The organism is Streptomyces sp. NPDC036813, from assembly GCF_055609245.1.
In genome coordinates, this window is sequence record NZ_JBVJPV010000003.1 from 392,474 (window position 1) to 447,114 (window position 54,641).

The 54,641-nt window shown below is 71.4% G+C and carries 49 protein-coding genes (1 of these 49 cut by a window edge); 25 read left to right on the top strand and 24 right to left on the bottom strand.

Annotated features, from left to right (window positions below; translation table 11 throughout):
- The 5 genes in view from ACZ67Q_RS09345 to ACZ67Q_RS09365 are tightly spaced (at most 3 nt apart) and all read left to right on the top strand, a layout consistent with a single transcriptional unit that may run on beyond the window.
- Positions 1–210 carry the 3' end of an ABC transporter substrate-binding protein gene (locus tag ACZ67Q_RS09345; RefSeq protein ID WP_471178535.1) on the top strand. It extends 1,677 nt beyond the left edge of the window, so only the last 210 of its 1,887 coding nucleotides appear in the window; its start codon lies beyond the left edge, outside the window; the stop codon is at positions 208–210.
- A gap of 3 nt (positions 211–213) precedes the next feature.
- On the top strand, positions 214–1,239 hold the full coding sequence (locus ACZ67Q_RS09350; RefSeq protein WP_471178538.1) for an ABC transporter permease: 1,026 nt from the start codon (positions 214–216) through the stop codon (positions 1,237–1,239).
- A complete protein-coding gene (locus ACZ67Q_RS09355; RefSeq protein ID WP_471178541.1) occupies positions 1,236–2,135 on the top strand; it encodes an ABC transporter permease in 900 nt (299 codons plus the stop codon). Before ACZ67Q_RS09350 ends, ACZ67Q_RS09355 begins: the two co-directional genes overlap by 4 nt.
- Complete coding sequence (locus ACZ67Q_RS09360; RefSeq protein WP_471178544.1) at positions 2,132–3,142, top strand: ABC transporter ATP-binding protein; 1,011 nt, start codon at positions 2,132–2,134, stop codon at positions 3,140–3,142. Before ACZ67Q_RS09355 ends, ACZ67Q_RS09360 begins: the two co-directional genes overlap by 4 nt.
- Positions 3,139–4,128: an ABC transporter ATP-binding protein gene (locus tag ACZ67Q_RS09365; RefSeq protein ID WP_471178547.1), complete on the top strand. Its 990-nt coding sequence runs from the start codon at positions 3,139–3,141 to the stop codon at positions 4,126–4,128. The genes ACZ67Q_RS09360 and ACZ67Q_RS09365 overlap by 4 nt, the downstream gene beginning before the upstream one ends.
- Positions 4,129–4,238: 110 nt before the next feature.
- Here ACZ67Q_RS09365 and ACZ67Q_RS09370 read toward each other — a convergent pair whose 3' ends face one another.
- From ACZ67Q_RS09370 to ACZ67Q_RS09400, 7 genes are all read right to left on the bottom strand, one after another.
- A complete protein-coding gene (locus ACZ67Q_RS09370; RefSeq protein WP_471178550.1) occupies positions 4,239–5,387 on the bottom strand; it encodes an ABC transporter ATP-binding protein in 1,149 nt (382 codons plus the stop codon).
- Positions 5,380–6,438, bottom strand: a complete 1,059-nt coding sequence (locus ACZ67Q_RS09375; protein WP_361628767.1) for an ABC transporter ATP-binding protein — start codon at positions 6,436–6,438, stop codon at positions 5,380–5,382. Before ACZ67Q_RS09375 ends, ACZ67Q_RS09370 begins: the two co-directional genes overlap by 8 nt.
- A gap of 11 nt (positions 6,439–6,449) precedes the next feature.
- Complete coding sequence (locus ACZ67Q_RS09380) at positions 6,450–7,385, bottom strand: ABC transporter permease (RefSeq protein WP_471178552.1); 936 nt, start codon at positions 7,383–7,385, stop codon at positions 6,450–6,452.
- A complete protein-coding gene (locus ACZ67Q_RS09385) occupies positions 7,378–8,310 on the bottom strand; it encodes an ABC transporter permease (RefSeq protein WP_471178555.1) in 933 nt (310 codons plus the stop codon). The genes ACZ67Q_RS09380 and ACZ67Q_RS09385 overlap by 8 nt, the downstream gene beginning before the upstream one ends.
- Before the next feature lie 164 nt (positions 8,311–8,474).
- Positions 8,475–10,094, bottom strand: a complete 1,620-nt coding sequence (locus ACZ67Q_RS09390) for a peptide ABC transporter substrate-binding protein (protein WP_471178558.1) — start codon at positions 10,092–10,094, stop codon at positions 8,475–8,477.
- A 614-nt stretch (positions 10,095–10,708) separates the two neighbouring features.
- The gene (gene typA / locus ACZ67Q_RS09395) at positions 10,709–12,616 is read right to left on the bottom strand and encodes a translational GTPase TypA (protein ID WP_471178560.1); all 1,908 of its coding nucleotides are present in this window, start codon (positions 12,614–12,616) and stop codon (positions 10,709–10,711) included.
- A 219-nt stretch (positions 12,617–12,835) separates the two neighbouring features.
- Positions 12,836–15,046 (bottom strand): ABC transporter family substrate-binding protein, encoded by a 2,211-nt coding sequence (locus ACZ67Q_RS09400; RefSeq protein ID WP_471178563.1) that lies wholly within the window; start codon positions 15,044–15,046, stop codon positions 12,836–12,838.
- A gap of 302 nt (positions 15,047–15,348) precedes the next feature.
- On the opposite strand from ACZ67Q_RS09400, the gene ACZ67Q_RS09405 reads away from it, so the two are divergent.
- The 4 genes from ACZ67Q_RS09405 to ACZ67Q_RS09420 are packed head-to-tail and all read left to right on the top strand — an operon-like array spanning position 15,349 to position 19,222.
- Positions 15,349–15,636: a hypothetical protein gene (locus tag ACZ67Q_RS09405; protein WP_361638886.1), complete on the top strand. Its 288-nt coding sequence runs from the start codon at positions 15,349–15,351 to the stop codon at positions 15,634–15,636.
- Positions 15,637–15,656: 20 nt separating this feature from the next.
- Positions 15,657–16,484: a hypothetical protein gene (locus ACZ67Q_RS09410; protein ID WP_471178566.1), complete on the top strand. Its 828-nt coding sequence runs from the start codon at positions 15,657–15,659 to the stop codon at positions 16,482–16,484.
- 39 nt (positions 16,485–16,523) lie between these two features.
- Positions 16,524–18,455 carry a fumarate reductase/succinate dehydrogenase flavoprotein subunit gene (locus ACZ67Q_RS09415; protein ID WP_471178569.1) on the top strand — a complete coding sequence of 644 codons (1,932 nt, stop codon included), beginning with the start codon at positions 16,524–16,526 and terminating at the stop codon, positions 18,453–18,455.
- Positions 18,452–19,222: a succinate dehydrogenase/fumarate reductase iron-sulfur subunit gene (locus tag ACZ67Q_RS09420; protein WP_471178572.1), complete on the top strand. Its 771-nt coding sequence runs from the start codon at positions 18,452–18,454 to the stop codon at positions 19,220–19,222. Before ACZ67Q_RS09415 ends, ACZ67Q_RS09420 begins: the two co-directional genes overlap by 4 nt.
- Here ACZ67Q_RS09420 and ACZ67Q_RS09425 read toward each other — a convergent pair.
- Positions 19,203–19,523: a hypothetical protein gene (locus ACZ67Q_RS09425; RefSeq protein WP_471178574.1), complete on the bottom strand. Its 321-nt coding sequence runs from the start codon at positions 19,521–19,523 to the stop codon at positions 19,203–19,205. The genes ACZ67Q_RS09420 and ACZ67Q_RS09425 overlap by 20 nt on opposite strands.
- Before the next feature lie 17 nt (positions 19,524–19,540).
- Complete coding sequence (locus tag ACZ67Q_RS09430) at positions 19,541–20,596, bottom strand: glycoside hydrolase family 18 protein (RefSeq protein WP_471178960.1); 1,056 nt, start codon at positions 20,594–20,596, stop codon at positions 19,541–19,543.
- A gap of 118 nt (positions 20,597–20,714) precedes the next feature.
- Between ACZ67Q_RS09430 and ACZ67Q_RS09435 the strand changes: the two genes are divergently transcribed.
- On the top strand, positions 20,715–22,262 hold the full coding sequence (locus ACZ67Q_RS09435) for a hypothetical protein (protein ID WP_471178577.1): 1,548 nt from the start codon (positions 20,715–20,717) through the stop codon (positions 22,260–22,262).
- Positions 22,263–22,288: 26 nt separating this feature from the next.
- On the opposite strand, the gene ACZ67Q_RS09440 is transcribed toward ACZ67Q_RS09435, so the two are convergent.
- The 7 genes from ACZ67Q_RS09440 to ACZ67Q_RS09470 form a co-directional block, all read right to left on the bottom strand.
- Positions 22,289–24,979 carry a SpoIIE family protein phosphatase gene (locus tag ACZ67Q_RS09440; protein WP_471178579.1) on the bottom strand — a complete coding sequence of 897 codons (2,691 nt, stop codon included), beginning with the start codon at positions 24,977–24,979 and terminating at the stop codon, positions 22,289–22,291.
- Between the two features lie 264 nt (positions 24,980–25,243).
- Positions 25,244–25,711, bottom strand: a complete 468-nt coding sequence (locus tag ACZ67Q_RS09445; protein WP_471178582.1) for an ATP-binding protein — start codon at positions 25,709–25,711, stop codon at positions 25,244–25,246.
- 217 nt (positions 25,712–25,928) lie between these two features.
- Entirely contained in the window at positions 25,929–26,339 is a 411-nt protein-coding gene (locus tag ACZ67Q_RS09450) for a (deoxy)nucleoside triphosphate pyrophosphohydrolase (protein ID WP_471178585.1), read from the bottom strand.
- 87 nt (positions 26,340–26,426) lie between these two features.
- On the bottom strand, positions 26,427–26,627 hold the full coding sequence (locus ACZ67Q_RS09455) for an SPOR domain-containing protein (RefSeq protein ID WP_361638904.1): 201 nt from the start codon (positions 26,625–26,627) through the stop codon (positions 26,427–26,429).
- Positions 26,628–26,995: 368 nt separating this feature from the next.
- Positions 26,996–27,748: a GntR family transcriptional regulator gene (locus tag ACZ67Q_RS09460; RefSeq protein WP_471178589.1), complete on the bottom strand. Its 753-nt coding sequence runs from the start codon at positions 27,746–27,748 to the stop codon at positions 26,996–26,998.
- Positions 27,749–27,931: 183 nt separating this feature from the next.
- Positions 27,932–29,188 carry a DUF4190 domain-containing protein gene (locus ACZ67Q_RS09465; RefSeq protein ID WP_471178591.1) on the bottom strand — a complete coding sequence of 419 codons (1,257 nt, stop codon included), beginning with the start codon at positions 29,186–29,188 and terminating at the stop codon, positions 27,932–27,934.
- A gap of 543 nt (positions 29,189–29,731) precedes the next feature.
- The gene (locus tag ACZ67Q_RS09470; protein ID WP_471178593.1) at positions 29,732–30,562 is read right to left on the bottom strand and encodes an oxidoreductase; all 831 of its coding nucleotides are present in this window, start codon (positions 30,560–30,562) and stop codon (positions 29,732–29,734) included.
- Positions 30,563–30,652: 90 nt separating this feature from the next.
- Here ACZ67Q_RS09470 and ACZ67Q_RS09475 point away from each other — a divergent pair, with 90 nt between their 5' ends.
- On the top strand, positions 30,653–31,579 hold the full coding sequence (locus tag ACZ67Q_RS09475) for a LysR family transcriptional regulator (RefSeq protein ID WP_471178596.1): 927 nt from the start codon (positions 30,653–30,655) through the stop codon (positions 31,577–31,579).
- 43 nt (positions 31,580–31,622) lie between these two features.
- Entirely contained in the window at positions 31,623–32,204 is a 582-nt protein-coding gene (locus ACZ67Q_RS09480; RefSeq protein ID WP_471178599.1) for a Uma2 family endonuclease, read from the top strand.
- Between the two features lie 62 nt (positions 32,205–32,266).
- Here the strand turns inward: ACZ67Q_RS09480 and ychF are convergent, their stop codons facing one another.
- Entirely contained in the window at positions 32,267–33,355 is a 1,089-nt protein-coding gene (gene ychF / locus ACZ67Q_RS09485) for a redox-regulated ATPase YchF (RefSeq protein WP_361638842.1), read from the bottom strand.
- Positions 33,356–33,531: 176 nt separating this feature from the next.
- Between ychF and ACZ67Q_RS09490 the strand changes: the two genes are divergently transcribed.
- The gene (locus ACZ67Q_RS09490; protein WP_471178603.1) at positions 33,532–34,164 is read left to right on the top strand and encodes a DUF6542 domain-containing protein; all 633 of its coding nucleotides are present in this window, start codon (positions 33,532–33,534) and stop codon (positions 34,162–34,164) included.
- A gap of 18 nt (positions 34,165–34,182) precedes the next feature.
- Here the strand turns inward: ACZ67Q_RS09490 and ppgK are convergent, their stop codons facing one another.
- Both ppgK and ACZ67Q_RS09500 read right to left on the bottom strand, forming a co-directional pair.
- Entirely contained in the window at positions 34,183–34,929 is a 747-nt protein-coding gene (gene ppgK / locus ACZ67Q_RS09495; RefSeq protein ID WP_471178606.1) for a polyphosphate--glucose phosphotransferase, read from the bottom strand.
- A gap of 77 nt (positions 34,930–35,006) precedes the next feature.
- A complete protein-coding gene (locus tag ACZ67Q_RS09500; RefSeq protein ID WP_471178609.1) occupies positions 35,007–36,023 on the bottom strand; it encodes a 4-hydroxy-3-methylbut-2-enyl diphosphate reductase in 1,017 nt (338 codons plus the stop codon).
- Between the two features lie 65 nt (positions 36,024–36,088).
- Here ACZ67Q_RS09500 and ACZ67Q_RS09505 point away from each other — a divergent pair, with 65 nt between their 5' ends.
- From ACZ67Q_RS09505 to ACZ67Q_RS09520, 4 genes are all read left to right on the top strand, one after another.
- Complete coding sequence (locus tag ACZ67Q_RS09505) at positions 36,089–37,453, top strand: APC family permease (protein WP_471178612.1); 1,365 nt, start codon at positions 36,089–36,091, stop codon at positions 37,451–37,453.
- Positions 37,454–37,511: 58 nt separating this feature from the next.
- A complete protein-coding gene (xseA, locus tag ACZ67Q_RS09510) occupies positions 37,512–38,720 on the top strand; it encodes an exodeoxyribonuclease VII large subunit (RefSeq protein ID WP_471178615.1) in 1,209 nt (402 codons plus the stop codon).
- Positions 38,721–38,729: 9 nt separating this feature from the next.
- Positions 38,730–38,951, top strand: a complete 222-nt coding sequence (locus ACZ67Q_RS09515; protein WP_471178618.1) for an exodeoxyribonuclease VII small subunit — start codon at positions 38,730–38,732, stop codon at positions 38,949–38,951.
- A gap of 170 nt (positions 38,952–39,121) precedes the next feature.
- Positions 39,122–39,712 carry a malonic semialdehyde reductase gene (locus tag ACZ67Q_RS09520; protein WP_471178620.1) on the top strand — a complete coding sequence of 197 codons (591 nt, stop codon included), beginning with the start codon at positions 39,122–39,124 and terminating at the stop codon, positions 39,710–39,712.
- 80 nt (positions 39,713–39,792) lie between these two features.
- On the opposite strand, the gene ACZ67Q_RS09525 is transcribed toward ACZ67Q_RS09520, so the two are convergent.
- On the bottom strand, positions 39,793–40,323 hold the full coding sequence (locus ACZ67Q_RS09525; protein ID WP_471178623.1) for a DUF4245 domain-containing protein: 531 nt from the start codon (positions 40,321–40,323) through the stop codon (positions 39,793–39,795).
- 128 nt (positions 40,324–40,451) lie between these two features.
- On the opposite strand from ACZ67Q_RS09525, the gene glpX reads away from it, so the two are divergent.
- Entirely contained in the window at positions 40,452–41,486 is a 1,035-nt protein-coding gene (gene glpX, locus ACZ67Q_RS09530) for a class II fructose-bisphosphatase (protein WP_471178626.1), read from the top strand.
- A gap of 130 nt (positions 41,487–41,616) precedes the next feature.
- Here glpX and ACZ67Q_RS09535 read toward each other — a convergent pair whose 3' ends face one another.
- On the bottom strand, positions 41,617–41,991 hold the full coding sequence (locus ACZ67Q_RS09535) for a WhiB family transcriptional regulator (RefSeq protein ID WP_361638862.1): 375 nt from the start codon (positions 41,989–41,991) through the stop codon (positions 41,617–41,619).
- Between the two features lie 122 nt (positions 41,992–42,113).
- Complete coding sequence (locus tag ACZ67Q_RS09540) at positions 42,114–42,815, bottom strand: DUF1707 SHOCT-like domain-containing protein (RefSeq protein ID WP_471178629.1); 702 nt, start codon at positions 42,813–42,815, stop codon at positions 42,114–42,116.
- A gap of 178 nt (positions 42,816–42,993) precedes the next feature.
- On the opposite strand from ACZ67Q_RS09540, the gene ACZ67Q_RS09545 reads away from it, so the two are divergent.
- On the top strand, positions 42,994–44,664 hold the full coding sequence (locus ACZ67Q_RS09545) for a fumarate hydratase (RefSeq protein ID WP_471178632.1): 1,671 nt from the start codon (positions 42,994–42,996) through the stop codon (positions 44,662–44,664).
- A gap of 70 nt (positions 44,665–44,734) precedes the next feature.
- Here the strand turns inward: ACZ67Q_RS09545 and ACZ67Q_RS09550 are convergent, their stop codons facing one another.
- Positions 44,735–45,127 carry a cupin domain-containing protein gene (locus ACZ67Q_RS09550; RefSeq protein ID WP_471178635.1) on the bottom strand — a complete coding sequence of 131 codons (393 nt, stop codon included), beginning with the start codon at positions 45,125–45,127 and terminating at the stop codon, positions 44,735–44,737.
- A 110-nt stretch (positions 45,128–45,237) separates the two neighbouring features.
- Here ACZ67Q_RS09550 and ACZ67Q_RS09555 point away from each other — a divergent pair, with 110 nt between their 5' ends.
- The 4 genes from ACZ67Q_RS09555 to ACZ67Q_RS09570 all read left to right on the top strand — a co-directional run bounded on the left by ACZ67Q_RS09555 (position 45,238) and on the right by ACZ67Q_RS09570 (position 50,469).
- Positions 45,238–45,933: a TetR/AcrR family transcriptional regulator gene (locus tag ACZ67Q_RS09555; protein ID WP_471178638.1), complete on the top strand. Its 696-nt coding sequence runs from the start codon at positions 45,238–45,240 to the stop codon at positions 45,931–45,933.
- Between the two features lie 40 nt (positions 45,934–45,973).
- Positions 45,974–47,380 (top strand): class II fumarate hydratase, encoded by a 1,407-nt coding sequence (locus ACZ67Q_RS09560; protein WP_471178641.1) that lies wholly within the window; start codon positions 45,974–45,976, stop codon positions 47,378–47,380.
- A gap of 72 nt (positions 47,381–47,452) precedes the next feature.
- Positions 47,453–48,151, top strand: coding sequence for a cytidylyl-2-hydroxypropylphosphonate hydrolase (gene fomD / locus ACZ67Q_RS09565; protein ID WP_471178644.1), 699 nt, complete (start codon positions 47,453–47,455; stop codon positions 48,149–48,151).
- A gap of 227 nt (positions 48,152–48,378) precedes the next feature.
- Positions 48,379–50,469, top strand: coding sequence for an ATP-binding SpoIIE family protein phosphatase (locus ACZ67Q_RS09570; RefSeq protein WP_471178647.1), 2,091 nt, complete (start codon positions 48,379–48,381; stop codon positions 50,467–50,469).
- A 58-nt stretch (positions 50,470–50,527) separates the two neighbouring features.
- Here the strand turns inward: ACZ67Q_RS09570 and ACZ67Q_RS09575 are convergent, their stop codons facing one another.
- Positions 50,528–52,831, bottom strand: a complete 2,304-nt coding sequence (locus ACZ67Q_RS09575; RefSeq protein ID WP_471178650.1) for a transglycosylase domain-containing protein — start codon at positions 52,829–52,831, stop codon at positions 50,528–50,530.
- Positions 52,832–53,091: 260 nt separating this feature from the next.
- Here ACZ67Q_RS09575 and ACZ67Q_RS09580 point away from each other — a divergent pair, with 260 nt between their 5' ends.
- Together ACZ67Q_RS09580 and ACZ67Q_RS09585 are read left to right on the top strand one after the other, a co-directional pair.
- Positions 53,092–54,039, top strand: a complete 948-nt coding sequence (locus ACZ67Q_RS09580) for an SPFH domain-containing protein (protein WP_471178653.1) — start codon at positions 53,092–53,094, stop codon at positions 54,037–54,039.
- Positions 54,036–54,326 (top strand): type II toxin-antitoxin system antitoxin, encoded by a 291-nt coding sequence (locus ACZ67Q_RS09585; RefSeq protein WP_471178656.1) that lies wholly within the window; start codon positions 54,036–54,038, stop codon positions 54,324–54,326. Before ACZ67Q_RS09580 ends, ACZ67Q_RS09585 begins: the two co-directional genes overlap by 4 nt.
- Positions 54,327–54,641 lie beyond the last annotated feature (315 nt).

Here is a 54,641-nt window from a genome sequence, read left to right on the forward strand (position 1 = left end):
GAGACGATGCCCAGGGCCGCGGGCAACATCTACGGCCAGGACGGCTACTGGAGCTGGTGGTCGGCGACGCCCGCCGCCTCGAACGGCTCCTCCGACTCGGGCAGCTCGACCGGCGTGGTGGCCGGGATCGTCGCGGGCGTGGTCGTCCTCGTGGGCGCCGCCGGCTTCCTCGCCCTGCGCCGCCGCTCCACCGCCGAGGACCGCGAGTAGCCCATGACCGCCACCGCCCTCCCGACCGCTGCCGTCCGGCGCCCCTCGCCGGTCCCGTACCTGCGCTACGGGGCCGGCAAGCTGGCCGGCGCCGCCGTCTCGCTGCTGGCCGTGCTCGTCACCGGCTTCTTCCTGTTCCGCCTCATCCCGGGCGACCCGGTCCGCACGATGACCGGCGGCCGCCCCATCTCGGCCGAACAACTGGCCGCCTACCGCCGGGAGTTCGGGCTCGACCTGCCGCTGTGGCAGCAGTTCACGGACTACTGCGGCAAGGCCCTCACCGGCGACCTCGGCACCTCCTACCAGTTCCGCGCCCCGGTCCTCGACAAGATCACCGAGGCGCTGCCCCACACCCTGCTGCTCACCGGCACCGGGTTCGTGCTCTACACCCTGCTCGGCGTCTTCCTGGGCACCCGAGCGGCCTGGCGGCGCGGCAGCCTCGGCGACCGCTTCCACACCGGGCTGGCCCTGACCCTGTACTCGGTGCCGTCCTTCTGGCTGGGCCTGCTGCTCATCATCGTGCTGTCGGTCGGCATCGGCCCGCTCCCTGGGCTCTTCCCCACCGGCGGCATGGAGACCGGCGGAAAGGAAGGCTTCGCCTACGTCCTCGACGTCGCCCACCATCTGATCCTGCCGGTGCTCACGCTGGTCGCCGTCGAGTACGGCCAGACCCTGCTGGTGACCCGCTCGGCGCTGCTGGACGAGATGGGCAGCGACTATCTGACGACCGCGCGGGCCAAGGGGCTGCGCGACGACCTGGTGCGGCGCCGGCACGCGGTGCCCAACGCGCTGCTGCCGACCGTCACCCTCGTCTTCGTCAACCTCGGCCGGACCGTTGCCGGCGTGATCCTGGTCGAGACGGTCTTCTCCTGGCCCGGCCTCGGCGGCCTGTTCTACCAGGCGCTCAGCGTGCCCGACCTGCCGCTGGTGCAGGGCCTGTTCCTGTTCTTCGCCGCGGCGGTGATCGTCATGAACACCCTGGCCGACCTGGTCTATCCGCTGCTCGACCCGAGAGTGGGACGGACATGAGCGCCTCCACCGTGACCGGGCTCGCCTGGCAGCGCCGGCGGCGGGCCGCAGCGGGCTTCTGGCGCCGGTACCGCACCCACCGCGCGGGCCTGGTGGGCCTCGTGGCGCTCGCTCTCCTCGCCCTGCTCGCGCTGAGCGCGCCGCTGACGGTCGGCCCGGACGTGGCGAGTGTGACCGGCGCGCCGGGCCGGCCGCTGGAGAGTCCGAGCGGGGAGTTCTGGCTGGGCACCGACCGCTTCGGCCGCGACCTGCTGGGCCTGCTGGTGTGGGGCTCGCGGGTGTCGCTGCTGGTGGGCCTGCTGGCGGCGGTGCTGTCGGTGGCGATCGGCGCGGTCGTGGGCATCACCGCCGGGCACTTCCGGGGCGCGTACGCCACCGTGCTGATGCGGGTCACGGACTGGTTCCTGGTGATGCCGACGCTGGTGCTGGCCATCGCGCTGGCCACCGTGATGTCCCGCTCGCTCGGCACCGTCGTCCTGGCGATCGGCGTCACCACCTGGCCGACGACCGCGCGACTGGTGCGGGCGCAGACCCTCGCGGTGGAGTCACGGCCGTACATCGAGCGGGCGAAGGCGCTCGGCGGCGGGCACTGGCACATCATGACCCGGCACGTGCTGCCCAATGTGATGCCGCTGGTGCTGGCGCAGACGACCCTGATGATCTCCTCCTCCATCCTCGCCGAGGCCACCCTCGCCTTTCTCGGGCTCGGCGACCCGACCGTGGTGTCCTGGGGCGGGATGCTCCAGGAGGCGCGGGAGGCGGGCGCGGTCAGCTCCGGCGACTGGTGGTACCTGGTGCCGCCCGGCATCGCGATCGCGGGGGTGGCGCTGGCGTTCACGCTGTGCGGACGGGCCGTCGAGGCCGTCCTCAATCCCAGGCTGGGGGTGGCCCGATGACGCTGCTGGAGGTGCGGGACCTGTCGGTGACGTACCCGGGCGGGGCGGCCGCCGTACGCGGCGTGGACCTCACGCTGGAGGCCGGGCAGAAGCTCGGCGTCGCGGGCGAGTCCGGCTGCGGCAAGTCCACCCTGGCCCTGGCGCTGCTGCGGCTGCTGCCGGCGGGCACACGGATCACCGGCCGGATCGCGCTGGACGGCGAGGACGTACTCAGTATGCGCTGGGGGCGGCTGCGCGCGGTGCGCTGGGCGGGGGCGTCGATCGTGTTCCAGGGCGCGATGCACTCCTTGAACCCCGTGCACCGGGTCGGCGACCAGATCGCCGAGCCGGCCCTGCTGCACGGCCGGGCCACGCCCGCCGCCGCCCGGGCACGGGCCGGGGAACTGCTGGAACACGTGGGGCTGCCGGCCGCGCGCGCCTCGGCCTTCCCGCACGAACTGTCCGGCGGTCAGCGGCAGCGCGTGATGATCGCCATGGCGCTGGCCTGCGGGCCCCGGCTGATCGTCGCGGACGAGCCGACGACCGCGCTGGACGTGATGATCCAGGCGCAGATCCTGAAGCTGATCGAGCACTTGGTCGCCGACCAGGACCTGGGCCTGATCATGATCAGCCACGACCTCGCCGTCCTGGCCGACACCTGCGACCGGCTGGCGGTGATGTACGCCGGCCGGGTGGTCGAGGAGGGCCCGGCCCGCTCGGTGTACGAGGAGGCCCGTCACCCCTACGCGAAGGCCCTGTCGGCGGCGTTCCCGCGCATCGGCGACCCGGCGTCCCGGTTCGCGCCGGCGGGCCTGCCCGGTGACCCGCCGGACCCGGCCGCCCTCCCCGCCGGCTGCGCCTTCCACGCCCGCTGCCCGGTGGCCCTGCCGGTGTGCGCGGCCGACGACCCGCCCCTGCGGGACGCCGGTCCGGGCCGCTCGGCGGCCTGCGTGCACGTCACCGGCGTACCGGACGAGGACGCGGACGCCGGGGGCCTGCCGTCCGAGAACGCGAGGAGCACCCCATGACGACACCGCCGCTGCTCAGCGCCCAGGGCCTGCACGTGACCTTCCCCGGCCGGCGGGGGGCGGGCCCCGCCCGCGCGGTCGACGGGGTGGAGCTCGACATCCGCCCCGGCGAAATCGTCGCACTCGTCGGCGAGTCCGGCTGCGGCAAGTCGACCCTGGCCCGGGCACTGCTGGGCCTGGTGAAACCGACGGCGGGACAGATCTCGTACGACGGACGGGAGCTGTCCTACTCCTCCCGTGCCCTGCGCGCCTACCGCCGCCAGGTGCAGCTGGTCCTGCAGGACCCCAGCGGCTCCCTCAACCCCCGGCACACGGTCTACGACGCGGTGGCGGAGGGCCTGCGCATCCACGGGCACGCCGGGGACGAGCGCGCGGCGGTCGCGGAGGCGCTGTCCCGCGCGGGACTGCGTCCCCCCGAGCGCTTCTTCCTGCGCTACCCGCACGAACTGTCCGGCGGCCAGCGGCAGCGGGTGGTCATCGCGGGCGCGCTGGTCCTTCAGCCCCGGCTGCTGGTGGCCGACGAACCGGTGGCGTCCCTGGACGCGTCGGTGCGCGGCGAGATCCTCGCCCTGCTGCTCCGCCTGCGCACGGACCTGGGCCTCGCGGCACTGGTGGTGACCCACGACCTGGGCCTGGCGTGGAACATCGCCGACCGGGTGGCGGTGATGTACCTCGGCCGGATCGTGGAGACGGGAACGGTGGAAGAGGTACTGACGGCTCCCCGTCACCCGTACACCCAGGCCCTGCTCTCGGTCCTCCCCGAGGCCCCGGGCACCCCGCTCATCCTGACGGGCGAGCCCCCGGACCCGTCCCGTATCCCCTCCGGCTGCCGCTTCCACGCCAGATGCCCCCTCCTGGCGAGCGGCGAGGCGGAGCGAGCCGGAGTGGCGGAAGCCTGCCGCACGAAGGACCCGGGTGTCCTGAACCCCGGTACGGAAGCGCAGTCGGCCTGCCATGTGTCCGCAAGGGGATCGGTACCGACCTGAGGGGCGCGGGGAACTGCGCCACCAGCCACTACGGCGCCGCACCCGAGAAACCAAAGTTCCCGGCACCCCAGAACAAGGGGCACCGGGAACAACGGCTCAGCCGACGGCGGTCACACCGCGTGGACGACGTCCTTCTCCTCGGCGAAGTGACACGCCGACTCGTGCGCCGCAGGTGTGTCCTCCCCCTTGAACCGCTCGGGGATCGCGAGGACCGGCACCTCCTGCGCACACTTGTCCTGCGCCTTCCAGCACCGGGTGCGGAAGCGGCAACCCGACGGCGGGTTGGCCGGCGACGGCACATCACCGGTGAGGATGATCCGCTCGCGGTGGTCGCGCGCGTCCGGGTCCGGGACCGGGACCGCGGAGAGCAGCGCCTGGGTGTAGGGGTGCGTCGGGTGGTCGTAGATCTGCTCGTCCGTGCCGATCTCGGCGATCTTGCCGAGGTACATCACACCGACGCGGTCCGAGATGTGCCGGACGATCGACAGGTCGTGCGCGATGAAGATGTAGGACAGGTTGAACTCGTCCTGCAGGCGCTCCATCAGGTTGACGACCTGCGCCTGGACGGACACGTCCAGCGCGGAGACCGGCTCGTCGCAGATGATGATCTCGGGGTTCAGGGCCAGGCCGCGGGCGATGCCGATGCGCTGGCGCTGGCCGCCGGAGAACTGGTGCGGGTAGCGGTTGATGTACTCCGGGTTCAGACCGACGACATCGAGCAGCTCCTGCACCTTGCGGCGCCGGTCGCCCTTCGGGGCCACCTCGGGGTGGATGTCGAAGGGCTCACCGATGATGTCGCCGACCGTCATACGCGGGTTGAGCGAGGTGTACGGGTCCTGGAACACCATCTGGATGTTGCGGCGGACCGCCTTCAGCGCGCGCCCGGACAGCTTGGTGATGTCCTGGCCCTTGTAGAAGATCTCACCCGCGGTGGCGCGCTCCAGGTTCATCAGGAGCTTGGCGACCGTGGACTTGCCGCAGCCGGACTCGCCCACGATGCCGAGGGTCTCGCCCTGGTACAGGTCGAAGGAGACACCGTCGACGGCCTTGACCGCGCCGATCTGCTTCTTGAACAGGATGCCCTGGGTCAGCGGGAAGTGCTTCTTCAGGTCACGCACCTGGAGGATTGGCTCGCCGCGCGAGACGGGCGCCTCGATGGCGGCGACCGCTTCCTCCTCGGAGTGGGCGTCGACGACGTCCACCTCGGAGACGTTCGGCGTGGCGTCCGGCTGCTCGTCGTTCTTGCTGAGCTCAGCCATGGAGCGTCTCCTTCCAGAAGTGGCAGGCCGAGGCGCGGCCCGGCAGGTCCGTGCCGTCCTGCTCGGTGACCGGCGCCAGCACCGGGACCTGCTCGCGGCAGATGTCCTGGGCCTTGGGGCAGCGCGGGTTGAAGGCGCAACCGGTCGGAATGCGCAGCAGGTTGGGCGGCAGACCCTTGATCGCGAACAGCTCCTGGCCCTTCTGGTCCAGGCGCGGGATGGAGTCCAGCAGACCCCGCGTGTACGGGTGCGCGGGGCGCTTGTACAGCTCGTGGACCGGGGCGCGCTCCACGATCCGGCCCGCGTACATGACCGCGATCTTGTCCGCGACGTCGGCGACGACGCCGAGGTCGTGGGTGATGAGGATCAGACCCATGTTGTACTCGCGCTGCAGCTCCGCGAGCAGGTCCATGACCTGGGCCTGGACCGTCACGTCGAGGGCCGTGGTCGGCTCGTCGGCGATGATCAGGTCCGGCTCCAGCGCCAGCGCCATGGCGATCATGATGCGCTGGCGCATACCGCCGGAGAACTGGTGCGGGTAGTCGTTGACGCGGGCGGCCGCGGCCGGGATCTTGACCTTGTCCATCAGCTCGATGGACTTGGCCTTGGCGTCCTTCTTGGACAGACCCTGGTGGATGCGGAACATCTCAGCGAGCTGGTAGCCCACGGTCAGCACCGGGTTCAGCGAGCTGAGCGCGTCCTGGAAGATCATCGCGATACGGCGGCCGCGGATCTGGCGGCGGTCCTCGGCGGACATCTTCAGCATGTCCTGGCCGCGGAAGAGGATCTCGCCCTGCGGGATCTTCGCCGGCGGCATGTCGAGGATGCCCATGATGGCCTGCGCGGTGACCGACTTGCCGGAGCCGGACTCGCCGAGCACGGCGAGGGTCTCGCCCGCGGAGACGCTGTAGTTGACGCCGTTGACGGCCTTGACCACGCCCTCGCGGGTGTGGAACTCGACGTGCAGGTCACGCACTTCGAGCAGCGGACCGCCGTCGGCGCCCTCGCCACGCGGCGAGGGCACGGAAGTGGTGTCTTCGATGATGGTCACGTACGCCTCCCTCAGCGCGACTTCGGATCGAGGGCGTTGCGGACGGCCTCACCGAGCATGATGAACGCCAGCACCGTGATGCTGAGCATGATCGACGGGTAGAGCATGATGTACTGCGCGACGCGGATCTGGTTGCCGCCGTCGGAGATGTCGTTGCCCCACGAGACGCCGTTCAGGCCCAGGCCCAGGAACGACAGCGTCGCCTCGGCGCCGATGTAGACACCCAGCGAGATGGTGGCGACGACGATCACCGGCGCGACCGCGTTGGGCAGCACATGGCGGAACAGGATCCGGCTGGTGGAGGCACCGAGCGCCTTGGCCGCGTGGACGTAGTCCGTGGCCTTGACGGTGATCACCGAACCACGCATGACACGCGCCGTCTGCGTCCAGCCCAGGAAGGCCAGGGCGGTGATGACGACGGGGATGTTGCGCTCCGTGAAGGAGTTCAGCATGACCATCGCGCCGAGCAGGAACGGGATGCCGAAGAACATGTCCGTGATGCGGGACAGCACGGCGTCGAGCCAGCCGCCGAAGTAGCCGGCGAGCATGCCGACCAGACCACCGAAGACGGTGACGGCCAGCGTGGTGCCCGCGCCGACGAGCAGCGAGGCGCGGGTGCCGTAGATGGCACGGGCGTACACGCTGCGGCCCTGGGCGTCGTAGCCCAGCCAGTCCTCGGCGAAGACCTTGCCGTAGTGCGGGTGCTGGAGGTAGTGGGCCGCCAGGTCCTTGTTGTTCGGGTCGGCGCCCGTGAACAGGCTCGGCCAGGCCGCCATCACCATCAGCAGGACGATGAGCACGGCCGAGACGATGAACACCCAGTTGGTGCGCAGGTCCCGCCAGGCGTCGCCCCACAGGCTGCGGGTCTTCTCCGGCTTGCCCGCGGGGGCGCCGCCTGCGGCGACGGCGACGACGGGCTCGTCTGCGGTCTTGGTCAGCTCAGGCATAACGGATCCTCGGGTCCAGAACCGCGTACAGCAGGTCCACGATCAGGCTGGTGACGAGGTACACGAGGACGAGGATGGTGACCAGGCCGACCAGCGTGGTGCCCTCACGGCGGGTGATCGAGTCGGCGATGGTGCCGCCGACGCCGTGGATGTTGAAGATGGACTCGGTCACGACCGCGCCGCCCATCAGGGCACCGAGGTCGGTGCCGAGGAAGGTGACGACGGGGATGAGCGAGTTGCGCATCAGGTGCACACCGACGATACGGCGGCGGGGCAGGCCCTTGGCGACGGCGGTGCGGATGTAGTCGGCGCGCAGGTTCTCCGCGATCGAGGTCCGCGTCAGCCGTGCCACATAGGCCAGAGAGGCGCTCGCCAGCACGATGGCCGGCAGCAGCAGCTGGTTGAGGTTCGTGTCGTCGTTGACCGCCGGTTCCAGCCAGCCGAGCTGGAAGGCGAACACCGTCTGGAGGATGTAGCCCAGGACGAAGACGGGGACCGAGATCAGCAGCAGCGTCACGAACAGGATGACGGTGTCGGCCCACTTGCCGGCCCGCATGCCGGAGACGACGCCGAGGACGATGCCGAGGACCGCCTCGATGACGAACGCCAGGCCGGACAGGCGCAGCGTCACGGGGAAGGCTTCGCCCAGGATTTCGGTGACCGGACGCCCGCTGGCGATCTGGTTGCCGAAGTCGAAGTGCAGAACGATGCCCTTCATGTAGTCCCAGTACTGGACCAGAACGGGCTTGTCGAGGCCGTACTCGTGCCGCAGCGCCCGAAGGACCGCCGGGCTCGTGCCCTTGTCACCGAAGAGCCCCCGCACGGGATCGCCGGGCAGGGCGTAGACCATCAGGAAAATCAGCAGGGTTGTCCCGATGAAGACCGGGATCATCTGGAGCAGTCGTCGTGCGACATAGCGCCCCATGGTGCCTCCATGTCAGTCACAGCGGCAGGCCCTTTCCACCGCACACGAACGGCTCCCCCGAGCTTGTCCGTACGTGTGCGGTGAAAAGGGCCCCCCGGCCTGTTGTCGGCCGACGCCGTGCCGCACCCCGCCGGGTGCGGCACGGCAACGCTGTTCGCCAGCGGTTACTTCTTGACCTGAACGCCGGTCAGGATCGGGTCACCGTCCTGGGCGTACTTGACACCGGAGACCTTCTCCGAGTAGCCCGCGTTGACCTTGTAGTACCAGAGCGGGATGCTCGGCATGTACTTCGGCAGTTCCTTCTCGATCTGCTGGTACTGCTTCTCCGAGTCCTCCAGCGTCTTCGCCGCGTCAGCCTTGGCGATCAGATCGTCGATCTGCTTGCTGTTGAAGTCACCCTGGTTGCCGTCGGCCTTGGAGCCGAACAGGTCGCGGATGAAGTTGGAGATGAACGGGTAGTCGAGCACCCATCCGGAGCGGTACAGCGACTTGACCTGCTTGGCGTCACGCGCGTTGGTGTCCGCCTGGAAGTCGGGCTTGGAGTCGCCGGTGCACGCCACGCCGGTCGCCTTGGTGATGGAGCCGCAGACGGCCTCCACCCACTCCTTGTGACCGCCGTCCGCGTTGAACTGGATGGAGATCTTGTTGCCCGGAACGCCGCCGCCGGCCTTGATGAGCTCCTTGGCCTTGGCGGGGTTGTACTTGGTGATGTCGCCCACGGCGTTCGGCTCGTAGCCGAGGACGCCCTTGGCGACCCAGCCGGTGGCCGGCTCACGGGTGCCCTGGAGGACGGTCTTGGTGATGGTGTCCCGGTCGATCGCCATCGACAGACCCTGCAGGACGCGCGGGTCGATGTTCTTCCACTGCGGGGAGTAGTACGCCACCGCGATGGTCTGGATGGCGGAGTACGCCTGGTCCACGGCACGGTCGCCGAGGTCGGCCTTGTAGACCGGGAGGTCACGCGGGGCGACCTGGCGCATCACGTCGAGGTTGCCGGACTTGAGGTCCTGGTAGGCGGTCTCGAGCTTCGCGTAGTTCTTGAAGATCACACCGCCGTTCTTGGCGGCGTTCGGGCCCTTGTAGCCGTCGAACTTGGCGACCTCGATCTGCTTCTTGTGGTCCCACTTGACGAACTTGTAGGGACCGTTGCCGATCGGGTGCTCGCCGGCCTTCTTCGGGTCGGCGTAGAAGGACTCGGGCAGCGGGTCGAAGACCTCGTAGCCGAGCTTGTACACGAAGTACGGGATCGGCTTGGACAGCGTGATGGTGAAGGTGTTGTCGTCGACGACCTTCAGGCCGGACATCTCGGTGGCCTTGGCCTTGCCGCTCTCCGGAGCGACGTCGGCGTAGCCCTGGATGTCGGCGAACCAGGCGCTGTTGGTCTGCTTGTTGGCCGGGTTGGCCGCCCAGTTCCACGCCTTGACGTAGGACGTGGCGGTGACCGGGGTGCCGTCGTGGAAGGTCCAGCCCGGCTTCAGCTTGACCGTGAAGGTCTTGTTGTCGGTCGTGTCGATCGACTGCGCGTTGACGTTGACGATCTTGCCGCTGCTGTCGTAGTCGACGAGCCCGGAGAACAGCGACTTGATGACGATGCTGCCGTTGGACTCCATGGTGTTGGCCGGCTGCAGCGGGTTCTGCGGCTCGCCCACCTCGACCGAGAACTTGCCGTTCGGGTCGATCGCGGCCTTGCTGTCGCCCTTGTCGCTGCCACCACCACAGGCGGTCGCACCAAGCGCCACAACCGCGGCTATCGCGACCCACTTGGCGCTCTTCGCACCGCGCATGGGTTCCTCCTTATGAGTCCTTTGGTTCACCGCATAGAGGGGCACGCGTCACACCACCGTCATGGACGGCGCAGATGGTGAGGTGTCCCCCCGCTCGCGAGTCGGCGCCGCAGCTGGCGTGACCCGAGATCCGAGCTCTACGCGCCTAACTATCTGCCATGGGCCACCGACCGAACCACACCCCTAAGGTCTCGGTTCGATCACACCTGTCGCCTACTTCTTCCAAAATCCGGACAAACAGTTTGCAGATAGATCGCTGCGAAACGGACTTGTTACACATCTATCGGTGATCACTGTCCGTATTCCGGACGCAAGGGTGGGAAAAAGCAGTTGCGGCTACAGTGGCCGCCGTGCAGGGCGCTTCACGCTGCCCGAAAGAGAGGCGTCCGCGCCCGAACGGCAAAGGGCCACTGGGCATTTGAGCCCACGGCAGACGGCGCCGACCCGCACAGCAGACTAGTAGAAATCGGCCACCCTGTGCGGCTTAGAGCCCAGGATGCAGGGTTTTCCCTACCCTCTGGTGGATTCCCCCGCCACGCACGGTATGCGGGCGGCAACGCAGACGAGCCGGGCCCCCGCTGAACGCGGGGGCCCGGCTCGTTGCTGTCGGTGTGTCAGCCGTGCTTGGCGCGGCTCGCGGCGCGGGCGCGCTCGCGGGCGTCCAGGTTCACCTTGCGGATGCGGACGGCCTCCGGGGTCACCTCGACGCACTCGTCGTCGCGGCAGAACTCCAGGGACTGCTCCAGCGACAGCTTGCGCGGCGGGACGATCGCCTCGAACGAGTCAGCCGAGGAGGACCGCATGTTGGTGAGCTTCTTCTCCTTGGTGATGTTGACGTCCATGTCGTCGGCGCGGGAGTTCTCACCGACGATCATGCCCTCGTACACCTCGGTACCGGGCTCCACGAACAGCACGCCGCGCTCCTGCAGGTTCGTCATCGCGAAGGCGGTGACGGCACCGGAGCGGTCGGCGACCAGCGAGCCGTTGTTGCGGGTCGTCAGGTTGCCGAACCAGGGCTCGAAGCCCTCGTGGATGGAGTGGCCGATACCCGTGCCACGGGTCTGGGTCAGGAACTCGGTGCGGAAGCCGATGAGACCACGGGACGGCACCACGAACTCCATGCGGACCCAGCCGGAGCCGTGGTTGGACATGTTGTCCATCCGGCCCTTGCGGACGCCCATGAGCTGGGTGACGGCGCCCATGTGCTCCTCGGGCACGTCGATCGTCATGCGCTCGACCGGCTCGTAGGTCTTGCCGTCGACCTCCCTGGTGACGACCTGCGGCTTGCCGACGGTCAGCTCGTAGCCCTCGCGGCGCATCTGCTCGACCAGGATGGCGAGCGCCAGCTCACCACGGCCCTGGACCTCCCAGGCGTCCGGACGCTCGGTGTCCAGCACCCGCAGCGAGACGTTACCGATCAGCTCGCGGTCCAGGCGGTCCTTGACCTGGCGGGCGGTGACCTTGCGGTCCTTCACGGCCGCCTTGGCGTCGGCGCCCTTGCCGGTGCCGCCGCGGCCGACCAGCGGCGAGGTGTTCGTGCCGATCGTCATCGAGATCGCCGGCTCGTCGACCGTGATCAGCGGCAGCGCGACCGGGTTCTCCGGGTCGGCCAGGGTCTCGCCGATCATGATGTCCGGGATACCGGCGACGGCGCAGATGTCACCCGGGCCGGCCTTCTCGGCGGGCTTGCGGGTGAGCGCCTCGGTCATCATCAGCTCGCTGATGCGGACGTTGCTGATCGAGCCGTCGCGCTTGATCCAGGCGACCGTCTGACCCTTGCGCAGCTCGCCCTGCTCCACGCGGAGCAGCGCGATACGGCCGAGGAAGTTGTCGGCGTCGAGGTTGGTGACGTGGGCCTGGAGCGGCGCGTCCTCGTCGTACGACGGAGCCGGGATGTGTTCCAGGATGGTGGAGAAGAACGGCTCCAGGCTGTCGCTGTCGGCCGGGACCGTGCCGTTGTCCGGCTTGGTCAGCGACGCGATGCCGTCACGGCCGCAGGCGTAGACGATCGGGAACTCGATCTGCTCCTCGTCCGCGTCCAGGTCGAGGAAGAGGTCGTAGGTCTCGTTGACGACCTCGTCGATCCGGGAGTCCGGGCGGTCCGTCTTGTTGATGCACAGGATGACGGGCAGGCGCTGCTGGAGCGCCTTGCGCAGCACGAACCGGGTCTGCGGCAGCGGGCCCTCGGAGGCGTCCACCAGCAGCACGACACCGTCGACCATCGACAGACCGCGCTCGACCTCACCGCCGAAGTCGGCGTGGCCGGGGGTGTCGATGATGTTGATCGTGATCGGGTCCCCGCCGTCCTTCGGGTGGTACTTGACCGCCGTGTTCTTGGCGAGGATCGTGATGCCCTTCTCACGCTCCAGGTCGTTCGAGTCCATCATGCGGTCGTCGACGCCCTCGAGCTGGTGGGCGGCGAAGGCGCCGGCCTGCTTCAGCATGCCGTCGACGATGGTGGTCTTGCCGTGGTCGACGTGGGCGACGATGGCGACATTGCGGATGTCGTGGCGCGTGGCCATATTGCGGCGATCTCCCGGAGTGTGAGGACGGCCCTGCTGCGCGGGCCCTGCCGGGCTGAACATGCCACGGCCTCACCCCATGGTACGGGGCGCCCGCCGGGGTGGCTCGGCGGCCTCTATCACCCCAGGTCAGCGCTGCGCCAGGGGGCTCCGGGAAGCGGTTTCGGCCGGGGAGGGGGCGCAGGGCGCCTCCCGGGCGGCCCCCGGCCGAACCGTCCCCTACGACGACGGGCTCGCCGTGATCTTCTCACCCTTCTTCAGATAGCCCATGTCCTCGTACACCGGCGTCTGGAAACCGAAGGCTCCCGCGTTGGCGAGGGAGGTGCGGGTGGCCACCAGCTGCGGGCGCTGGAAGAGAGGAATCGATCCTGCAGCTGCCCAGATACGGGAGTCCGCCTTGCGGATCAGCGCCCGTTCCTCGTCCTGGTCCAGCGTCGCGATCGCCTGGTCGAAGAGCTGGTCGACCTGGTCCGTGCCGACCCGGGTGTAGTTCTGCTCCACGCTCAGCGAGCCGTCGGCGGCCGGTACCGGCTTCGCGTAGATCGGGCGGGCGTCCGTCGCCGGGAAGGCCGAGGCCGGCCAGGAGTACAGGGCCAGGTCGTACTGGCCGGCGGCGATGTGGTCCTTGAAGTAGCTGTCGTCCGACACCTTGGTGATGTCGGTCCGGATGCCGACCTTCGCGAGCATCCCGGAGATCCGGTCCGCGACCTGCCGCAGCGTCTGCGAGCCCGGTCCCGACGGCAGCACGAACCGGAGCGTCAGCGGCTTGCCGTCCTTCGCCAGCACCTGCGACCCCGCCCCGGCCGGCGCCGCCGTCCCCTTCGGCGCGTACGCCCCCGGCGCCCCGCCCTGCCGCAGCTGCCACTCGGCGTACTGGCGGCCGTCCTGCGCGAGGTGCCGCCCGCCGTCCTCGCCGTGCCCGGGCTGCCACCCCGCCTTGTCGTCCTGGCCGACGATGTACGTCCCGTCCTTGCCGCCCTCGGACGCGTCCCCGTCGGACTTGCCGCTCCCGGACTTGTCCGCGGCCGCCTTCTCCCTGTCCCCTTCCGCGCCGGCCGCCTTCTCCCCCTTCTTCTGCTCGTCCACCGGACCGCCCGGCACCCACCCCGCGTCGGCGAGCAGCGCCTGCGCCTCCGCGGTGTCCTGACCGCCGAGCGCCCCGCTGTTGTCGGCGTACGCCGGCTGCCCGGACAGCGCCAGATGGCTGCCCACCGGCACCGCCGGCAGCCCCAGCGGCTTCAGCACCAGCTTGGCCAGCTGCCCCCGGTCCAGCGCCCGCGCCACCGCCCGCCGTACCCGCTCGTCGGCCAGCGGCCCCTCGGAGCCGTTGAGCGCGAGCTGCGTGTACGCCGCCTCGAAGGACTTGCGCACCTCGAAGCCGCGCAGCTGCTCCTTCTCCTTCTGTTCCTGTGCGACCGCCTTGGTCAGCTTCTCCCAGGCCCGCAGCTCCTCGTCACCGGGCTCGGCGTCCGCGCCGTGCTGCGCCGCCCAGGTGCGCAGCGCCTTGACGGCCGTACGGCCGCCGGGCCCCTGCAGCGGGCCGGCCGCGCCCCCGGTGCTGCCGGTGACGCGCTGGGCGTCGGAGGGGTCGATCTCGGCCATGTCGATACTGCCCGCGGCCAGCGCCTGCGCCCGCTTGTCGCGCGGCACGGCCTGCAGCACGATCTCGGTCAGCTTGGCCGGATGCCCCCACCAGCGCGGATTGCGGGTGAGGACGACGTCCTTGGCCTTGGTGTCCACCGTCTGCACCTTGAACGGCCCGGCGCTGACCTTCAGCTTGCGCCGCGCCCCGTCGTTGAACGCGTCCGGCGTCCCCATGACGTCCTTCGGGTACAGCGGTGAGAACAGCGACTGCCAGTCGGCGTAGGGCTTGGCGAAGGTGACCTTGACCTCGAGGTCGTTCGCACCGCGCTCGATCTTCTCGATGCGGTCGTACCCGGCGTTGCGGGCGGTCCAGTACGCGGAGTCCTTGCCGGACAGGGCACGCCACTGCGCGGCGAAGTCGGCGGCGCCGATCTCCCGGCCGTCGCTCCACACGGCCTGCTGGTTCAGCTTGTACAGCACGACCTGCTTGGGCTCGGTCTCGACGACCTTCGCGGACTCGAGGTAGTCGGCGTTGCGCTGCGGCCGCCCCTGCGCGTCCAGCCGGTACATCGACGGCAGCACGGCCTGCGCGACGCGCGTGGTGGTGGCGTCGGCGTCGGACTGGAAGGTGTTCAGGGTCTCGGGTACGGCGTCCACGGCCCAGCGCAGCGTGCCGCCGTCGGCGATCTGGGCGCGGGCGGCCCGGGCGATGTCCTGCCCGGCGAGGGGCTTGCCGGCCTCGTCCTCGGAACTGCAGCCGGTGAGCACGGTCACCGCGAGCGCGCTCGCGGTGAGGAAGGCGACCGAGCGCATGACGGCGCGCGGTCCGACGACGTCGTGGGACATCTCTGGAGTACCTCCGGAAAGCCGCGGGCGTTATGATCACGTTTGGCGGTATATGGAGCTGATCACACGTATGCAGATTTGATGCAGCCACTGAAGAGGAAAGGATCCGGACACTGCGAGCGACACGACGGCGACGGTCCGTAAGGCCACCCGTGTGGCGCAACGCAACCCGCGATGCGCCCGCACTCCTCCGCCAATCGGTGCACGTCCCTTCACAGCGCGTGGTGTGACGCGCAACACTCACAGGCGCATGAACGTTGCCGCCCAGGGCCTGGAAGACCCCCCGGAAGCGAGGGCAAGTCATGTCCGTCCACGACGAACTCACATCCGTCCAGCGCAGCCTCGACGACCTCTACCGGTCGCTCGGGCGCCTGGAGAAGCAGCTCGGCAGCGGCAGCCTGGAGATGCGCCGGGCCCGGATGGACGCCGACCATCTGCGCGAGAGCGTCTCGCTGCTGCGCTCGGCGATCACCCCCGCCCAGGCCGCCCGGCCGGAGGTGGTCAGCATCCCCGACACCCCCTACGACGGGTCCCTGTGGACCGACTCCGACGACGAGGGCCTCGGCGCCCGCGACCGGCACGCCCCCTGACCGGACAGGAGCCGTAAACGGTGGCCACTGGTACGGAACCCCGTCCGGGCAGCAGCGGCGGCGGCGTCCGGTCGACGAGCCGCGCCGCGATCTCCGCCGCGCATCTGCGCACCGACCGCTGGTGGCTGGCCCCCGCCGCCACCGCGGCCGGTCTGCTCGCCTTCGTCGTCTACTCGACCTGGCGGGCCTTCGCAGGCGCCCACTACTACGCGGCGCCCTACGTCTCGCCGTTCTACTCGCCGTGCCTGGCGCAGAACTGCCGCACGATGCACGCCGGGCCCAACGCCGATCTCTTCGGCAGCTGGTGGGGCATCTCGCCGGCGATCATCATCCTGATCTTCCCGCTGGGTTTCCGGCTGACCTGCTACTACTACCGCAAGGCGTACTACCGCGGCTTCTGGGCGTCCCCGCCGGCCTGCGCGGTGCCCGAGCCGCACGCGAAGTACACCGGCGAGACCCGCTTCCCGCTCATCCTGCAGAACGTCCACCGCTACTTCTTCTACGCGGCGCTGCTGGTCGCGGGCGTGCTGACGTACGACACCGTGCTCGCCTTCCGCGACGAGCACTACCGCTGGGGACACATGGGTCTCGGCACCCTGGTGTTCCTCGCCAACATCGTGCTGATCTGGGCGTACACCCTGTCCTGCCACTCCTGCCGGCACATCGTCGGCGGAAAGCTCAAGCACTTCTCGAAGCATCCCGTGCGCTACGGCATGTGGCGGTTCGTCGGCCGGCTCAACGCCCGGCACATGCAGCTCGCCTGGGCGTCCCTGCTGAGCGTGGCCCTCGCCGACTTCTACGTGTACCTCCTCGCGTCCGGGGTCTTCGACGATCCGCGCTTCTTCTAGTGACTCAAGTCTTCCAGCGACTCAAGTGAGGACTGACCGATGTCCGTGGTCGACCGGCAGGAGTGGGACGTCGTCGTGGTCGGTGCCGGCGGCGCCGGGCTGCGGGCCGCGATCGAGGCGCGCGAGCGGGGCGCCCGTACGGCGGTGATCTGCAAGTCGCTCTTCGGCAAGGCGCACACCGTGATGGCGGAGGGCGGCATCGCCGCGGCGATGGCCAACGCCAACGAGCACGACAGCTGGCAGGTCCACTTCCGCGACACGATGCGCGGCGGGAAGTTCCTCAACCAGTGGCGCATGGCCGAGCTGCACGCCAGGGAGGCGCCGGACCGCGTCTGGGAGCTGGAGACGTGGGGAGCGCTGTTCGACCGGACGAAGGACGGCCGGATCTCGCAGCGCAACTTCGGCGGCCACGAGTACCCGCGTCTGGCGCACGTGGGCGACCGCACCGGTCTGGAGCTGATCCGCACCCTCCAGCAGAAGATCGTGGCGCTCCAGCAGCAGGACCACCGGGAGACCGGCGACTACGAGTCGCGGCTGAAGGTCTTCCAGGAGTGCACGGTCACGAGGGTCCTCAAGGACGGTGACCGGATCAGCGGCGTCTTCGGCTACGAACGCGAGAGCGGGCGCTTCTTCGTGCTGGAGGCTCCGGCCGTCGTGATCGCCACCGGCGGCATCGGCAAGTCGTTCAAGGTCACGTCGAACTCGTGGGAGTACACCGGCGACGGCCACGCCCTCGCCCTGCTCGCGGGCGCGCCTCTGCTGAACATGGAGTTCGTGCAGTTCCACCCGACCGGCATGGTCTGGCCGCCGTCGGTGAAGGGCATCCTCGTCACCGAGTCGGTGCGCGGCGACGGCGGGGTGCTGCGCAACTCCGAGGGCAACCGGTTCATGTTCGACTACATCCCGGACGTCTTCAAGGAGAAGTACGCCGAGACGGAGGAGGAGGCCGACCGCTGGTACGACGACCCGGACCACAACCGGCGCCCTCCCGAGCTGCTGCCCCGCGACGAGGTGGCCCGCGCGATCAACTCCGAGGTGAAGGCCGGCCGGGGCTCCCCGCACGGCGGGGTCTTCCTGGACGTGTCGACGCGGATGCCGGCGGAGGTCGTCAAGCGGCGGCTGCCGTCGATGTACCACCAGTTCAAGGAGCTGGCCGACGTCGACATCACCGCGGAGGCGATGGAGGTCGGCCCGACCTGTCACTACGTCATGGGCGGTATCGCCGTCGACTCCGACACGGCCGCCGCGCGCGGGGTGCCCGGGCTGTACGCGGCCGGTGAGGTGGCCGGCGGCATGCACGGCTCGAACCGGCTCGGCGGCAACTCCCTCTCCGACCTGCTGGTGTTCGGCCGCCGCGCGGGTCTGCACGCAGCCGAGTACGCGGGGGCGCTCACGTACGAGCGGCCGGCGGTCGACGACGCCCAGGTCAACACGGCGGCGGCGGAGGCGCTGCGGCCGTTCTCCGCGGAGACGGAGGGCGAGCAGGGGCCGCCGGAGAACCCCTACACCCTCCACCAGGAACTCCAGCAGACCATGAACGACCTGGTCGGCATCATCCGCCGCGAGGGCGAGATGGAACAGGCCCTGCGCAAGCTCGGCGAGCTGCGGGTGCGGGCCCGCCGGGCCGGGGTGGAGGGCCACCGGCAGTTCAACCCGGGCTGGCACCTCGCACTGGACCTGCGGAACATGCTGCTGGTCAGCGAGTGCGTGGCCCGGGCTGCGCTGGAGCGCACGGAGTCGCGCGGCGGCCACACCCGGGAGGACTTCCCGTCGATGGACCGCCCCTGGCGCCGGGTGAACCTGCTGTGCCGGCTCACCGATCCCACCGGCGGCCTCGCGGCGTCGGACCCCGCCCGCGGCCAGATCACCCTGGCCCGTGAGACCACCGACCCCATCCGCCCCGACCTGCTCGCCCTGTTCGAGAAGGAGGAGCTGGTCAAGTACCTCGCCGAAGAGGAGCTGTACGAATGAGCGGCTACCAGGCACGGTTCAAGGTGTGGCGGGGGGACGCGGAAGGCGGTGGCCTCAAGGACTTCACCGTCGAGGTCAACGAGGGCGAGGTCGTCCTCGACATCATCCACCGGCTCCAGGCCACGCAGGCGCCCGACCTCGCGGTGCGCTGGAACTGCAAGGCCGGCAAGTGCGGTTCGTGCTCGGCGGAGATCAACGGCCGGCCCCGGCTGATGTGCATGACCCGGATGTCGGTGTTCGGCCAGGAGGAGACGATCACCGTCACGCCCCTGCGTACCTTCCCGGTGATCCGGGACCTGGTGACGGACGTCGGCTTCAACTACGCCAAGGCCCGCGAGGTCCCGGCCTTCGTCCCGCCGCCCGGCCTGGGCCCCGGTGAGTACCGGATGATGCAGGAGGACGTGGACCGCTCGCAGGAGTTCCGCAAGTGCATCGAGTGCTTCCTGTGCCAGGACACCTGCCATGTCGTGCGCGACCACGAGGAGAACAAGACGGCGTTCGCCGGCCCGCGCTTCCTGATGCGCATCGCCGAACTCGACATGCACCCCCTGGACGCGGCCGCCGAGACCGGCCTGGACCGCAAACGCACGGCCCAGGACGAGCACGGCCTCGGCTACTGCAACATCACCAAGTGCTGCACGGAGGTCTGCCCCGAGGGCATCAAGATCACGGACAACGCCCTGATCCCGCTGAAGGAGCGGGCGGTGGACCGCAAGTACGACCCGCTGGTGTGGCTGGGGTCGAAGATCAGGAGGCGGACTCCGTAGCGGGTCCCGCGGAGGTACGGCCGGGGTGCTGGGCGCGGTGCTGGAGCAGGCCGCCGACGACGATCTGCGCGAACGCGGCCGCCGCCAGGGCGTCGCCCAGGCCGAGGGACACGTCGAAGAACTGCGTCGACAGGCCCGTCGCGATGCCGGCGGCGAAGACCAGTGCCCCGGTGCCCCACAGCGCCGGGCGGACGACCCTGCCCCGTGCCCAGGGCGCCACCCGTCCCGTCGTCAGCGTCACCGCACCGAGCGCGGCGAGCACCGCCGTGGCGCACAGGGCCGCCACCAGCGAGTAACCCATCTCCCCCACCCCTTCGTTCAGCGAACCCAGCCGGTACGGTACGCCTCCCAGTCCGCCTCCGTCGCCGCGAAGTCCACGTACAGGGCGACGCCGAACGCGGCACGGTCCGCGTCCGTGCGGGACAGGCCGAGCCGGACGCCGCGCACGGCCGCGGGGACCGTCTCCGCCGCGCCGCGGTGGCCGAAGCGGTTCTCGTGGTAGAAGGGCAGGCCCATCAGCAGGTCGGTGGAGGCCGGGGTGACCTCCAGGGCGAGGGCGGTCTGCTGGGCGACGTAACCGCCGTAGGTGCTCTGCCACTGCTGCATCGTGTCGTACGACATGACGGCGATCTGGTCGACGCGGCGCGCGACTCGGCCGAAGAACTCCTGCGACCAGTACTTGGGGTGGCCGGTGACCGCGCCGAAGACGGAGTGCAGCCCCGGCAGCGGGTCGATCTGGTGGGCGGCAACGGACAGCAGCGCCCCGCGCGCGGTCGTCTCGCGGTGCAGGGCGTCGAGGAGGCCGAGGTAGTCGCGGTCGCCGGAGTGCAGCGGCTCCAGGTCGAAGTGGGCGCCGTCGAAGCCCGCGTCGAGGATCGCGCGGGTGGAGCCGACGACCGCCGCCCGGGTCGCGGCCCGCTCCAGGCGCAGCCCCTCCGGCTCCTCCGTGGCCAGCACGTCACCGAGCCAGGCCTGCACCCGCACCCCCGGCGCCTCCCGGTGCACGGCCGCGACCAGCCACCGCGCCCTCGGGTACGCGGACGCGGGCAGCGTTCCGTCGTGCTCCAGCGGGCCGGCGTGCACATACAGGTCGCGGACACCGGTGCCGGAGAGCCGGCGGCCGAGGGCCGTGACGTCGGCGTCCTTCTTGCGGCCGTCGACCCAGGCGTGCCCGAGCCACAGGGCGTCCCGGTCGCGGGTACGGGTGCCGTCGGCGAGATCGCCGGTGTAGTTCACGCGCAGGGCGACCTGCGTGGCGAGCACCGGCAGCAGCAGGAGCAGCACGACGGCGAGGGCGATGCGCCGGGCCGGGCGCCACCGGCGTCGCGCGGGGCGGGGAGCGGCCGGCTCCGGCTCGCCGCCCTCCCGGGGCATCTCCTCCGGCTCCTCCGTGCGCTGCGGCTGTTCCATCGCCGTACCCCTCCCTCGTCCGTCCGCCCCACCGGACGCGCCCGGCTCGCCACCCGGCATACCGGGCCATACGCTCCGAAACGTGACGTCATCCTCGCCCAGGGGCCGCCCGCGGCACGCCACGTCGCACATATCCGTGCGGGTGGCGCACGCGCTGCTGGGCGGCGCGACGGGCGTGGTGTGGCTGCTGTTGCCGGGGATGACGACGGTCACCGAGCCGCCGGTTGCGATCACCCGCCCCGCACCGGCCGCGAGCACGGCGGCGGCGCAGCCGCGCGAGGACGAGACGTCCCCGACGGATCTCGTCCTTCCGGTGGCCGCCGTGGGGGCGGCCGCCCTGCTCGCCGGCTACGTCTACGTCCGCCGCACCCGGCGCTCCCGCCCTCCCGCGACGCCCGCGGCCCTCGCCCGGCCCACGCCCCCGGCCGCCTCCTCCGGCGTCCTGCCGCCCCACCCCTACACACCGACCCCCGGCGACCTCGACCGGCAGGCAAGGGCGGCGCTGGTCGAGGCCGACGACTGTGTGCGCACCAGCCGGGAGGAGCTGGACTTCGCGCGGGAGCTGTACGACGCACCGCGTCTGGAGCCGTTCACACGGGCGCTGCGCGAGGCGGAGGGCGAGCTGGCGGCGGCGTTCGCGCTGCGGCAGCGGGACGACGAGGGCCTGCCCCTGGAGGACGAACCGGCGCGGCGGCACACACTCGCCGGAATCGTCGGCCGGTGCGCGGAGGCGGGGCGCGTCCTGGACGCGACCGCGGCCGCCTTCGACGAACTGCGCACGGTGGACACCGGCCGGGGCAACGCGCTCGCGGTCGCGGAGGCCCGTTTCCGGACCCTGGCCGCCCGGACGGGGCAGGCACAGGCCACGCTCACCGACCTGCACGGGACGTTCGCGGCCGGCGCGCTCGAGGCGGTCACCGGCTATGTCGAGCTGGCCAAGGACCGCCTCGTGACGGCCACCACCCGGCTCAACGAGGCCCGGCAGGCCGCCGACCGTGGCGAGAGCGACCGCGCGGCTGCGCGGCTGCGCTCCGGTGAGGGGGCCGTGGCGCAGGCGGAGGTCTTCGTCACCGCGGTGGACCGGCTGGCCCGTGAGCTGACGGCGGCCCGGCAGATGCTCCCGGCGGCCCTGACCGGCGCGGAGGCGGAACTGGCGGCGGCTCGCCGCACCACCCCGGCGGATGTGCCGCCCGGGGAGCTGCGCTCCCGCATCGCGCACGCGGACGCCGTGCTGGCCTCCGTGCGCATGGAGCTGACCGGTGGACGGCCCTACGACCCGTCGGCGGAGCTGCGGCGGATCGTGCGGGCGCTGGCTCCGGTGGCCACCGGCCGGGCAGGGGTGCTGAGGGCCGCCGCACGGCTGACGGCGAGCAGCGCGGTGGCCGCTGCGGACGGTTTCGTCGCCGCCCACCGGAGCGTGGTGGGCGCCGAGGCGCGCACCCGGCTGGCGGCGGCGACACGAGCCCTGGCATCGGACACCCTGCCCGATCTGGTGGCCGCCGGCACGCTGGCGGCCGCGGCCCGCGACCACGCCGAACAGGACGTCCGCGTGCACGGCCCGCCGCCGGAACCGGAACCCCTGGCCTACGGCGGGCCCGCGACGCGACGCCGCCTCGAGGGCGCCGGCTAGCGTCGCTGCGGGCCGAAGGCCCGGCCTCAGAACAGGCTGAGCAAGGCCTCCGCGGGATCCACCGGGCCCGACTCGCCGTCCGGGAGAGCCAGTTCGAACCAGACCGTCTTGCCGCGCGGGGTGCGGCGCGAGCCCCACGACGCGGAGAGCAGACCGACGAGTTGCAGGCCGCGGCCACCCTCGTCGGTGTCGCGGGCGCGGCGGCGGCGCGGCTGGACCAGGCCGGAGTCCCAGACCTCGCAGACCAGGGTGCGGTCCAGCAGCAGCCGGAGCCGGATCTCGCCCTCGCCGTATCTCAGCGCGTTGGTGACCAGCTCGCTGACCAGCAGTTCGGTGGTGTCGACCAGCGGCTCCAGGTCCCAGGCGAGCAGCTGGGAGCGCGCGTACTCGCGGGCCCGGCCCACGCTGCGCGGCTCGCGCGGCAGGGTCCAGTCGCCGACGGACTCGGCGGGCAGGCCCTGGACGCGGGCCATCAGCAGGGCGATGTCGTCCTCGCCGTGATGGGTGTCGAGGGTGTTGAGGACCTGGTCGCAGACGTCCTCCAGGGGCCGCGCCGGGTCGGTCAGCGCGCCGACGAACGCCTGCAGGCCCTCGTCCAGGGGGTGGTCACGGGACTCGACGAGCCCGTCGGTGTACAGCGCGAGCAGCGCGCCCTCGGGCAGCTCGACCTCGACCTCCTCGAACGGCTCCCCTCCGACGCCGAGCGGCATCCCGGGCGGCACGTCGAGCATCAGCGCCGGCTCGCCGGGTTCGACCAGCACCGGCGGCAGATGCCCGGCGTTGGCGAAGGTGCAGCGGCGGGTGACGGAGTCGTAGACGGCGTACACGCAGGTCGCGAGGTACACCTCGGACAGATCCGCCTCGCGCGGGCGCCGGGCGGCCCGGGTGGCCTGCTGGACGCCGCCGGGGGTGCCGAGGCCACGGGCGATCTCGTCCAACGCGGAGAGGACCTCTGCGGGTTCGAGGTCGAGCAGGGCCAGCGTGCGCACGGCGGTGCGGAGTTCACCCATGGCGACGGCGGCGCGCAGCCCGCGCCCCATCACGTCGCCGACCACCAACGCCGTGCGGTGGCCGGGCAGTTCGATGACGTCGAACCAGTCGCCGCCGACCTCGCTGGGCCGCCCGGTGGAGGCGTTGCCGGGCAGATAGCGGCAGGCGATGTCCAGCCCTGAGGCCACCGGGTCGCCGGGCGGCAGCAGGGACCGTTGCAGTATCAACGCCCGCTCGTGCTCACGCCGGTACAGGCGGGCGTTGTCGATACAGACCGCCGCCCGCGCCGCCAGTTCCACGGCGAGATCCCGGTCCCGGTCCCCGAACGGCTCACTGCCCTTGGTCCGCGCGAACAGCGCGAGTCCTACGACGGTGTCGTGGGCGACCATCGGCACGGCGAGCACGGACTGCACCAGGCCGCCCTCCTCGCCCGGCACCCGCTGCGGGCGGGCGGTGCGCAGGGCTTCCGCGCAGGCCGAGTTGAACGGGTAGTGGTGGACCGCGCCGACCGCGACGCTCTCGCCGGAGCCGTCCAGGAACGGTGTGTCGGCGACGGCGCTGGCGTAGGCGACGCGGCGCATCTCCGCGCTGCCGTCGGCGAGGCCGGGCGGGGTCTCGTCGCCGGCCAGCAGGCCCTGGTAGAGGTCGACGGTGGCGAGGTCGCAGAAGCCGGGGACGACGACGTCGAGGAGTTCGCGGGCGGTGGTCTCCAGGTCCAGGGAGTTGCCGATGCGGGCGCCCGCCTCGTTGAGGAGGGCGAGGTTGCGCCGCGCGGCGGCGGCCTCGCGGGCGGCGGCGCGGCGGGCGGTGATGTCGGTGCCCAGCCAGGCGACGCCGATGGGCCGGCCGGAACCGCTGTGCACGCGATAGAGGTTGACGGACCAGTGGCGGCGCTCGTCGGATCCTGGCACATAGCCGGTGACGTGCATGTCCGTGATGGAGTCGCCGGTCTGCAGGACCCGGCGCAGCGTCGCGGTGACCCGCTCCGCCTCCGGCCGGGGCAGATAGTCGTGCACCCCCTTGCCGCGATGGTCGTCGGGGGTGCCGCCGAAGATGGACGCGAACCGCTGATTGGCGCGGCGCACCTTCAGCTCGGTGTCGATGAGCAGAAAGCCGAACGGAGATTGGCCGAATATGGCCTGCGAGGCGGCGAGGTCGGTCTCGATGCTGCGCAGGGTGCGCACGTCCACGACGATGCAGACGGCGGCCTTCTCCCCTTCCTTGGTGCGCGTCGGCATGACGTACACCTCGGCGAGCCCGTCGGCTCCGCGTCCGCCGTCCCCGGTGCGCGGTGAGCCGCCGTCGGCGCGGTCACCGGTACGGGGCACGTCGTCCTCGGTGCGGGGCACGTCGTCCTCGGTGCGGGGCACGCGGAAGGGGACCACGCCGGTCCACTCGCGGCCGTCGAGGATCTCGGCCATCTTGCGCTGGCCCCGGTCGCGCAGGTCGGGGTCGACGAACGCCTCGATGGGGTCCATGCCGACGGCGCGCTCGGCGGGGATGCCGAAGATCTGCTCGGCGCGCAAACTCCACTGGTCGACGAGGCCGTCGGCGCCGATGGAGAAGGAAGCGACCTTGATGTAGTCGTAGATCGAGCCGGGCGGGCTGCTCTGCCACAGCGTGTCACCGGTCCGCTCCGTATCGGAGGCGAGCGCGCCCGCGGCTGTCGCCCTCGCGCCGTCCGACGGGTCCTCGGACTCCGTGGCCTTCGCTGGTATCTCGCTCACGCGAACCGTCCCCTCCAGCTCACCGCGCCCGGCATCGGTCACCGGCAGCGGCTGCCCGCAGTATCCAGCACTACGGCGCCGCACGACACGGTGTTCACGATCACAGCACGGTCCAGGTCCTTTTTGGTCCGTCCTGCGACAACACTTCCAGTCTTCTAACCGGGCGGCAGGTCATCGAATCCCGCAGTCGGGCATCGGTCGCGGCCAGTACGGCCCCGGTGTCGGCCGCACCGGTCCGGGACCCGTCGTGCGACCGCCGGGCGTTCACCCGGGGAGCGCGAGTTCGAACCACACCGTCTTGCCGCCCTCGCCGGGCCGGGTGCCCCAGCGACGGGAGGCCGATGCGACCAGTTGCAGCCCGCGGCCGCTCTCGTCGTCGGGGTGGGGGGTGCGCTCGCGGGGCGGGTCGGGCAGCGGGTCGGAGACTTCGGCCCGCAGCACACCCTGGCCGTCGCGCCCGGTGAGCCGCACCAGGCGGACACCGATCGGGCCGGTGGCGTGCCGGAGGGCGTTGGTGACGAGTTCGCTGACCAGCAGGGCCGCGGTGTCGCCGAGGCTGTCCAGCTCCCAGGTGTGCAGCCTCGCGCGCACCACGGAGCGGGCGGCGCGCACGGCACCCGGCTCAGCGGGGAACGTCCACTCGGCGCAGTCGCCTTCGGTGTCGATCACGCCGATCACTTCCCAGGCCAGCGGGTCTCCCACCCTGTCCGGTTTCGTGGGGTTAATGGGCACATACCCGATATCAGGCAGCCGGTACCGCCCGCGCAGGCGCACTGTGGCACAAACGGCGTAAGAGGCGCTCGGGGGGGGCACCGGGGTGCGCCCAGGAGGGTGCGCGGGTGGGGCGTCGACGGGAGCGCCCCGGCCGGGGGGCGTCGGTGGTCGTGCACGGCGAAGCGCATCGGCCGGGGTAGCCGGTGGGGGCGCGCCGGTGGGGGTGTGACTGCCGTCAGTGCACTTCTGAGTCCAGGGCGGACAGTGTCGCCCGCACCGCCGGGACGTCCTGGTCCAGCCAGTCGACGTCCCAGATCTCGCCCGGCCCGAGCCAACGCAGCGCGTCGTGGTCCTGAAGCGGGTGCGGCGCGGGCGAACCGGGCAGCAGACGGGCCGTCCACACCCGCAGCACGTACGGCTCCCTGAGCGGCCACTCCCCCGGCACGCGACTGACCGTCTCCACGTCGACGCCCAGTTCCTCGCGCAGTTCACGCACCAGCGCCGCCTCGGGCGCCTCGCCCTTTTCCACCTTGCCGCCGGGCAGCTCCCAGCGGCCCGCCAGCTCAGGGGGCGCACTACGGCGCGCGGCGAGCAGCCGGCCGCCGTCGAGCAGGGCCGCGCCGACGACCACGATCCGTTCCGTCATGCGCCGGAGCCTATGCCAGGGCGCCCGAGGCCGGTTGCGGGGCGCCGTCCACACCGGGGGCGGTTCCGCGCGCCGTTCGCGCCGGGCTCAGTTCCGGGTGCCGTCGGCGCTCTGGGCGTGCTGACCGATCCGCTCGACCCAGTAGAGCTGCTTGTGGCCGCTGGCGTCGAGGCCGTCGGCGATCCTCTGGGCCTCCGCCCGGGTCGCGTACCGGCCCACGCGGTAGCGGTTGCCGTTGTCGTCCTGCCGTATGACGAGCCAGGGAAGGGAGATCGTACTCTCGTTCATCGCGCCCCACCGCTCCTTCCCACCCCGGCTCGTCCGCACCCCGTTCGCGGCGCGAACCGGGCCCCGCCCGATAAGGAAACCGCAATCCGCATATGCCCGAGCCTACGCCCAACCTTTACGCAGCGAACACGGGTTTTCACGAAGAGGTAGGCAACCGGCCAGTACGGAAGGGGCGCACGAGGACGAATGCGCCGTGCGCACAGCACGACGCGCCCGCTCGACGCGTTGCCGGGCGTGCCGTAGCACAAGGTGGACGACCTGCGAAGACGACCGAAACGCTACGGCGCGCGCCGACACCGGCGGCAGCACGCCGACCGCGCAGACCGGGCCCCGGCGGGACAGCCGGGGCGCATACGCAAGGGTGTGCGCTACCTCACCGGCAGGTGGTACGCGACCCGGTAGCGGTCGGCCGGGATGACGACGTCGGCGGTCTCCACCGGGCGTCCTGAGGCGTAGTAGGTGCGCTGCACGACCAGGACGACATGGCCGGGCACGCCGCCGAGCGCCTGCAGTTCCTCGGCGAGGCCGGGGCGGGCGCCGACCTCCTCGGTGACGTTGTCCACGATGACGTCGATGGCCCGCATCCGCTCCACCACCCCCATCCCGCCGAGCGGCCCTTCCTCGGGCAGCATCACGGGCGTGCGGCCGGTGACGGCGAGCGGCTCCCATGAGGTCGACAGCATCATCGGCTCGCCGGACTCGCGGAACAGGTACCGCGTGCGCATCACACGGTCCCCCGGCTCGATGTCCAGCCGCGCGGCCACGGCCCGGCTCGCCTCCGTCTGCTCGCTGCTGGACTCCCAGGTGCCGCGCGCCTCGGCGTCCGACTGCTCCTGCCGGAACGGGGTCGCGCCCCTTTCGGGCCGGAAGCCGGAGCGCGCGATACGGCGCGGCACCGGCCTCTCGCGCACATACGTCCCGGAGCCGGAGCGGCCTTCGACCAGCCCCTCGGCCATCAGGACCTTGCGGGCCTCCAGCGCGACCGTGTCGGAGACGCCGTACTCCTCGCGGATGCGGGCCTGGGAGGGCAGCCGGGTGTGCGGTGGCAGCGAGCCGTCGACGATCTTCTTGCGGAGATCACCCGCGACGCGCAGGTACGCCGGCTGCTCACCGAATGTCACTGGCCGCTCCCATCAGCTTGTACAGACAGCAACAGCGTGGCAACCGTGGGTTGGGCCGTGCAAGCAAAGGCCAGAGAATCACTCGAAGTGATGAAAAGGCGGCGTGATGAGGCGTCGGGCAGGGCCCAGCGCAAGGCCTTACTCAGGCATCACGCAGGCGCTTTCTCCCCGCTCCGGCCGGGATCACACATCGAGTCCGCCACCGCCCCCCGCGCCGCCGGTCCCGCCGGAGTCGCCCGTCCCGCCGGAGTCGCCGTACCCGTCCGAGGGCGGCGTCGTGGCGAGCCTCAGGGCCTTGCGGACGGCCACCGCCGGGGCGCCGTCCACGGCCTTGAAGCCCGCGGCGTAGCACGTGTCGAAGGTGTCCGGGTTCTCGGCGCTCTCGGCCTTCGCCCACTGTCCGCGGGCCGTCCGGAGCTCCGCGACGTAGGCGGCGACCTGCTGCCGGTGGCCGGCCGTCCAGGCGTGGGACTCCAGCTGGGAGATCTGCGCCGCCAGCGCGCTCTTCATCTCGCCGGCCCAAGCCTTGTTGCCCTGGAGGTCGTCCTCGGCCAGGTCCTCGGGCTCGTCGGACAGCGCTCTGTCGGCCTCCTGGGCGGCCGTCAGGAAGGCGACCTGGTCCGCGTCGAGGGTGGTCGCGTCGGCCCGCAGCGAGCCGGTGAGCGTGCCGCGCTCGTCCGTGTTGCCGAAGACGCAGGCCACCTCGCGGTCGCCGAGCGCCCAACTGTCCTTGCTGGGGCTGAAGTAGTAGACGTCCACGTCGTCGGGCCACGCCCAGCTGTCCATGGCGTAGGCCTGCGCGAGCGGGTAGCAGCGGCCCTCCGCCGCGGTGTCGACGGCGCGCTCGCCCGGGTAGCCGGAGCCGGCCGGGAGGTTGAAGGTGCCGAACACCTCGCCGTCGTGGCGACCCGCGCAGGGCACCTCGTCGACGTCGTAGGTGGCGCCGCCCAGCGCGCCGGGCTCGTCGAAGCACTGGCCCTTGTGCAGCGAGAAGGTCGCGTTGTCGCGGGCGCCGTCCTTCATGCCCTGCCAGAACTCGCCGACGCCGCCGGTGGCGAGGACCAGTACCCACAGGGCGAGCCCGATCGTCGACAGCGCCGCGCCGCCGATCGCCAGGCCCTTGCCCCGCTCGCCCCGCTTGCGGATCTGCACCAGCGCGACGACGCCCAGGACGAGACCGACCGCGGGCAGGAAGCACAGCGCGCCGAGCACGAGGGCGGCGATGGCTACGCCGTTGACCGGAGCGGGGCGGTTGAACGGGGTGTAACCCTGGCCCCAGGGCTGGTACGGGTAGCCGGCCGGTGCGGGGTATGGACCCTGCTGCGGGTAGCCGGCCGGTGTCGAGTACGGGTCCTGCTGCGGGTAACCGCCCGGTGCCGGATACGGCCCCGGGTTGGACGGGGGTTGCTGTGGGCCGGGGGGCGGGGGCGGTATGGACACGGGTGCCGTGCTCCTGCTGTGACGGTGCGAGCGGGTGTGAGACGGATATTGGCATGTGGCGGTGTCGGGTGGGGCGGGGGGTGCGGGTGCCTGCGGCGCGCGGTGCGTTGTGCCTGCGGCGCGCGGTGCGTTGTTGTCCGCGGGTGCGTTGTGGCTGGTCGCCGTTGCCTGCGGCGGCCTGTGCGGGTGCGTTGTGGCTTGTCGCCGTTGCCTGCGGCGGCCTGTGCGGGTGCGTTGTGGCTTGTCGCCGTTGCCTGCGGCGGCCTGTGCGGGTGCGTTGTGGCTGGTCGCGCCGTTCCCCGCGCCCCTTTGGTGCCTGCGATGGCCCGTTGCGGTGCGTGGTCGGTTGCGGTCGCGCCTGCGGTTCGTTGTGGGGCGGGGCCGCGGTGGGGGGTGTCCGTCCTCGGTCCGGCCGGCCGTTTCCGACGGCGGCGCCGTGTGCCGGTGCCGGCCGCTGCGGGCGGACACCCCCCACCCCGGCCCCTTGCCGCCGTACGCGGGTGCCGGCCGTCGTCACTTCCGCCGCGTGTGCGGGTGCGTCGGCTACGCCTCGAACGCCGTCGCCCGGGAGCGCTTCTCCCAGGGGGTGATGCCGGTGCGGACCTGGTCGAGGTGGGCGAGGACCGCGTCGACGCCGTCGTCGCCGAGCGGCAGGCGCAGCGGGGTCTCCTCGGCGTTCAGCGCCTCCAGGATGACCGCGGCCGCCTTGGCCGGGTCGCCCGGCTGGGTGCCGTCGCCGCCCTCGACCAGCTCGCGTGTCGCACTCACCTTCGGGTAGAGCCCGCTGTCGGCGCTGACGCCGGCCCGGCCCTGGGCGAACAGCGCGGTGCGGAAGGCGCCCGGCTCCACGATCAGCACCTTGATGCCGAAGTCCCGTACTTCGTCGGCGAGCCCCTCCGACAGGCCCTCCAGCGCGAACTTCGTTCCGCTGTACGCCGAGAAACCGGCGAACGACATCTGCCCGCCCATGCTGCTCATCTGCACGATCGCGCCCGAGCGCCGCTCGCGCATGTGCGGCAGCACCGCGCGGGTGAGGGCCGCCGGCCCGAAGACGTGCACCTCGAACAGTTCGCGCAGCTCGTCCTCGCCGGTCTCCTCGAAGGCGCCGACATGGGTGCGGCCCGCGTTGTTCACCAGCACGTCGATCCGCCCGTGCCGGGCGATGACGTCCCCCACGGCCGCCCCGGCGGCCGAGGTGTCGGTGACGTCCAGGCGCAGCGCCTCCACCTGATCGGGGTGCGCGGCGACGAGGTCGTCCAGCACCTCGGGCCGCCGCACCGCGCCCACCACCACATCGCCGGCCGCGACCGCCGCCTCGGTGATCGCCCGTCCGAAGCCGCTGCTCGCCCCGGTCACCAGCCACACCTTGTTCATGACCCCACCTCGTGGTCGCCGTTGTCGTCCTGACGGGAACCAGCCTGCCCGTGCGGGGAGTTGTACGTCCAAGACCTCTGGTGATAACCGATGGGCATGACCATGGACGTTCATGTGCGGGACCTGCGCTACTTCCTGGCCGTCGCCGAGGAACTGCACTTCACGCGTGCCGCCGAGCGGCTGTACGTGTCGCAGCCCGCGCTGAGCAAACAGATCGGGGCGCTGGAGCGGCAGGTGGGTGTGCAGCTCCTCCAGCGCGACCATCACCGGGTCTCCCTGACCCCGGCGGGCGAGGCCCTGCTGCCGCACGCCCGGGACGTGCTGGCCGCGTGGGAGGAGGGGTCGGCCGCGCTGGAGGCGGCGAGGGCAGCGCAGCGCAGCACGCTGGTCGTGGGCATGAGCACCAGTCCGGGCCGCGGGGGCTTGCTCCCGGCGATCCGCTCCCGCTTCACCGCGGCCCACCCGCAGGTCACCCTGCGGCTGCGGCAGGTCGGCTGGGAGGACCCGACGGCGGGCCTCGCGGACGGCACGGCGGACGTGGCCTTCGTCTGGCTGCCGCTGCCCGACGAGAGCCGCTACGACTGGACGGTGCTCGCGGAGGAACCCCGCCTGGTCGCCCTCCCGGACACCCATCCGCTCACGAGCCGTACCGAGATCGACTTCGCGGACCTTGCGGACGAGCCGTTCCTCGCCCTGCCGCCGAGCGCCGGCGCGCTGCGCGACCACTGGCTGGCCCTGCCCGAACGCGCGGGCCGCCCGCCCCGCGTCGGAGCGGAGATCGCCGGCACCGAGGAGACCTACGAGGCCCTGGTCGCCGGCCTCGGCATCTGCCTGGTCGCGGCGGGCAACGCCCCTCTGATCACCTTGGGCGGCGTGACCACCCGCCCGGTGCGGGGTCTGTCTCCCAGCCGGTACGCGCTGGCGTGGCGGCGAGCGGACGCGGACCGCCCACTGGTGCGCGCGTACGCCCGGGCGGCTCGGCAGGCGGCGCGGGCGGGGGACACCGCGGCCCGTTGACGATCTCGTGGCCCGGTCCTCGCCGAGTCGCTACGGTTTAGTCATGACCGCACTGCCCGACTGGATGCGCCCGCCGCGCGAGGAAGGCTGGTTCGCGGAGGACCTGGATCGCCTCCCCGAGGCACCCCGCCACACCGAGCTGATCGACGGAGCCCTCGTCTTCATGATGTCGCCCCAGCGATGGTGGCACGGCCACCTCGTCACCATGCTCACCGTCGCCCTCATGGAGCAGGCGCCCAGCGACGTCAAAGTCGGCCGCGAGATGACCATCAGGCTCGACGAGCGGAACCGGCCCGAACCCGATCTGCTCTTGACGACGGCCGCCTACGACGGCGACCGCACCTGGTTCACACCCGATGAGGTGCGACTCGTCGTCGAGGTCGTCTCGCCCGAGTCCGCGCACCGGGACCGCACGGTCAAGCTCCGCAAGTACGCCGAGGCGGGCATCCCGCACTACTGGTGCATCGAGGACGTGGACGGCGCCCCCGTCGTCCACGTCTACGAACGCGACGAGCCGACCGGCGTCTACGCGCCCGCGGGTATTTTCCGGGGCAGCCTGACGCGGCCTGTGCCCTTCGAGATCAGTCTCGATCTCGACAAGCTCACCCCGGCGGGGAGCAAGTAGCAGTCGCCGGCACGGGAAGACGAAAGGGCCGGACTCCGCGGAGTCCGGCCCTTTCGGCGTGCTCAGACGTTGAAGCGGAACTCCACCACGTCCCCGTCCTGCATCACGTAGTCCTTGCCCTCCATGCGGGCCTTGCCCTTCGCGCGGGCCTCGGCGACCGAGCCGGTCGCCACCAGGTCGTCGAAGGAGATGACCTCGGCCTTGATGAAGCCCTTCTGGAAGTCGGTGTGGATCACGCCGGCGGCCTCGGGGGCGGTCGCGCCCTTCTTGATCGTCCAGGCGCGGGACTCCTTGGGGCCGGCCGTCAGGTAGGTCTGTAGGCCGAGGGTGTTGAAGCCGACGCGGGCGAGCGTGGCGAGGCCGGGCTCGTGCTGGCCGACGGACTCCAGCAGCTCCAGCGCCTCCTCCTCGTCCAGCTCGGCGAGGTCGGCCTCCAGCTTGGCGTTGAGGAAGATCGCCTCGGCGGGGGCGACCAGGGCGCGCTGCTCGTTCTTGAAGTCCTCGTCGACCAGCTCGTCCTCGTCGACGTTGAAGACGTAGAGGAAGGGCTTCGTCGTCAGCAGGTGCAGGTCGTGGAGGAGCTCCGCGCGCTCGGTGCCCTGGACGATGCCCTGGGAGAACAGCGTGTCGCCCTTCTCCAGGATCTCCTTGGCCTCCTCGACGGCCTTGACCTTGGGCGCGATGTCCTTCTTGATCCGCGACTCCTTCTGGAGGCGGGGCAGGACCTTCTCGATGGTCTGCAGGTCGGCGAGGATCAGCTCGGTGTTGATCGTCTCGATGTCGTCCTTCGGCGAGACCTTGCCGTCGACGTGGACGACGTTCTCGTCCTTGAAGGCACGGATGACCTGGCAGATCGCGTCGGACTCACGGATGTTCGCGAGGAACTTGTTGCCCAGGCCCTCACCCTCGGACGCGCCCCGCACGATGCCGGCGATGTCGACGAAGTCGACGGTGGCGGGCAGGATCCGCTCCGAGGAGAAGATCTCGGCCAGTTTCGCCAGGCGGGGGTCGGGCACGCCGACCACGCCGACGTTCGGCTCGATCGTGGCGAACGGGTAGTTGGCCGCCAGCACGTCGTTCTTGGTCAGGGCGTTGAACAGGGTCGACTTGCCGACATTGGGCAGACCGACGATTCCGATCGTGAGCGACACGTTGCGACTTCCCGTTACGTGAGGGTGGAGGGCGGCGGGTCCCTTGGCGGGGCCGATCCACCAGTCTACGGGGTGAGCGCGCCGGGACCGGAGGTCGTCTCGAACGGCTGGCCGGGCTCCGCCGAACGGCGTGTCCGAGGTGTGAGCGGGCGCGCGAACCGACCTAAGTTGGTCCAATGGAGCAGCACAGGACGCGCCACGCCCAGTCCGCACCGCGCCGCCGCACGCCGTCGCCGGCGCCGTCGCCGCTGCCACCGCAGGCGCGGCGTGGGAGGCCCGGCCCGGACGGCGGACGCCCGGGCCGGCCGGCTCCGGGCGGCGCGCGCCGGACCGACGCCGGGGCCGCTCAGCGCCGCGCGGTCAGCGTGCGGCGGCCCGCTCCCCCGCTCGCCCGGCCGGGGCGGCTGCCCAACCCGCGGCTCACCGGGCTCGGCAGCGGGCTGTTCTGCTCGGCCGTGATGATCGTGCTCGGTCTGGCGCTGCGGGTGCTGTTCGGGCCCGCGCCGACGGCGTACGGCGTGCTCTTCCTGCCGGTGTGCGTGCTCACCGCTGTGTGGGTGCGCAAGGGGGATCTGCTGACCGCGCCCGTGGTGGTGCCGATCGCGTTCGCCGCGGGGCTGGTGCCCCTGGTCGACGGCGGCGACGGGCTCGGCGGCCGGCTGATGAACCTGGTCACCGCCCTGGCCACCGAGGCCGGCTGGCTGTACGCCGGCACCCTGACCGCCGGCGTCATCGCCGTCACCCGCCGCCTCGCCCTGGCCCACCACCGTCGGCGGCAGGCCGCGGGGCACGGCTGGACGAAGCCCTAGAGCCTGTCCGAACAGGCCCTAGCTGCGGGCCGCCGCGCGCATCGCCGCACCCACGATGCCCGCGTTGTTCTGCAACTGGGCGGGGACGATGTCGGCTCTGATGCCCTCGATCAAATGCAGGAACTTGTGGGACTTGCGGCTGACGCCGCCGCCGATGATGAACAGCTCCGGCGAGAACAGCATCTCCACGTGCGCCAGATACTTCTGCACGCGGTGGGCCCACTGCTCCCACGAGAGGTCGTGGTCCTCCTTGGCCTTGCTGGAGGCGCGTTTCTCCGCGTCGTGGCCTTTCAGCTCCAGGTGGCCCAGCTCGGTGTTGGCCAGCAGGGCGCCGTCGGTGAAGACCGCGCTGCCGATGCCGGTGCCGAAGGTCAGCACGACCACCGTGCCCCGGCGGTCCTTGCCGGCGCCGAAACGCATCTCGGCCAGGCCCGCCGCGTCCGCGTCGTTGACCACCGTCACCGGCAGGCCGCCGAGCCGTTCGCCGAACAGGGCGCGCGCGTCGGTGTCGATCCAGCCCGGGTCGACGTTGGCCGCCGTACGCACCAGGGCTCCGCCCGTCACCACGCCGGGGAAGGTGAGGCCGACCGGGCCGCTCCAGCCGAAGTGGTCGACGACCTCTCTCACGCCGTCGGCCACGCCGTCCGGTGTCGCCGGGTGCGGGGTCAGGACCTTGAAGCGCTCCTGTGCGAGGTCGCCCCTGTCCAGGTCGACAGGGGCACCCTTGATCCCGGATCCGCCGATGTCCACGCCGAAGATCTGCATGGCTCCACGTTACGACGGACCACTGACGGTCACGTCCCCGGACGGACCGGCGGTCGCGTCCCGGGCGGATCCGGCGGTCACGCCTGGGCCGTACCGCTCCCGCCGCGCTCGGCGACCAGGGCGGCCGCCTCCTCGCGCAGGTCGCGGCGCAGTTCCTTGGGCAGGGAGAAGGTGATGGACTCCTCGGCCGCCTTGACGATCTCCACGTCCTCGAAGCCGCGCTCGGCGAGCCAGGCGAGCACCTGCTCGACCAGCACCTCGGGCACGGACGCGCCGGAGGTGACGCCGACCGTGCTCACGCCGTCCAGCCAGGCCTCGTCGATCTCGTCGGCGAAGTCCACCAGGTAGGCGGCGCGGGCGCCGGCCAGCTTGGCGACCTCGACCAGGCGCTTGGAGTTGGAGGAGTTGCGGGAGCCGACGACGATGACGAGGTCGGCCTCGGCACCCATCTGCTTCACGGCCTGCTGGCGGTTCTGCGTGGCGTAGCAGATGTCGTCGCTGGGCGGGGAGACCAGGCCGGGGAACTTCGTCTTCAGCGCGTCGACGGTCTCCATGGTCTCGTCCACGGACAGCGTGGTCTGGGACAGCCAGACGACCTTCGAGGGGTCGCGGACCTCGACCTTGTCGACGTCACCGGGGCCGTCGACGAGCTGGATGTGGTCGGGGGCCTCGCCGGACGTGCCGATGACCTCCTCGTGGCCCTCGTGGCCGATCAGGAGGATGTCGTAGTCCTCGTCGGCGAACCGGACGGCTTCCTTGTGGACCTTGGTGACCAGCGGGCAGGTGGCGTCGATGGTGGCGAGCCGGCCCTGGCGGGCCTCCTCGTGGACGGTCGGGGCCACGCCGTGCGCCGAGAACATCACGATGTTGCCCGGCGGCACCTCCTCCGTGCGCTCGACGAAGATCGCGCCCTTCTTCTCCAGGGTCTGCACGACGTACTTGTTGTGGACGATCTCGTGCCGGACGTAGACGGGGGCCCCGTACTGCTCCAGGGCCTTCTCGACGGCGATCACGGCGCGGTCCACGCCCGCGCAGTAGCCCCGGGGGGCGGCGAGCAGGACACGGCGGCCAGGCGAAGCAGTCATGCGTCCCATCGTAAGGGTGCGTTCGGCGGCACAGAGATCGCGTCGCCCCGGGCGCCGGGGGAAAACTGGTTTCCATGTCCGACACGGAGACGACTGCTTCCCCGGCCGGCGCGCACGACCGGCTGCATCGCAGCCTGGGCTTTCGCGACCTGGTGGTCTACGGGCTGCTCTTCATCGCCCCCATGGCGCCCGTCGGCGTGTTCGGCACGCTGGACGCCAAGTCGCACGGCGCGGTGGCCCTGGTGTACGTGGTGGCGACGGTCGCCATGGCGTTCACGGCCTTCTCCTACGCGCAGATGGTGCGGGTCGTCCCGCTGGCGGGGTCGGTGTTCGCGTACGCGCGCGTGGGGCTCGGCGAGGGCGCCGGGTTCGTCGCGGGCTGGATGGCGATGCTGGACTACGTGCTCATCCCGGCGGTGGCCTATCTCTTCTCCGGGATCGCGATGAACTCCCTGGTCCCCGAGGTGTCCCGCTGGGTGTGGACGGCGCTCGCGGTGGTCGTCACGACGCTGCTGAACCTGTGGGGGGTGCGCACGGCGGCCCTGGTGGGCTTCCTCGTGCTGGCGATGGAGATCGTCGTGCTGCTGGTGTTCATGGTGGCGGCGGTCGTGGTCCTCGCGCGGGACGGCGCCCAGCGGGACGTGCTGTCGCCGCTGTCCGGGGACGGCTCGCAGGGCGCGTTCGCGCTGTCGGCGGTCGTCGGGGCGGTGTCGGTGGCGGTGCTGTCGTACCTGGGCTTCGACGCGATCGCCACGTTCGCGGAGGAGACCGCCGGCGGGTCGGCGAAGGTGGCGCGGGCGCTGCTGTTCTGCCTGGCGCTGGCCGGTGTGCTCTTCGTCGCGCAGACCTATCTGGTCGCCTTGCTGGAGCCGATGACGTCCGCGCAGCTGGCCGCCGATCCGGTGAAGCAGGGCTCGGCGTTCTACGACGCTGTGGACTCCTCCGTGGGCGGCTGGCTGCACGACCTGGTGGCCGTGAGCAAGGCCGTCGGGGCGGCGTTCGCGGCGCTGGCCGGGCAGGCGGCGGCCGGGCGGCTGCTGTTCGCGATGGGCCGGGAGCGGCGGCTGCCGAAGGCGCTGTCCCGCACGGACGGCGGGGTGCCGCGGGTGGCGCTGCTGTGCGCGGCGGTGGTCACGCTGGTCGCGGCGGGGTGGGCGGCGCGGCGCGACGACGGGCTGGACAAGCTGGTGTCGGTGGTCGACATCGGCGCGCTGACGGCCTTCACGCTGCTGCACGCGAGCGTGGTGGGGTACTTCGGGCGCCGGCGGGGCGAGCTGAGCTGGTGGCGGCATGTGCTGGTGCCGGTCGTGGGTGCGGCGATCACGGTCGCGGTGATCGTGGAGGCCTCGGGCACGGCCCAGGTGGTGGGTGCGGTGTGGCTGGTGATCGGCCTGCTGGTGCTGGTGGGTCAGCGAGGCAGGACCAAGGCTCCGCTGTAGCAGGGCGGCGCCTCGCTGTTCGGCCCCGCTGTCGGTACCGACCGTTACTCTCGACCGCATGGCTGTCTCCACGTCCCCCGAAACCCCGATCCCCGTCGGTGAGGTGTCCCGGCTGATCGGCGGCTGGATCGACCGCCTCGGCGCGGTGTGGGTCGAGGGGCAGATCACAGAGCTGTCGCGCCGCCCGGGCGCCGGCGTGGTGTTCCTGACGCTGCGCGACCCGTCGTACGACATCTCGGTCAGCGTGACCTGCTACCGGCAGGTGTTCGACACCGTCGCGGACGTCGTCGGTGAGGGTGCCCGGGTCGTGGTCCTGGCCAAGCCGGAGTGGTACGCGCCGCGGGGGCAGCTGTCCCTGCGGGCCGCCGAGATACGGCCCGTCGGCGTCGGGGAGCTGCTGGCGAGGCTGGAGCAGCTGAAGAAGGCGCTGGCGGCCGAGGGGCTGTTCGCGCCGGAGCGCAAGAAGCCGCTGCCTTTCCTGCCGCAGCTGATCGGGCTGGTGTGCGGCCGGGCGTCGGCCGCCGAGCGGGACGTGCTGGAGAACGCCCGGCACCGCTGGCCGCAGGTGCGCTTCGAGGTCCGCAACGTCGCCGTGCAGGGTGTGCACGCGGTGCCGCAGGTCGTGCAGGCCGTGAAGGAGCTGGACGCGCTCGACGAGGTCGACGTGATCATCGTCGCACGCGGCGGCGGCAGCGTGGAGGACCTGCTGCCGTTCTCCGACGAGCAGCTGGTGCGCGCGGTGGCGGCGTGCCGGACGCCGGTGGTGTCGGCGATCGGGCACGAGCCGGACAACCCGCTGCTGGACCATGTCGCCGACCTGCGCGCTTCCACTCCGACGGACGCCGCGAAGAAGGTCGTGCCGGACGTCGGCGAGGAGCTGGAGCGGGTGCGGATGCTGCGGGGGCGGGCCCGGCGGTGTGTGCAGGCGTATCTCGAGCGGGAGGAGCGCGGGCTCGCGCACGCGCTGGCCCGGCCGGTGATACAGGATCCGCACCGGATGCTGGACGAGCGGACCGACCAGGTGGAGTCCCTGGTGGAGCGGTCCCGGCGGTGCCTCGGACATCTGCTGGACCGCGCGGACTCCGAGCTGACGCACACGCACGCGCGCGTGGTGGCGCTGTCCCCGGCGGCGACGCTGAAGCGCGGGTACGCGGTGCTGCAGAAGGCCGACGGGCATGTGGTCCGCGATCCCGGCGAGGTGGCGGCCGAGGAGCCGCTGCGGGCGCGGGTGGCCGAGGGTGAGTTCACTGTCCGAGTCGACGTTTAGGTTGGGTGGATGACCAGCAAGGTGGATGAGGCGCTCGGGTACGAGCAGGCGCGGGACGAGCTGATCGACGTCGTACGGCGGCTGGAGGCCGGCGGGACGACGCTGGAGGAGTCCCTCGCCCTGTGGGAGCGCGGGGAGGAGCTGGCGAAGGTGTGCCGGCGCTGGCTGGAGGGCGCCCGGGCGCGGCTGGACGCGGCGCTGGCGGAGGAGGAAGAGGACGCCGAGGAGTAGCCGGCGGCTGTACCGGCAGAAGGCAGAAGGGGAACGCACGCCGCCTGCCGGCACGGTGTGAAGCCCCTCACGCCACCTATTGTTGAAACTTGAACCTTCTCTGGCGTACCGTCGAGGACGTCAGACGGTCCGGCATGCCGGATCGGACGCACACCAGAGAAAGTTCACGCATGTCTCTCGTTCTTGACCCCGCCGCCCAGGACCTGCTCTTCCGCGAGGCCCGTACCGCGAACGCCTTCACCGACGAGCCGGTGTCCGACGAGCAGGTGCAGGCGATCTACGACCTGGTCAAGTACGGCCCGACCGCCTTCAACCAGACCCCGCTGCGCATCACCCTGGTCCGCTCCCCCGAGGCCCGCGAGCGCCTGGTGCAGCACATGGCCGAGGGCAACCAGCCCAAGACCGCCTCCGCCCCGCTGGTCGCGATCCTCGCCGCGGACAACGAGTTCCACGAAGAGCTGCCGGCGCTCTTCCCGGCGTTCCCGCAGGCCAAGGACGTCTTCTTCGCCGAGCGCCCAGTCCGCGAGAACTCCGCGCTGCTCAACGCCGCCCTCCAGGCCGCGTACTTCATCGTCGGCGTGCGCGCCGCCGGTCTGGCCGCCGGCCCGATGACCGGCTTCGACGCCGAGGGCGTGCGCAAGGAGTTCCTGGACGACGACCACACCCCGCTGATGATCGTCAACATCGGCAACCCGGGCGAGGGTGCCTCCCACCCGCGCGCCCCGCGCCTGGCGTACGACGAGGTCGTCACCACCGTCTGACGCCCTCGTTCTCCCGTACGGCAAGAGGCCCCCAGCACCGCCGGGGGCCTCTTCGCACGCCATGGGAAAGCCAGGGCCGCTCAGGCCAGCTTCAGGGCCTTCACCATCTCGGTCAGCTGCGTGAAGGAACCGGTGCCCGCGACCACCGTGGTCGAGCCGCCGGGGGTGTCCCGCAGCACCAGCGCGTCGTAGCGGCCGCCGGTGTAGCGGATCCAGGTGCGGCCGGCGATCTGCTCGGTGACGTCCGTGGCCTTCGCGCCCTGGCTGGCCTCGGCGATGAACGCCGAGCGCTTCTGCGTGGACTGCTCGATGGCCACGTACTGGCCGCCGGGGGCGTTGAAGCCCAGGTGCCAGGCGTCGGACTGGTCGCCCCGGAAGCGGACCGAGGTCGCCTTCCAGGTGTCCGGCAGACCCTCCGGCGCGGCCACCGGGTACGAGGCCGCGCGGCGCGCCGTGGACAGCTCGACGCTGTAGTCGACCCGCTTGAGCTCGGGAGCGTGATCGTCGTGCGGGATGGCGAAGAAGTAGACGACCAACGCCACGATCCCGATCACGGCCAGGGAGAGGATCATGTCCCGGGCCGTCTTCTGCTTGCCGTTCGAACCTGCCACGCCCCCTATCGTCGCAGGTGCCCGGTCCGCTCATACGTGGGGTCCCCTGCTCATTTTGTCGGACTGACGATAGAGTCGGGGTCGAACACCCTCATCCGGCCGTCGTCGTATCAGAAAGGTGCGCTCCGATGACCGAGCATCATCACTTGCCGTCCGAGCTGGACGTCCCGTCCGAGGCCCCCGACCGCAACCTCGCCCTGGAACTCGTCCGGGTGACCGAAGCCGCGGCCATGGCCGCCGGCCGCTGGGTCGGACGCGGTGACAAGAACGGCGCCGACGGTGCCGCGGTGCGCGCCATGCGCACCCTCGTCTCCACCGTGTCGATGAACGGCGTCGTCGTCATCGGCGAGGGGGAGAAGGACGAGGCGCCGATGCTCTTCAACGGCGAGCGCGTCGGTGACGGCACCGGGCCCGAGGTCGACATCGCCGTCGACCCGATCGACGGCACCACGCTGACCGCGAAGGGCATGCCCAACGCCATCGCGGTGCTGGCCGCCGCCGAGCGCGGCGCCATGTTCGACCCGTCCGCCGTCTTCTACATGGACAAGCTGGTCACCGGCCCGGAGGCCGCCGACTTCGTCGACATCGACGCGCCGGTCGCGGTCAACATCCGCCGGATCGCCAAGGCCAAGCGGGCCACTCCCGAGGACGTCACCGTCGTCATCCTCGACCGGCCGCGCCACGAGGGCCTGATCAAGGAGGTCCGGGAGGCGGGCGCCCGCATCAAGCTGATCTCCGACGGCGACGTGGCGGGGTCCGTCTACGCGCTGCGCGAGGGTACCGGCGTCGACCTGCTGCTCGGCATCGGCGGCACGCCGGAGGGCATCATCTCGGCCTGCGCCGTGAAGTGCCTGGGCGGCACGATCCAGGGCAAGCTGTGGCCCAAGGACGACGAGGAGCGGCAGCGGGCGATCGACGCCGGGCACGACCTGGACCGGGTCCTGACGACCGACGACCTGGTGTCCGGGGAGAACGTGTTCTTCGTCGCGACCGGCATCACCGACGGTGAGCTGCTGCGGGGTGTGCGGTACCGGTCGGACACCGCGCTGACCGAGTCGATCGTGATGCGGTCGAAGTCGGGGACGGTGCGGAAGATCGACTCCGAGCACCGGCTGCGGAAGCTGCGGGCGTACAGCGCGATCGACTTCGACCGGGCGAAGTAGCACCGCAGGGCGGGGCCGGGCCGCCCGGCAGGCAGGCAAGAACCCTGCCCGGCCATCGACAACCCGCCCGGCCATCGAGAAGGGGCGCCCCTGTGCGGAGGGACGCCCCTTCTTCGGCTGCCGAGCCGGCTCAGCCCGCTGCCGCTATGCGGCCCGTCGTCGCCGTCTTCTTCAGTTCCATGTCGCGGCGGCGCCGCCGGGCCAGGACCACGCGGCGCTCCGCCGCCGTCAGGCCGCCCCAGACGCCGTAGGGCTCGGGCTGGAGCAGGGCGTGCTCGCGGCACTCGACCATCACGGGGCAGCGCGCGCAGACCCGCTTGGCGGCCTCCTCGCGGGAGAGCCGGGCCGCGGTGGGCTCCTTGGACGGTGCGAAGAACAGGCCGGCCTCGTCGCGCCGGCACACCGCCTCGGTGTGCCAGGGGGCGTCTTGTTCCCTGTCTCGCGCCGGCCCGCGCTGGGCCGGAACAGCAGCTACCTGCAGAGACGAATGCGGCGGTTGCAGCACGGTCTACTCCTGACGACGGCTTCGCGAGCGAGAGACGATGCAGCAAGCCCTACCCGCTGTACGCGCGCCTATGCACTGAGTTCCCAACCGCGCGGTCTGTGACGGCCGCGACTTCCCGTCCGTCAGTGATCCAGATGCCTGCGCAGACCCCGGTCGACCTTGCGCTGCACCTTGTCGAGGATGTCCGCGACGAGCTTGCCGCGCTTGGGCCGCGCCTCGATGTTGCCGAGCACGGCCCAGCCGTCGACATAGACGACCGGGGCGTCGGGATCGGCGGAGTCGAGGGTGTCCACCTCGAAGTTGCCGAGCACCCCGCCGCCCGTGCCGCGCAGCGAGACGTTCTCCGGGACGCGCACCTCGACGCTGCCGAAGACCGAGATCGCCTTGATCACGACCTGCTGGTACTCGAACAGGGCCTCGCTCAGGTCGATCTCCACGCTGCCGAAGATCGCGTACGCGTGGATACGGCGGCCCGCGCGCCAGCGGCCCCGGCGGACGGAGCTGCTGAAGACGGCGACCAGGTTCTCGTCGGGGTCGACCGGGACGACGCCCGGGGCCGGCCGCTGCGGGGCGGCGGCGTGGGCCGGTGCGGCCGGGCGCCGGCCCGCGGGCAGGTCGCGGACGTATACCTCCAGCTCGCCGACGGTCTTGGCCGCGAGCACGCCCTCGACGCGCTCGGAGTGCTCCTCGGCGGTCAGCCGCCCCTCGGCGAGGGCCTCGCGCAGGATGTCGGCGATGCGGTCGCGGTCGGCGTCGGAGGCGCGCAGCTCGGCGACCGGCGTGGCGGTCTGCGCGTGGGGGTCCACCTGCTTCTGAAGGTCCACGACGGCAGCATAGCGAAACACGATAGATCGCGATAGCCCTGCCGAGGCGAACGGAGTCTCACCCGCTCGGGACGAACTGAGCCTTACCTCACAGGCTTCGTGTCGGCGGCAGGTTCTACGCTGGTGTGGCCCGCCAGCGTCGGCGGGCCGCCGTCCGTAGAGTGAGGAATGGGCTGAGATGCCTGAGTTCGCGTACACCGATCTGCTCCCCCAGGGCGAGGACACCACCCCGTACCGGCTGGTGACCTCCGAGGGCGTCTCGACGGTCGAGGGACCGGACGGGCGGACGTTCCTCAAGGTGGAGCCGGAGGCGCTGCGCAAGCTGGCCGAGGAGGCCATCCACGACATCCAGCACTACCTGCGCCCGGCTCACCTCGCCCAGCTGCGCCGCATCATCGACGACGCCGAGGCGTCGAGCAACGACAAGTTCGTGGCGCTCGACCTGCTGAAGAACGCGAACATCGCGGCCGCGGGCGTGCTGCCGATGTGCCAGGACACCGGTACGGCCATCGTCATGGGCAAGCGCGGGCAGAACGTGCTCACGCAGGGCCGCGACGAGGAGGCCCTGAGCCGCGGCATCTACGACGCCTACACCCGGCTCAACCTGCGCTACTCGCAGATGGCTCCGCTCACCATGTGGGAGGAGAAGAACACCGGCTCCAACCTGCCCGCCCAGATCGAGCTGTACGCGACGGACGGCGGCGCCTACAAGTTCCTGTTCATGGCGAAGGGCGGCGGCAGCGCCAACAAGTCCTTCCTGTACCAGGAGACGAAGGCCGTCCTGAACGAGGCCTCCATGATGAAGTTCCTGGAGGAGAAGATCCGTTCGCTCGGTACGGCCGCCTGCCCGCCGTACCACCTGGCGATCGTCGTCGGCGGCACCAGCGCCGAGTACGCGCTGAAGACCGCGAAGTACGCCTCCGCGCACTACCTGGACGAGATCCCCGCGGAGGGCTCCGAGCTCGGCCACGGCTTCCGCGACAAGGACCTCGAGCAGAAGGTCTTCGAGCTGACCCAGAAGATCGGCATCGGCGCGCAGTTCGGCGGCAAGTACTTCTGCCACGACGTGCGCGTGGTACGCCTGCCCCGGCACGGCGCGTCCTGCCCGGTCGCCATCGCCGTGTCCTGCTCGGCCGACCGTCAGGCCGTCGCGAAGATCACCGCCGAGGGCGTGTTCCTGGAGCAGCTCGAGACCGACCCGGCGCGCTTCCTGCCGGAGACGACCGACGAGCACCTGGACGAGGCCGGCGACGTCGTCAAGATCGACCTCAACCAGCCGATGGACACGATCCTCGCCGAGCTGACCAAGTACCCGGTGAAGACCCGTCTGTCGCTGACCGGTCCGCTGGTCGTGGCCCGTGACATCGCGCACGCCAAGATCAAGGAGCGGCTGGACGCGGGCGAGGAGATGCCGCAGTACCTGAAGGACCACCCGGTGTACTACGCCGGCCCGGCGAAGACCCCCGAGGGCTACGCCTCCGGTTCCTTCGGCCCGACGACCGCCGGACGCATGGACTCCTACGTGGAGCAGTTCCAGGCGGCGGGCGGTTCCAAGGTGATGCTGGCCAAGGGCAACCGCTCCAAGCAGGTCACCGACGCGTGCCACGCGCACGGCGGCTTCTACCTCGGTTCCATCGGCGGCCCGGCCGCGCGCCTCGCCCAGGACTGCATCAAGAAGGTCGAGGTCCTGGAGTACGAGGAGCTGGGCATGGAGGCGGTCTGGAAGATCGAGGTCGAGGACTTCCCGGCGTTCGTCGTCGTGGACGACAAGGGCAACGACTTCTTCCAGGACCCGGCCCCGCAGCCGACGTTCACGTCCATCCCGGTGCGTGGTCCGGGTCTCGCGTGACGCACCCCTGACACAGACGCGGAGCGGCCCCCACCCGGCAACGGGCGGGGGCCGCTCCGCGTCCGGGAGGTCAGGGCTGCACCGGCTCCAGCCGGGTCCCCTCCCGCGGTGACAGCGACAGCAGCCGGACCGGGCCGTCGATCTCCATGCGGTGCCACCTGCCGCGCGGTACGACGACCGCCGTACCGCCGGTGAGCGTGGTCGCCCGCTCCGGCTCGCCCGTGACCTCCGGCCGCAGGAAGAAGCGCACCCGGCCACTGAGCACGCAGACCAGTTCGTCGGCCTCGGGGTGCATCTCCCAGTGGTCGGCGTGGACGTCGGCGTCCGACGCGGCGTGGAAGGCCGCCAGCTGCCAGGAACCGGGGCGGCCCTCGGTCATCCGGCGCTCGCCGGCGGTGACACCGGGGCCGGGCCCCACGTGGACGGCGGCCGTGAACAGGTCGATCGGGGTGAGCGGGGTCATGACGGAAGTCCCTCCGGTCGGCTCGGCAAGTTTCTGTACACGTAAGAAAATTAGCCCTTCGCTCCCCCGCCCGTCCACCCCCCACCACCCGGTGCGCCATGATGGGGGCCATGTCCACCGCCCCCTCGCACCCCGGCCGCCCCGGCAGGCCGCCCCGGCTCTCCCGCGCCGAGATCGTCACCGCGGCGCGCCGGATCATCGACGAGGAGGGGGTCGCGAAGCTCACCATGCGGCGGCTGGCCAAGGAGATCGGCAGCACGCCGATGGCCCTCTACCACCACGTGCGGGACAAAGAGGATCTGCTGCTGCTCCTCCTGGAGGACTTCGCCGGGCAGGCGCCCCGGCCGCCGCTGCCCGCGGGCCCGCGCGAGCGGCTGCTCGCCGCGGCCACGGCCATGCGCGACCTGCTGGCCCGCTGCCCGTGGCTGGTCGAAGTCCTCACCGCCGACGACCTGTTGGCGCCCTCTGCCCTGTGGTTCGTGGAGCAGGTCGTGGACGCGGCGATCGCCTGTGGACTCACCCCCGAGCAGGCCGTGCACGCCTACCGGTCGATCTGGTACTACACGGCCGGCGAACTGATCGTCCGTGCGACGGCCGCCCGCCGGCGTGCGAGCGACGAGCGGCCGACCTACCGTGACCAGGTGTTCGCCGGCCTCGACCCGTCCGCCCTGCCCCGCCTCGCCGCGCTCGGCCCGCGCTGGGCGGAGCTGACCGCCGAGGACACCTACGCCGCCGGCCTGCGCGCCCTGGTCGACGGACTGCTGATCGCGGCAGGGACGGGAACGCCGTACACGAGCGGGGAATAGGTGTCCCCGGACCCGTGCTGATCTTCGTGGAGGTACGACGATGACGACGACCGGAAGCAGCGGCACCGACTACCGCATCGAGCGCGACTCCATGGGCGAGGTGCGCGTCCCCGCGCACGCCAAGTGGCGGGCGCAGACGCAGCGGGCCGTGGAGAACTTCCCCATCTCCGGGCAGCGCATCGAGCGCGCCCACATCGAGGCCCTCGCGCGGATCAAGGGCGCCGCGGCCAAGGTGAACGCCCAGCTCGGCGTGGTGGACAAGGACATCGCGGAGGCGATCCAGGAGGCGGCCAGGGAGGTCGCCGACGGACAGTGGGACGACCACTTCCCGGTGGACGTCTTCCAGACCGGCTCCGGGACCTCGTCCAACATGAACACCAACGAGGTCATCGCCACCCTCGCGGCCGAGCGGCTCGGCCGGGACGTGCACCCCAACGACCATGTGAACGCGTCCCAGTCGTCCAACGACGTCTTCCCGTCCTCGATCCACATCGCGGCCACCGCCGCCGTCATCCGGGACCTGATCCCCGCCCTCGACCATCTCGCCGCCGCGCTGACCCGCAAGGCGGAGGAGTTCGCGGACGTCGTGAAGTCCGGCCGCACGCACCTGATGGACGCCACGCCCGTCACCCTGGGCCAGGAGTTCGGCGGATACGCGGCCCAGATCCGGTACGGCGTCGAGCGGCTGAACGCCTCCCTGCCCCGGCTCGCCGAACTCCCGCTCGGCGGCACGGCCGTGGGCACCGGCATCAACACCCCGCCCGGCTTCTCCGCCGCCGTCATCGAGGAGGTGGCCCGCGCCACCGGGCTGCCGCTGACCGAGGCGCGCGACCACTTCGAGGCGCAGGGCGCGCGGGACGGCATCGTCGAGACCAGCGGACAGCTGCGGACCATCGCGGTCGGCCTGACGAAGATCGCCAACGATCTGCGCTGGATGTCCTCCGGCCCGCGCACCGGCCTCGCCGAGATCTCCCTGCCCGATCTGCAGCCCGGCTCCTCGATCATGCCGGGGAAGGTCAACCCGGTCATCCCCGAGGCCGTCCTGATGGTCGCCGCGCAGGTGATCGGCAACGACGCCACCGTCGCCACCGCGGGCGCCGCCGGCAACTTCGAGCTCAACGTGATGCTGCCGGTCATCGCCAAGAACGTCCTCGAGTCGGTCCGGCTGCTCGCAGGCGTCTCCCGGCTGCTGGCCGACCGCACCGTGGACGGGATCGTCGCGCACCGCGAACGCGCCCGCGAGTACGCCGAGTCCTCGCCGTCCGTGGTGACCCCGCTGAACAAGTACATCGGGTACGAGGAAGCCGCGAAGGTGGCCAAGAAGGCGCTGGCGGAACGCAAGACGATCCGTCAGGTCGTCCTCGAGAACGGATACGTCGAGCGGGGCGACCTCACCGAGGAGCAACTGGACGAGGCGCTGGATGTCCTGCGGATGACACGGCCGTAACAGGCGCGCTCGCACCGGCGAACCATGACGCGAACCGCAGCGTCGGATGGCCATGACACCTAATATCTGTGCATGGCAGACGGTGATGTGATGAGACGCGTGGACAGGGACGGCGGTGCTGCGGCGGGCTTCTGGGCGCCCGGGACACAGGTCCTGTGGCGCTATCGGGTCAACGGCGGCGAGGGCTTCCACATCGCGCGGCCCGTCACCGTCGTCCGCGACGACGAGGAGGTGCTCGCCGCCTGGATGGCGCCGGGCACCGAGTGCGTCAAGCCCGTCCTCGCCGACGGCACGCCGGTGCACCGCGAGCCGCTCGCGACCCGGTACACCAAGCCGCGCACGGTGCAGCGTGACCGCTGGTTCGGCACCGGGGTGCTGAAGCTGGCCCGGCCGGGCGAGCCGTGGTCGGTGTGGCTGTTCTGGGAGCCGGGCTGGCGGTTCAAGAACTTCTACGTCAACCTGGAGGACCCGCTGGCCCGTTGGGCGGGCGGAGTGGACTCCACCGACCACTTCCTGGACATCGAGGTGGAGCCGGACGGCGGTTGGCAGTGGCGGGACGAGGACGAGTTCGCGCAGGCCCAGCGGGACGGTCTGATGAGCACCGAACTCGCCGAGCGGGTCCGCGCGGCCGGCCGGGACGCGGTCGAGGCGATCCGCGCCTGGGGGCCGCCGTTCTCGGACGGCTGGCAGCACTGGCGGCCCGATCCGTCGTGGCCGGTGCCGCGGCTGCCGGACGACTGGGATCGTACGCCCGCGCATGTGTCCTCATGAGACCCTTGATGCGCCCCCGGGCAGGAAACGTAGGATCGTCCTCCGCAAGGGCGCGCAGGGGCAACCGCCGGTGCGCGTACCGAGTCTGATCCGACGTCACCGAGGGGCGGGCAGGACGTGAGCGAGGGGAACCAGGGCGCCGCCGGAATTCCGTTCCTGGGGCACGTATTGCGGGTATCGGCATGTCGGCGGGCGGATCTGCGTGCCCGGCGCGCAGCCCCGGACGGATGGATGCGACACGCGTGACCGAGCACCCCACCTACGAACGCCCCCAGCAGGGCGTCGACCCCACGGACCCCCGCGGGGCGCTCCTGCGTACCTCCACGTCGGCGCGTGCGCCCGGCGCGGGGGCCTTACCGCTGCCGGGCGCCCAGGCCCGCGCCGGGGACACCCCCGGCACGACCACCCCGAGCGGGACGGGGCCGGCCGGCTCCGGCCCGGAACACGCGCAGCCCGCGGCGGCCCCCGAGCCGGACACGCTGCGGCCGCGCCCGGTACCGGAGGCGATACCGCTGCAGCCGGGAGGTGAACAGGGCGTGCACGGCGGCCAGGAGCGGCGCACCGGACAGGGCCCCGCGCCGGGCCGCCCCACACCCATGCGCCGGGACGGCGACCGCCTGCGGTTCGTCGGTGCCGCGACCCGGCGGATCGCCCGCGGCCTGGACCTGGACGAGATCGTGATGGGGCTGTGCCGGGCCACCGTGCCCACGTTCAGCGACGCCATCCTGGTCTACCTGCGCGACCCGCTGCCCGTCGGCGACGAACGGCCCATGGGGCCCGTCGTGCTGCGGCTGCGCCGAACCGACCGGATCCCGGAGGACCGGGACACCGAGGGCGGTTTCGCGCCACTTCCGCAGTCCCAGCAGCCGGAGCCGTGGGAACTCGCCGACCTCGCGTCGGTGACGGCCGAGCTGTGCGAGGTGCGCCCCGGCGGCGCGCTCGCCGAAGTGCTGCGCGGGGTGCGCCCGGTGTTCGCCGACACGCCCGCCGCGCGCGCCGCGCTGCCCGAGCTCCTCGGCGCCGGCGGCGACCTCGTCATCCCCAGCGGCCAGCGGGCGATCCTCGCGCCGCTGCGCGGGCGGCGGCGGGTGATCGGCGCGGCGGTGTTCCTGCGCCGCCCCGACCGCATCGCGTTCGAGGCGGACGACCTGCTGGTGGCGGCGCAGCTCGCCACGCACAGCGCGCTCGGCATCGACAAGGCGGTGCTGTACGGCCGTGAGGCCTACATCGCCGACGAGTTGCAGCGCACCATGCTCCCGGAGACCCTGCCCCGTCCCACCGGCGTCCGGCTCGCCTCCCGCTACCTGCCGGCCGCGGAGACCGCGCGGGTGGGCGGCGACTGGTACGACGCGATCCCGCTGCCCGGCAGCCGGGTCGCCCTCGTCGTCGGCGACGTCATGGGCCACTCCATGACCAGCGCGGCCATCATGGGCCAGCTGCGCACCACCGCGCAGACCCTGGCCGGCCTCGACCTGCCGCCGCAGGAGGTGCTGCACCACCTCGACGAACAGGCGCAGCGCCTGGGCACCGACCGCATGGCGACCTGCCTGTACGCCGTCTACGACCCGGTCTCGCACCGCATCACCATCGCCAACGCCGGCCACCCGCCGCCCGTCCTGCTGCACCTGGGCGGCGAGGCGGAGGTGCTGCGGGTGCCCGCGGGCGCCCCGATCGGCGTCGGCGGCGTGGACTTCGAGGCCGTCGAGCTGGACGCGCCCGCCGGGGCGACGCTGCTGCTGTACACCGACGGGCTGGTGGAGTCCCGGCTGCGGGACGTGTGGACCGGCATAGAGCAGCTGCGTGAGAAGCTCGCCGCGACCGCGCAGCTGACGGGCCCGGACCATCCGCCGCCGCTGGAAGCCCTGTGCGACGAGGTGCTGGACATGCTCGGCCCGGGCGACCGGGACGACGACATCGCGCTGCTCGCCGCCCGCTTCGACGGGATCGCACCGAGCGACGTGGCGTACTGGTTCCTGGAGCCGGAGGACGCCGCGCCCGGCAAGGCGCGCCGCCTGGCCCGCCGCCAGCTGGAGCGCTGGGGCCTGGAGGAGCACATCGACTCGGTGCAGCTCCTGGTCAGCGAGGTCGTCACCAACGCGGTGCGGTACGCCTCCCGCCCGGTCACCCTGCGGCTGCTGCGCACCGACGTGCTGCGCTGCGAGGTCGGCGACGACGTGCCGCAGCTGCCCCGGCTGCGGCAGGCGCGCGCCACGGACGAGGGCGGGCGCGGGCTGTACCTGGTGAACCGCATGGCCCGCCGCTGGGGCGCGACCCGGCTGAGCACGGGCAAGGTGGTGTGGTTCGAGCTGAACCGCTGAGCCAAGGCCGTACGACGACGAAGGGCGCCCGGTGTGGACCGGGCGCCCTTCTGCCGTGTCACGGACGGGTGTTGCCTCCGCCGGTGCCGCTCCCGCCGAAGATCGGGTTGTCCGGCGGGCCGCTCGGTGTCCCGGAGGGCGTCTGGGACGGCGGCTGGGTCGTCGGCGTCTCGGACGGCTTCTGGGTCGTCGGCGTCTGCGAGGGCTCCTTCGTCGTCGGCGTCTGCGACGGCGGCTCGGTCGTCGGCGTCTGCGAGGGCGCCTGGGTCGTGGGCGTCGAGGACGGGGTCGGCGTGAACGACGGCTCGACCGCGGCGCCCTGGTCGGTGTCCAGGTCGAACTCGCTGACGTCCTTCTGGACGCCGAAGGTGTAGTCGGCCCAGATCAGCGCCGGGAACTTGCCGCCGTTGATGCGGGGCAGGCCGGCCGCGCCGTGCATGGAGACGTGCTTGCCGTTCTCCGCCACGGACTCGCCGAACAGGCCCACCGAGGTGACCAGGTCCGGCGTGTAACCGGTGAACCAGGCCGACTTGTTGTCGTCGGAGGTACCGGTCTTGCCCGCCACCTTCTGCCCGTTGCGCAGCGGGTTGTCCCGCACCGACTCGCGGGCCGTGCCGTCGCCGATCACGCCGGTGAGGACCGAGGTGACCGTGTCGGCGGCGTTGCGGCTGATGACCTGGTCGCCGATCGGGTCGGGCAGGTTCACCGTGAGGGCGCTGGACTCGACCTTCTTCAGCAGCGCCGGGGTGACCTTCTTGCCGTGGTTGTCGAGGGTGGCGTAGACGCCGGCCATCTGCAGCGGGCTCGCGCCCATCGAGCCGAGCGTCTGCGCGGGCACCGCCTGCAGGTCCTTGGTGTCCATGCCGAGCTTGCCGGCGACCTCCATCACCTTCGGCATGCCGACGTCGACACCCATCTGCGCGAAGACCGAGTTCACGGACTGGTTCATCGCGTTCTGCACGGTGATCGGCCCGTAGTCCTGGTCGTCCTCGTTCTCCGGGGCGAACCCGACGGGGGTGCCGTGGTCCAGGACGGGGCGCTTGCTGGTGCCGTCGTAGATCGTGTCGGCGCCGATCGCCTGACCCTTCTGGGTCGTCGCGGCCTCGTCGATCGCGGCGGCCAGGATGACCGGCTTGAAGGTGGAGGCGGGCTGGTAGTCGGTGCGGGTGGCGTTGTTCGTGTAGTGCTTGTAGTAGTCCACACCGCCGTACATCGCCACGACCGCGCCCGTCTTGGGGTCGACCGAGACGCCGCCGGCCTGGACGTCGCCGTCGACCTTGCGGGTCTTCGGCTTCAGCTTGCTGATGAGCTGCTCCTTGACGGAGTTCTCCAGCGCCGCCTGCTTCTTCTTGTTGATGTTGAGCGTCAGGGTCCAGCCGCCGCGGCCGACGAGGTCCTCGGCCTCCTTCATGTTCGCGGCGGTGCCCTGGGCGACGAGCCGCTTCTCCAGCTCCTTGTTGGCGGCCGCCACCAGGTAGCCCTTCTGGCCGCTGAGGCCGGGCGAGGGCTTGGGCTCCTTGGGGATCGGGAACTGCATGGCCCGGCGCTGCGAGGCGTCCAACCAGTGCTCCTCGACCATGTTGTCCAGCACGTAGTTCCAGCGCTGCTTCACCAGCCTCTTGCCGGTGTCGGTGGCGGAGGACCAGTCGTACTGGCTCGGTGCCTGGAGCAGCGCGGCGAGGTAGGCGCCCTGTTCGACGCTGAGCTGGTCGGCGTCGACGCCGTAGTAGGCCTGCGCGGCGGCCTGGATGCCGTAGGCGTTGCGGCCGTAGTAGCTGGTGTTGATGTACCCGGCCAGGATGTAGTCCTTGGGCTTCTCGCGGTCCAGCTTCAGCGAGATGACCATTTCCTTCAGCTTGCGGCTGACGGTCTGTTCCTGGGTCAGGTAGTAGTTCTTGACGTACTGCTGGGTGATCGTCGAGCCGCCCTGCGCGCCCTTGCCGGAGAGCGTGTTGAGGATGCCGCGCGCGGTGCCCCTCACGTCGATGCCCGAGTCCTTGTAGAAGGTCTTGTTCTCGGCGGCGACGAAGGTGAGCTGCACCTTCTTCGGGACGCGCGCGAGGTCCACGACCTCGCGGTTGACGTCGCCGTCGCGGGTCATGATCGAGCCGTCGCTGTACTTGTAGACGTTGCTCTGCTTCTTGGCGTCGGCGTTCCCCTCGGGGATGTCGATCATCATGTAGAGCACGACGAAGGCGCCGATGCCGAGCAGGAAGAGACCGAGGACGGTGCCGAGGATCTTCTTCCAGGTGAACAGCCGGCGTATACCGCTCCTGCCGCCCGTCCGCGACGAACGGCGGCGCCTGGGCGCCGCGCGGCGGCCCGCACGCTGCCGCGCTCGTCTCTCTTCCGCTCGTCCCATGGGGTGCTTCCTCGCTCCGCTCGTTCCGGGGGCTCAGGTCAGCTCAGAAAGCTAACACCGCTGGTTGTGACAAAGGGCGTCCGATCCGGTCTTTTACGGACGTGACAATGAGCACCCCTGCCTGGAGAACCGACGTCCGGGGACGGTTGAGGGTTGCCCTGGCGGGTAAAAGTGTTATCACTTGGATAGATCCACGAAAGCTTGGGAAACCGACGGCTTCGGAAGCCCGGAAGCCTTGAGAACGGGGGGACTCCATGTCCATGCCTAAGGATTCGTCCACGAATTCGCCCATAGATGCGGTCGATATGCCCGACATGCCCGCTCCTCGCGTGCGGGAGTTCGCCGCGCACAGCATCGGCGGCGGGTTCGCGCTGCTCCTCGGGTTGGTGGGACTGATCGCCGCGGTCGGCTCGATCGCGGGTGGGGCGGTCGCCACGGCGGCGGCCGTGAAGGGCGCGCTGATCGCCCTGGGCGTGCTGATCGGCCTTGCCTCCTTCCTGTCGTTGTGCGGGCTGAACACGGTCGCGCCGGGCGAGGCGCGGGTGGTGCAGCTCTTCGGGCGCTACCGGGGCACGATCCGCGAGGACGGGCTGCGCTGGGTGAACCCGTTCACCTCGCGCCAGAAGATCTCGACGCGGGTGCGCAACCACGAGACGGCCGTGCTGAAGGTCAACGACGCCTACGGCAATCCGATCGAGCTGGCCGCGGTCGTGGTGTGGAAGGTGAACGACACCGCGCAGGCGACGTTCGAGGTCGACAACTACCTGGAGTTCGTCGCCACGCAGACCGAGGCGGCCGTGCGGCACATCGCCATCGAGTACCCCTACGACGCCCACGACGAGGGCGGGCTCTCGCTGCGCGGCAACGCCGAGGAGATCACGGAGAAGCTGGCCGCGGAGCTGCACGCGCGTGTCGAGGCGGCCGGAGTGGAGATCATCGAGTCCCGGTTCACGCATCTCGCGTACGCTCCGGAGATCGCCTCCGCGATGCTCCAGCGGCAGCAGGCCGGCGCGGTCGTCGCGGCGCGGCGGGAGATCGTCGACGGGGCGGTCGGCATGGTGGAGGCGGCGCTCGCGCGGATCGCCGAGCGGGACATCGTGGAGCTGGACGACGAGCGGAAGGCGGCGATGGTGTCGAACCTGATGGTGGTGTTGTGCGGGGACCGGGCGCCGCAGCCCGTGCTGAACACCGGGTCGCTCTACCAGTGACGCCTCCCGAGCCCTCGGAGACGCCGGAGCCTTCTCGCCGGCGGCAGCAGCCGCAGCAGCCGCAGCCGCAGTCGCCGCCGCAGTCGCGGCCGCGGCCGCGTAAGCAGGTGCTGTTGCGGCTGGATCCGTCCGTGTACGACGCGCTGGCCCGGTGGGCGTCGGACGAGTTGCGGTCGGCGAACGCGCAGATCGAGTTTCTGCTGCGGAAGGCGTTGCTGGAGGCGGGGCGGTTGCCGCGGGACGCGGGGCCGATGCCTCGACGGGGGCGGCCGCGAGGGGGTTCTTGAGGGGTCCTTCGTCTTCGGGGGGGGCCTTCGTCTGGGGGGCCTTCGTCTTCGGGTGGGTCCTTCGTCTGCGGGTGGCCGGGGGGGTGCCTGCGGCGGCCCGTGCGGGTTTCGTTGTGGCTGGTCGCGCCGTTCCCCGCGCCCCTTTATGTGTCTGCGGCGGCCCGTTGCGGGCCGGTGGGTGGCTGGTGTCGCGCCTGCGGTGCGTTGTGGGGCGGGGGCGGGGGGGGGGGGGGGGGGGGGGGGGGGGGGGGGGGGGGGGGGGGGCGGCGGCGCGGGCCCCCCCGCCCCCCGGGGGGGGGGGGCGCGGCCCCGCCC

Bases quoted from the DNA above. Each gene is read 5' to 3' on its own strand.
- ACZ67Q_RS09390 (WP_471178558.1), bottom strand. From the start codon at position 10,094: ATGCGCGGTGCGAAGAGCGCCAAGTGGGTCGCGATAGCCGCGGTTGTG.
- ACZ67Q_RS09560 (WP_471178641.1), top strand. From the start codon at position 45,974: ATGACGACGACCGGAAGCAGCGGCACCGACTACCGCATCGAGCGCGAC.
- ACZ67Q_RS09370 (WP_471178550.1), bottom strand. From the start codon at position 5,387: ATGGCTGAGCTCAGCAAGAACGACGAGCAGCCGGACGCCACGCCGAAC.
- ACZ67Q_RS09415 (WP_471178569.1), top strand. From the start codon at position 16,524: ATGTCCGTGGTCGACCGGCAGGAGTGGGACGTCGTCGTGGTCGGTGCC.
- ACZ67Q_RS09480 (WP_471178599.1), top strand. From the start codon at position 31,623: ATGACCGCACTGCCCGACTGGATGCGCCCGCCGCGCGAGGAAGGCTGG.
- ACZ67Q_RS09580 (WP_471178653.1), top strand. From the start codon at position 53,092: ATGCCTAAGGATTCGTCCACGAATTCGCCCATAGATGCGGTCGATATG.
- glpX (WP_471178626.1), top strand. From the start codon at position 40,452: ATGACCGAGCATCATCACTTGCCGTCCGAGCTGGACGTCCCGTCCGAG.
- ACZ67Q_RS09360 (WP_471178544.1), top strand. From the start codon at position 2,132: ATGACGCTGCTGGAGGTGCGGGACCTGTCGGTGACGTACCCGGGCGGG.
- ACZ67Q_RS09365 (WP_471178547.1), top strand. From the start codon at position 3,139: ATGACGACACCGCCGCTGCTCAGCGCCCAGGGCCTGCACGTGACCTTC.
- ppgK (WP_471178606.1), bottom strand. From the start codon at position 34,929: ATGCAGATCTTCGGCGTGGACATCGGCGGATCCGGGATCAAGGGTGCC.
- ACZ67Q_RS09405 (WP_361638886.1), top strand. From the start codon at position 15,349: ATGTCCGTCCACGACGAACTCACATCCGTCCAGCGCAGCCTCGACGAC.
- ACZ67Q_RS09515 (WP_471178618.1), top strand. From the start codon at position 38,730: ATGACCAGCAAGGTGGATGAGGCGCTCGGGTACGAGCAGGCGCGGGAC.
- ACZ67Q_RS09430 (WP_471178960.1), bottom strand. From the start codon at position 20,596: ATGCCCCGGGAGGGCGGCGAGCCGGAGCCGGCCGCTCCCCGCCCCGCG.
- fomD (WP_471178644.1), top strand. From the start codon at position 47,453: ATGGCAGACGGTGATGTGATGAGACGCGTGGACAGGGACGGCGGTGCT.
- ACZ67Q_RS09420 (WP_471178572.1), top strand. From the start codon at position 18,452: ATGAGCGGCTACCAGGCACGGTTCAAGGTGTGGCGGGGGGACGCGGAA.
- ACZ67Q_RS09425 (WP_471178574.1), bottom strand. From the start codon at position 19,523: ATGGGTTACTCGCTGGTGGCGGCCCTGTGCGCCACGGCGGTGCTCGCC.
- ACZ67Q_RS09470 (WP_471178593.1), bottom strand. From the start codon at position 30,562: ATGAACAAGGTGTGGCTGGTGACCGGGGCGAGCAGCGGCTTCGGACGG.
- ACZ67Q_RS09555 (WP_471178638.1), top strand. From the start codon at position 45,238: ATGTCCACCGCCCCCTCGCACCCCGGCCGCCCCGGCAGGCCGCCCCGG.
- ACZ67Q_RS09550 (WP_471178635.1), bottom strand. From the start codon at position 45,127: ATGACCCCGCTCACCCCGATCGACCTGTTCACGGCCGCCGTCCACGTG.
- xseA (WP_471178615.1), top strand. From the start codon at position 37,512: ATGGCTGTCTCCACGTCCCCCGAAACCCCGATCCCCGTCGGTGAGGTG.
- ACZ67Q_RS09490 (WP_471178603.1), top strand. From the start codon at position 33,532: ATGGAGCAGCACAGGACGCGCCACGCCCAGTCCGCACCGCGCCGCCGC.
- ACZ67Q_RS09545 (WP_471178632.1), top strand. From the start codon at position 42,994: ATGCCTGAGTTCGCGTACACCGATCTGCTCCCCCAGGGCGAGGACACC.
- ACZ67Q_RS09500 (WP_471178609.1), bottom strand. From the start codon at position 36,023: ATGGGACGCATGACTGCTTCGCCTGGCCGCCGTGTCCTGCTCGCCGCC.
- ACZ67Q_RS09450 (WP_471178585.1), bottom strand. From the start codon at position 26,339: ATGACGGAACGGATCGTGGTCGTCGGCGCGGCCCTGCTCGACGGCGGC.
- ACZ67Q_RS09520 (WP_471178620.1), top strand. From the start codon at position 39,122: ATGTCTCTCGTTCTTGACCCCGCCGCCCAGGACCTGCTCTTCCGCGAG.
- ACZ67Q_RS09570 (WP_471178647.1), top strand. From the start codon at position 48,379: ATGGATGCGACACGCGTGACCGAGCACCCCACCTACGAACGCCCCCAG.
- typA (WP_471178560.1), bottom strand. From the start codon at position 12,616: ATGGCCACGCGCCACGACATCCGCAATGTCGCCATCGTCGCCCACGTC.
- ACZ67Q_RS09355 (WP_471178541.1), top strand. From the start codon at position 1,236: ATGAGCGCCTCCACCGTGACCGGGCTCGCCTGGCAGCGCCGGCGGCGG.
- ACZ67Q_RS09385 (WP_471178555.1), bottom strand. From the start codon at position 8,310: ATGGGGCGCTATGTCGCACGACGACTGCTCCAGATGATCCCGGTCTTC.
- ACZ67Q_RS09475 (WP_471178596.1), top strand. From the start codon at position 30,653: ATGGGCATGACCATGGACGTTCATGTGCGGGACCTGCGCTACTTCCTG.
- ACZ67Q_RS09505 (WP_471178612.1), top strand. From the start codon at position 36,089: ATGTCCGACACGGAGACGACTGCTTCCCCGGCCGGCGCGCACGACCGG.
- ACZ67Q_RS09400 (WP_471178563.1), bottom strand. From the start codon at position 15,046: ATGTCCCACGACGTCGTCGGACCGCGCGCCGTCATGCGCTCGGTCGCC.
- ACZ67Q_RS09455 (WP_361638904.1), bottom strand. From the start codon at position 26,627: ATGAACGAGAGTACGATCTCCCTTCCCTGGCTCGTCATACGGCAGGAC.
- ACZ67Q_RS09350 (WP_471178538.1), top strand. From the start codon at position 214: ATGACCGCCACCGCCCTCCCGACCGCTGCCGTCCGGCGCCCCTCGCCG.
- ACZ67Q_RS09575 (WP_471178650.1), bottom strand. From the start codon at position 52,831: ATGGGACGAGCGGAAGAGAGACGAGCGCGGCAGCGTGCGGGCCGCCGC.
- ACZ67Q_RS09380 (WP_471178552.1), bottom strand. From the start codon at position 7,385: ATGCCTGAGCTGACCAAGACCGCAGACGAGCCCGTCGTCGCCGTCGCC.